51 protein-coding genes (2 of these 51 cut by a window edge) are annotated in these 57,671 nt (G+C 61.0%); 30 read left to right on the top strand and 21 right to left on the bottom strand.

All coding sequences use genetic code 11. The features are described from left to right. On the top strand, positions 1-139 hold the 3' portion of the coding sequence (locus PLU72_04435; GenBank protein HOT27416.1) for a flagellar motor protein MotB. 605 nt of this gene lie to the left of the window's left edge; 139 of the gene's 744 nt are visible here — the last part of the coding sequence; its start codon lies beyond the left edge, outside the window; the stop codon is at positions 137-139. Here PLU72_04435 and PLU72_04430 read toward each other — a convergent pair. From PLU72_04430 to PLU72_04370, 13 genes are read right to left on the bottom strand one after another with little or no spacing between them, the layout of a single operon-like run. Next, positions 127-945 (bottom strand): tetratricopeptide repeat protein, encoded by an 819-nt coding sequence (locus tag PLU72_04430; protein HOT27415.1) that lies wholly within the window; start codon positions 943-945, stop codon positions 127-129. The genes PLU72_04435 and PLU72_04430 overlap by 13 nt on opposite strands. 9 nt (positions 946-954) lie before the next feature. Further along, entirely contained in the window at positions 955-1,335 is a 381-nt protein-coding gene (locus tag PLU72_04425) for a hypothetical protein (protein HOT27414.1), read from the bottom strand. Positions 1,336-1,364: 29 nt separating this feature from the next. After that, positions 1,365-2,042 carry a hypothetical protein gene (locus PLU72_04420; protein ID HOT27413.1) on the bottom strand — a complete coding sequence of 226 codons (678 nt, stop codon included), beginning with the start codon at positions 2,040-2,042 and terminating at the stop codon, positions 1,365-1,367. Then, positions 2,039-3,730 carry a hypothetical protein gene (locus PLU72_04415; GenBank protein ID HOT27412.1) on the bottom strand — a complete coding sequence of 564 codons (1,692 nt, stop codon included), beginning with the start codon at positions 3,728-3,730 and terminating at the stop codon, positions 2,039-2,041. The genes PLU72_04420 and PLU72_04415 overlap by 4 nt, the downstream gene beginning before the upstream one ends. Then, on the bottom strand, positions 3,727-4,143 hold the full coding sequence (locus PLU72_04410; protein ID HOT27411.1) for a hypothetical protein: 417 nt from the start codon (positions 4,141-4,143) through the stop codon (positions 3,727-3,729). Before PLU72_04410 ends, PLU72_04415 begins: the two co-directional genes overlap by 4 nt. Then, positions 4,140-4,550 (bottom strand): prepilin-type N-terminal cleavage/methylation domain-containing protein, encoded by a 411-nt coding sequence (locus tag PLU72_04405; protein HOT27410.1) that lies wholly within the window; start codon positions 4,548-4,550, stop codon positions 4,140-4,142. The genes PLU72_04410 and PLU72_04405 overlap by 4 nt, the downstream gene beginning before the upstream one ends. After that, the gene (locus PLU72_04400; protein ID HOT27409.1) at positions 4,547-4,930 is read right to left on the bottom strand and encodes a prepilin-type N-terminal cleavage/methylation domain-containing protein; all 384 of its coding nucleotides are present in this window, start codon (positions 4,928-4,930) and stop codon (positions 4,547-4,549) included. Before PLU72_04400 ends, PLU72_04405 begins: the two co-directional genes overlap by 4 nt. After that, positions 4,927-5,388 carry a hypothetical protein gene (locus tag PLU72_04395; protein HOT27408.1) on the bottom strand — a complete coding sequence of 154 codons (462 nt, stop codon included), beginning with the start codon at positions 5,386-5,388 and terminating at the stop codon, positions 4,927-4,929. Before PLU72_04395 ends, PLU72_04400 begins: the two co-directional genes overlap by 4 nt. Positions 5,389-5,424: 36 nt before the next feature. After that, a complete protein-coding gene (locus PLU72_04390) occupies positions 5,425-5,940 on the bottom strand; it encodes a prepilin-type N-terminal cleavage/methylation domain-containing protein (GenBank protein HOT27407.1) in 516 nt (171 codons plus the stop codon). Positions 5,941-5,992: 52 nt separating this feature from the next. Beyond that, positions 5,993-7,213 (bottom strand): type II secretion system F family protein, encoded by a 1,221-nt coding sequence (locus tag PLU72_04385; protein ID HOT27406.1) that lies wholly within the window; start codon positions 7,211-7,213, stop codon positions 5,993-5,995. Further along, on the bottom strand, positions 7,210-8,964 hold the full coding sequence (locus PLU72_04380) for an ATPase, T2SS/T4P/T4SS family (protein HOT27405.1): 1,755 nt from the start codon (positions 8,962-8,964) through the stop codon (positions 7,210-7,212). The genes PLU72_04385 and PLU72_04380 overlap by 4 nt, the downstream gene beginning before the upstream one ends. Positions 8,965-9,017: 53 nt before the next feature. Next, on the bottom strand, positions 9,018-9,779 hold the full coding sequence (locus tag PLU72_04375) for a tetratricopeptide repeat protein (protein ID HOT27404.1): 762 nt from the start codon (positions 9,777-9,779) through the stop codon (positions 9,018-9,020). 5 nt (positions 9,780-9,784) lie between these two features. Then, on the bottom strand, positions 9,785-10,600 hold the full coding sequence (locus tag PLU72_04370; protein HOT27403.1) for a cupin domain-containing protein: 816 nt from the start codon (positions 10,598-10,600) through the stop codon (positions 9,785-9,787). 86 nt (positions 10,601-10,686) lie between these two features. Here PLU72_04370 and PLU72_04365 point away from each other — a divergent pair, with 86 nt between their 5' ends. Genes PLU72_04365 through PLU72_04350 form a run of 4 tightly spaced genes read left to right on the top strand, consistent with a single transcriptional unit; the run spans position 10,687 to position 14,905 of the window. Beyond that, positions 10,687-11,274, top strand: coding sequence for a hypothetical protein (locus PLU72_04365; protein ID HOT27402.1), 588 nt, complete (start codon positions 10,687-10,689; stop codon positions 11,272-11,274). Next, positions 11,261-13,798 carry a hypothetical protein gene (locus tag PLU72_04360; GenBank protein ID HOT27401.1) on the top strand — a complete coding sequence of 846 codons (2,538 nt, stop codon included), beginning with the start codon at positions 11,261-11,263 and terminating at the stop codon, positions 13,796-13,798. The genes PLU72_04365 and PLU72_04360 overlap by 14 nt, the downstream gene beginning before the upstream one ends. Next, complete coding sequence (locus PLU72_04355) at positions 13,791-14,234, top strand: prepilin-type N-terminal cleavage/methylation domain-containing protein (protein ID HOT27400.1); 444 nt, start codon at positions 13,791-13,793, stop codon at positions 14,232-14,234. Before PLU72_04360 ends, PLU72_04355 begins: the two co-directional genes overlap by 8 nt. Next, positions 14,234-14,905 carry a hypothetical protein gene (locus PLU72_04350; protein HOT27399.1) on the top strand — a complete coding sequence of 224 codons (672 nt, stop codon included), beginning with the start codon at positions 14,234-14,236 and terminating at the stop codon, positions 14,903-14,905. The genes PLU72_04355 and PLU72_04350 overlap by 1 nt, the downstream gene beginning before the upstream one ends. Before the next feature lie 54 nt (positions 14,906-14,959). Here PLU72_04350 and PLU72_04345 read toward each other — a convergent pair whose 3' ends face one another. Together PLU72_04345 and PLU72_04340 are read right to left on the bottom strand one after the other, a co-directional pair. Further along, entirely contained in the window at positions 14,960-16,837 is a 1,878-nt protein-coding gene (locus PLU72_04345) for a hypothetical protein (GenBank protein HOT27398.1), read from the bottom strand. A 36-nt stretch (positions 16,838-16,873) separates the two neighbouring features. Beyond that, positions 16,874-19,024, bottom strand: coding sequence for a DnaB-like helicase C-terminal domain-containing protein (locus PLU72_04340; protein HOT27397.1), 2,151 nt, complete (start codon positions 19,022-19,024; stop codon positions 16,874-16,876). A gap of 243 nt (positions 19,025-19,267) precedes the next feature. On the opposite strand from PLU72_04340, the gene PLU72_04335 reads away from it, so the two are divergent. From PLU72_04335 to PLU72_04215, 25 genes are all read left to right on the top strand, one after another. Next, complete coding sequence (locus PLU72_04335; GenBank protein HOT27396.1) at positions 19,268-20,992, top strand: BamA/TamA family outer membrane protein; 1,725 nt, start codon at positions 19,268-19,270, stop codon at positions 20,990-20,992. A gap of 40 nt (positions 20,993-21,032) precedes the next feature. Further along, positions 21,033-21,650, top strand: a complete 618-nt coding sequence (locus tag PLU72_04330; protein ID HOT27395.1) for an OmpH family outer membrane protein — start codon at positions 21,033-21,035, stop codon at positions 21,648-21,650. 75 nt (positions 21,651-21,725) lie between these two features. Beyond that, positions 21,726-22,820 carry a UDP-3-O-(3-hydroxymyristoyl)glucosamine N-acyltransferase gene (gene lpxD, locus PLU72_04325; protein HOT27394.1) on the top strand — a complete coding sequence of 365 codons (1,095 nt, stop codon included), beginning with the start codon at positions 21,726-21,728 and terminating at the stop codon, positions 22,818-22,820. Then, on the top strand, positions 22,817-23,461 hold the full coding sequence (locus PLU72_04320; protein HOT27393.1) for a hypothetical protein: 645 nt from the start codon (positions 22,817-22,819) through the stop codon (positions 23,459-23,461). Before lpxD ends, PLU72_04320 begins: the two co-directional genes overlap by 4 nt. Before the next feature lie 9 nt (positions 23,462-23,470). Continuing rightward, on the top strand, positions 23,471-24,766 hold the full coding sequence (gene lpxC / locus PLU72_04315) for a UDP-3-O-acyl-N-acetylglucosamine deacetylase (GenBank protein ID HOT27392.1): 1,296 nt from the start codon (positions 23,471-23,473) through the stop codon (positions 24,764-24,766). 32 nt (positions 24,767-24,798) lie between these two features. After that, positions 24,799-25,611, top strand: coding sequence for an acyl-ACP--UDP-N-acetylglucosamine O-acyltransferase (gene lpxA, locus PLU72_04310; protein ID HOT27391.1), 813 nt, complete (start codon positions 24,799-24,801; stop codon positions 25,609-25,611). 129 nt (positions 25,612-25,740) lie between these two features. Next, positions 25,741-26,430 carry a hypothetical protein gene (locus tag PLU72_04305; protein ID HOT27390.1) on the top strand — a complete coding sequence of 230 codons (690 nt, stop codon included), beginning with the start codon at positions 25,741-25,743 and terminating at the stop codon, positions 26,428-26,430. A gap of 153 nt (positions 26,431-26,583) precedes the next feature. Further along, positions 26,584-26,976 carry a flagellar biosynthesis anti-sigma factor FlgM gene (locus PLU72_04300; GenBank protein HOT27389.1) on the top strand — a complete coding sequence of 131 codons (393 nt, stop codon included), beginning with the start codon at positions 26,584-26,586 and terminating at the stop codon, positions 26,974-26,976. Positions 26,977-26,984: 8 nt separating this feature from the next. Next, positions 26,985-27,476: a flagellar protein FlgN gene (locus tag PLU72_04295; GenBank protein ID HOT27388.1), complete on the top strand. Its 492-nt coding sequence runs from the start codon at positions 26,985-26,987 to the stop codon at positions 27,474-27,476. 200 nt (positions 27,477-27,676) lie between these two features. After that, positions 27,677-29,680 (top strand): flagellar hook-associated protein FlgK, encoded by a 2,004-nt coding sequence (gene flgK / locus PLU72_04290; GenBank protein HOT27387.1) that lies wholly within the window; start codon positions 27,677-27,679, stop codon positions 29,678-29,680. Positions 29,681-29,736: 56 nt separating this feature from the next. After that, a complete protein-coding gene (gene flgL, locus PLU72_04285) occupies positions 29,737-32,766 on the top strand; it encodes a flagellar hook-associated protein FlgL (protein ID HOT27386.1) in 3,030 nt (1,009 codons plus the stop codon). 21 nt (positions 32,767-32,787) lie between these two features. Beyond that, entirely contained in the window at positions 32,788-33,288 is a 501-nt protein-coding gene (gene fliW, locus PLU72_04280) for a flagellar assembly protein FliW (GenBank protein ID HOT27385.1), read from the top strand. Continuing rightward, a complete protein-coding gene (csrA, locus tag PLU72_04275) occupies positions 33,288-33,539 on the top strand; it encodes a carbon storage regulator CsrA (protein HOT27384.1) in 252 nt (83 codons plus the stop codon). Before fliW ends, csrA begins: the two co-directional genes overlap by 1 nt. 179 nt (positions 33,540-33,718) lie before the next feature. Further along, complete coding sequence (locus tag PLU72_04270; protein HOT27383.1) at positions 33,719-36,334, top strand: flagellin; 2,616 nt, start codon at positions 33,719-33,721, stop codon at positions 36,332-36,334. 453 nt (positions 36,335-36,787) lie between these two features. Beyond that, positions 36,788-39,019 (top strand): flagellin, encoded by a 2,232-nt coding sequence (locus PLU72_04265; protein HOT27382.1) that lies wholly within the window; start codon positions 36,788-36,790, stop codon positions 39,017-39,019. A gap of 559 nt (positions 39,020-39,578) precedes the next feature. Beyond that, entirely contained in the window at positions 39,579-41,801 is a 2,223-nt protein-coding gene (locus PLU72_04260) for a flagellin (protein HOT27381.1), read from the top strand. A 147-nt stretch (positions 41,802-41,948) separates the two neighbouring features. Then, the gene (locus PLU72_04255) at positions 41,949-42,326 is read left to right on the top strand and encodes a flagellar protein FlaG (protein HOT27380.1); all 378 of its coding nucleotides are present in this window, start codon (positions 41,949-41,951) and stop codon (positions 42,324-42,326) included. Between the two features lie 62 nt (positions 42,327-42,388). Then, positions 42,389-45,364 (top strand): flagellar filament capping protein FliD, encoded by a 2,976-nt coding sequence (gene fliD / locus PLU72_04250; protein HOT27379.1) that lies wholly within the window; start codon positions 42,389-42,391, stop codon positions 45,362-45,364. Between the two features lie 79 nt (positions 45,365-45,443). Then, on the top strand, positions 45,444-46,082 hold the full coding sequence (locus PLU72_04245; protein HOT27378.1) for a hypothetical protein: 639 nt from the start codon (positions 45,444-45,446) through the stop codon (positions 46,080-46,082). A gap of 35 nt (positions 46,083-46,117) precedes the next feature. Beyond that, positions 46,118-48,061: a DUF115 domain-containing protein gene (locus PLU72_04240; GenBank protein ID HOT27377.1), complete on the top strand. Its 1,944-nt coding sequence runs from the start codon at positions 46,118-46,120 to the stop codon at positions 48,059-48,061. Then, positions 48,061-48,492 carry a flagellar export chaperone FliS gene (fliS, locus tag PLU72_04235; GenBank protein ID HOT27376.1) on the top strand — a complete coding sequence of 144 codons (432 nt, stop codon included), beginning with the start codon at positions 48,061-48,063 and terminating at the stop codon, positions 48,490-48,492. Before PLU72_04240 ends, fliS begins: the two co-directional genes overlap by 1 nt. A 25-nt stretch (positions 48,493-48,517) precedes the next feature. Further along, positions 48,518-48,697 carry a hypothetical protein gene (locus PLU72_04230; protein HOT27375.1) on the top strand — a complete coding sequence of 60 codons (180 nt, stop codon included), beginning with the start codon at positions 48,518-48,520 and terminating at the stop codon, positions 48,695-48,697. A gap of 134 nt (positions 48,698-48,831) precedes the next feature. Next, positions 48,832-50,493, top strand: coding sequence for a radical SAM protein (locus tag PLU72_04225; protein ID HOT27374.1), 1,662 nt, complete (start codon positions 48,832-48,834; stop codon positions 50,491-50,493). Between the two features lie 72 nt (positions 50,494-50,565). Next, a complete protein-coding gene (gene nadA, locus PLU72_04220) occupies positions 50,566-51,630 on the top strand; it encodes a quinolinate synthase NadA (protein HOT27373.1) in 1,065 nt (354 codons plus the stop codon). A gap of 28 nt (positions 51,631-51,658) precedes the next feature. After that, a complete protein-coding gene (locus tag PLU72_04215) occupies positions 51,659-51,997 on the top strand; it encodes a 4a-hydroxytetrahydrobiopterin dehydratase (protein ID HOT27372.1) in 339 nt (112 codons plus the stop codon). 66 nt (positions 51,998-52,063) lie between these two features. On the opposite strand, the gene PLU72_04210 is transcribed toward PLU72_04215, so the two are convergent. From PLU72_04210 to PLU72_04185, 6 genes are all read right to left on the bottom strand, one after another. Next, on the bottom strand, positions 52,064-52,696 hold the full coding sequence (locus PLU72_04210) for a hypothetical protein (protein HOT27371.1): 633 nt from the start codon (positions 52,694-52,696) through the stop codon (positions 52,064-52,066). 154 nt (positions 52,697-52,850) lie between these two features. Further along, positions 52,851-53,474, bottom strand: coding sequence for a DUF1287 domain-containing protein (locus PLU72_04205; protein ID HOT27370.1), 624 nt, complete (start codon positions 53,472-53,474; stop codon positions 52,851-52,853). Between the two features lie 6 nt (positions 53,475-53,480). Then, the gene (locus PLU72_04200) at positions 53,481-54,293 is read right to left on the bottom strand and encodes a hypothetical protein (GenBank protein ID HOT27369.1); all 813 of its coding nucleotides are present in this window, start codon (positions 54,291-54,293) and stop codon (positions 53,481-53,483) included. 54 nt (positions 54,294-54,347) lie between these two features. After that, positions 54,348-55,208: a DUF2993 domain-containing protein gene (locus tag PLU72_04195; protein HOT27368.1), complete on the bottom strand. Its 861-nt coding sequence runs from the start codon at positions 55,206-55,208 to the stop codon at positions 54,348-54,350. Positions 55,209-55,220: 12 nt separating this feature from the next. Then, positions 55,221-56,693 carry a hypothetical protein gene (locus PLU72_04190; GenBank protein ID HOT27367.1) on the bottom strand — a complete coding sequence of 491 codons (1,473 nt, stop codon included), beginning with the start codon at positions 56,691-56,693 and terminating at the stop codon, positions 55,221-55,223. Beyond that, positions 56,686-57,671, bottom strand: partial view of an LptF/LptG family permease gene (locus tag PLU72_04185; GenBank protein HOT27366.1) — the 3' portion only. Its footprint extends 94 nt past the window's final position; 986 of the gene's 1,080 nt are visible here — the last part of the coding sequence; its start codon lies beyond the right edge, outside the window; its stop codon occupies positions 56,686-56,688. The genes PLU72_04190 and PLU72_04185 overlap by 8 nt, the downstream gene beginning before the upstream one ends.

The following is a 57,671-nucleotide window of genomic DNA, read 5'->3' as shown; positions in this document are numbered from 1 at the left end:
CTTTTCCGCACAGGGATTCGCCGATTCGCGGCCCGAAACGGACGGCATCACCGAGGAGGGCCGCGAGAACAACAGGCGCGTCGAGATCGTGATCCTCGCGGGCAAGCCGAAGGCCCGCGGAGAGCCTCAGTGGGAATGACCGCCTGAATCGATGAGGCTTTGAGCCATTGCGGCCAGGGCGCGCGCTTCCGCCGCCGATTCCGATGGTGCGCCGATCGAAAGCAACGGTGACAGGACGTCGAGAGCTTCGCCGAATTTTCCCATCTGGATAGCCGCGCGGGCGAGTCCGAGACGAGAGGGGCCATGGTCCGGCTGACGCGCCACCGCCTGGGAATACATGATATATGACTTCAAATAGAACGCCTCTTTCAGCGCCGCTCCGCCGGCGGTTTCATATTCTTCGCCCGATGAGCCTCCTCCGGGAAGCTCCTGCGGGGCGGCCGTCTCGGAAACCCAGAGCGGATCCCTGCTGAGGACCGGTTCGAGCCCCGGCGGGCGGATTTCGCCGACGGATGCCGCCGGGACTGGGCCGAACCAGGCCTTCCTGAACCGTTTTGCGGTTTCCCCCTCGTCATGGCCTGGAAGCGGGAGGGGAAAGATATCGAACGGCCCGTTCCGGTACTCGAGCTCGTCAAGAAGTTTCCTGTACCGCCGCACGACGGGATGTCGCGGCGCTTTGAGCGAGGCCGATCGGAACCACTGCTTCGAATCGGAGTATCTGCCCGCCTCGAACTCGATGAGCCCCAGAAGGACGAGAGCTTCCACGTTGTCGGGAAAATACCGCTGGAACGAGAGCGCCTCCTCCCGTGCCGCATCGGTCCTGCCGGTTCTGTACAGTTCCGAAGCCGTTCTCAGGGAGCTCGTCAGTTCGCCGCCTTCCGCGGCAACCGCCGCGCATGCGAATAATGCCGGCAGAAGGGCGTTCGACGCGAAGAATCGGGGCATCCGAGGCTCCTATTGCTGCGACGGATCCTTGACGTCGCTCCAGTCGGGAGACGGGTGGCTTTCGCCGCCGATATTCTGGAACGAATCGGGCATGCTGGACGGTAGTTCGGTAGGCATGGTTTCCTCCGTCTCCGTGCCCGTTGCGGAAGGTTCGGGAATGGCGACGGCCTCCGTCGCAAAAGCGGCCGACTCCGGCAGGCTGACCGGCTGGCCGGCTCCTGGGCCGGGATTGCGCTCGATGTCATACGAATCGCCCTGTTTGTAATCATCGGGCGGCGGGTAATCCTCCTGGCTGGTGACGGCGACGTACGCCTGATGGCCGATCACCAGAAAGACCGCCAGAAGGATCAGCACCAGACCCCATTTCCATGATTCTTTCCCTAGTTCCATGGTGTCATCTCCGTGTGGGCACTCGGCCGTTACCGGCCTGAATTCGCACGGCGCGTCGCGCCGGCATCGTGTGATCCGAGCGTGGGAAACGTCAGCCGCAGGTCGCCGCGGACGATTCCGGACCCGTCGAGATCGAGGTTCATGGTCTGTACTCCCCAGAGCGGGAGCTTCTTCTTCAGCAGGTCGAAAAAACGGCCGAACGACGGATAGGTCGCCTTCAGCTTCAACGATACGGGAAGGACTTCGACGCCGGGCCACTCCTCGTCGCCCTCGTCGGTTTCGGCGCCGACCGGCATTCCGTTCTCGTCCAGTTGGGGCAGTTCGGGCGGTTGCATTGGAGCGGCTCGGGCGGCTGCGTTCTGCGAACCGGCTTCACCCTTCGCCCGGAACGGCGGATGGAGTTCGAAGCCCTGGACGACGACGTCGGTCGCCGATGCGACGGCCAGCACCCCGCCGAGCAAGAGGCTTTCTTCGCCCGGGTTCATGACTCGACCGGGAGGGCCGATCTTGAGCTGATCCTTCACCTTTTCGGAAAGCCGCTTCAGGTCTTCTTCGAGCTGCCCCTGTTCTTCCTGGAGACTCGCCAGAATGGCCTTTTCGCCCGAAATGTCGGCGGAGAGGGGGGCGACGAGAACCCGGTGGGCGACGAAGACTGCCAGGAGGAGGCAGGCGAGGGTTGCCGCCGTCGAATAAGCGAGCTGTTTCACGGCAGTTCTCCCTTCAGAACGAATTTCGACCGGTCATCGCCGCTTCTGGTGAATTTCGATTTGATGCTTCTGATCCGGGAGAGGGCGCCGTTGCGGATCAAAGAGGCGGAGAAGCCGGCGAGAGACTCCGGCGTCCCGCATGTACCGCGGATTTCGAGGAGACGGCCGCGGAGCTCTTCGTTCGGTTCCTGATCCGGGGCCTGGCCGGAACCGGCGAGCGCGGACTGCGGCTGAATTGGCGGAGAAACGGCGCCGGATTCGGCGGAAGAGTTGATTTCATCCCCTGGCGGCAACGGCGTTTCCTCTTCGGTTTCCTCCTGTGAGGAGTTTGTCATGCTCGTGAGACGAATGCGATTGAGCATGATGCCGTCCGTGCGGGAACGTGCGATGCGGAACAGAAGTTCTGCGGGCGTCGGGTGTGAGGTCAGCAGGGGGTTGAGGGCGTGACGCTCGGTCGGCGACATCCTGTCGGCCAGGGCGCCGGCGGCGGTGCGCGAGCCGGCCTGTTTGAGGCGCAGTTGATCGACCGTCGCCCGGACGATGCCCGTTTTGTGCCTCGCTTCGGCGAGTTCAGCCGAAGCGCCTGAGCGCAGGAACAGAGTGGCGGCGAGGATCAGAGCCAGGCCGATGCCGCCTCCGAACAGGGGGATCGCGGTCGTCAGGCGGGCGAACGAAGCTTCGCGTCTGCGTTCCAGCAGTCTGCCGAGCAGATCGCCGGAAGCGCCTTCCCGGTCGAGATGGGCGAGGAGGGTGCCGATGGCCGGAACATGGGGGAGCAGCTGCTTTCCCTGCTCGCCGCCGGACTTCATGACGGGCGTGATGTCGAGGCGTGACGACAGGTCGGGCAACGAGGTGCGGGTCGGGGCGAAATACTCCCGGGCGTGGTCCAGAAACTCGCCCTGAGCGGTGCCCCCGCCGAAAAACCTGATTTCATCGATCTGGCCGAGCTTGCTGACGGCCCGGAAGTAATCGAAGCTGAAGCGGATCTTCTGGTAGTAGACGTCGAGGTCCTGCGCCGCCGCCATCGTCTGGATCTCGCTCATGCCGGCCGGGATATGCCGGTAGAATTTGAGCTCGCCCGCCGCGAAGATCGTAAGGTGCGTGCTGATGTGACCGACGTTCGCGAAGGCTAGCGTCGGAATCGCACCCGCCTCTTCGAGGCCCCGCAGGGCGAAGGAGGCGAAAACCTCGCTGTAGGCGCCGCTCAGGGGGACGCCGGCAGCCTCGAACACCTCCGCGAATTTCACCAGAAGGGACTGGGGAACGCAGGTCAGGAGAACGGTTGGCGGAGCGTCCCGCAAAATCCTGTACCCGAAAATGAACGGTTCCTGCTTGAAGTTCGGGGAAAGCAGCTTGCGGCTCTCGAACTGGAGGATGCCTTCGACCTGATCGAGCTGAACCTGCGCCGGGAGCTCCGCGATCTTGGTCTGCAGTTCGCGGCTGTTGAACATCCCGGCGATCTCGATGCAGTCCTTGACGGGGAGGCGCGCGGCGAGCGAGCGGATTGCCTGGACCAGGTGGTCCCTGAAGGCGGCCTCGCCCGCGAACTCCGTCTGCGGGCGGAGCCGCTCCTCGTCAATGACGAGAAGGGTGTCGCGCCCCTGCCGGCGCTCGACGACGGCGGCCTTCACCGAGAAGGTGCCCAGGTCGAACGCCGCATACAGCCCGTCGGGGCGATGTCTCTTCATGAGGCCTCCTCAAAACGGCCGCGGCTCAGCCTGCCGCCCTGCCGTGACACGTCGCGCCGTGAAAGGCGTCTGTGCGCGACTTCGCGGCCGCCGTCCCGCACCGTTGCCGCGGAGTCCAGGTTGAAGCGGCCCTTCGCCGTGCGTGTCGCGGCGACTTCCACCTCGACCGTCCGATACTCGCCGAGCTTCGCCCGATACGCGAACCGGAACGGGGCCGGCCGCGCAGAGAGACGTGCCAGGCCTCGTTCGAGCCCTCCGTCCGCTGCGTGGAAACCAACCGTTTCGAGGGCGGCCGAACGTCCCATGTCGAGGCCGAGGCGGACGATATCCTGACTGCCCAGGACGAGAAAAAGCAGGACCGATGACACGACGAACGCGATATACAGGACAAAGCCGCGGCGAGTTGCGATCATGACGGATCCCCCCGTTCGCAGAAACACCAGGTTGTCAGCGGCTGGGCTTCCCCGTCGTCTTCGCGGCCGTTCCGGTTCGCATCGTCGAAGAGCCGCACCTGGACAAACCATGCGCGAGGCGCGCAGGGCCGAACGGTGAGACCCGCCAGGCGGAGCCGCGTATCGATGCTCCCGAGGACGCTCTCGCCGAATGAAGGGGAAAGAGCGGATGCGTTCCCCGCCGCAACGGCCTGTCTGCAGGCGCGCCTGAGGGCGGAAAGACCTTCCCGCTGTTTCCAGCCCCGCGCGATCTCGGTATACTGCCTGCCTCCGTAATCCAGCAACTGGAGCAGGCCCGTGGTCGTCAACCCCATGATGAGCATCGAAACGAGCACTTCGACCAGGGTGAACCCCCGCGTGACGCTCATCGGACGGCCCTCCCGCTTTCCGGAAGGAAGAGAAAGGATTCGACCGCCAGGCGGTTGTCCCCCGATTCGACCGTGCAGGCGAGCCTGATGCTCGGCTCGCCTGGCTGGGGCGTCCAGGCCAGGCTGGTTTTCCAGCCGCCCGGCAGGCGGAACCGGCCGCGGCTGTGCGCCGGGCCGCCCGGACGGAGTCCGGCCTGCAGATCGTTCTTCAGAAGCTCGATCTCGCGTTCGGCATACGCCGCGGCGCGTTCTTCGAACGCGGCCCGGCGCTCGAGCGCCTCCGCGCCGCGAAGGCCGCCCATCAGGCTCACGAGGGCGCCCGACATCACCAGGAGAGCCAGCAGGATCTCCGGCAGGGAAAATCCGTTCGTTTTCGTCATGGGGCCGCCTGGACTGACCGGTTCGACGCCGGCAGCTCCACCGTCACCGGCTGCAGGCCGCCGCCGGGAAGTTCGAACGCGAGAGAAAGCGATGCGATCGGGTGGCCTCCGGCATCGATGACGCGGTTCCCGTCGAACGTCAGGCCGCCCAGCAGGCGCTTCGAATCGTCTGTCCAGCCCGTACCGTCGAACGCGAGCCCCGGCGCATCGACGGCCGATATCCGGCGTCCGTCGCCGGAAAGCCGCACGGGAAGCCCGCGTTCGCACGCCCGCCGCCGGCAGGCTGCAACGAAAGCATTCAGATGATCAGTGGCGGTTCGCATGCGGGTGTCGCGCGTCAACGACGCATAAAATCGGATGCCGGCTCCGGTCAGGATGCCGAGTGTCAGCAGGACGATCAGAACCTCCAGGAGCGTGAAGGCCGCTCTCGCCCCGATACCTCGAACGCCGTTCGGCATCGCTTCGTGCCTTTCTCCGGCGGCCGGTCGGTCGGCTTACCAGTAGTGGTGAGCGCTGTCCTTCGAGCCGTCGGGGCCCATCTGCCCGTTCATGCCGATCCAGCGCGGCCCAAGGCGGAGGGCGCAGACGACGCCTCGCCCGCCCATGCTGCCGGTGGAGCCGATGATCCAGAGGCCCGTATTGTCGGTGTTATAGAACCGGTAGCTCGAACCCGGCCAGGCATATCCCCAGCGGTTCGCCGCTTCGGGGCAGATGAACAGCTTGGTGTCCTTCGCGATGTCGTTGAGCTGCAGCAGCGCGTTCGAATACTTCCAGCGGAGGTTGCCGGAACGGTCGACCCAGGCGTAGCGGTTCCGGCCCGAGTCGAGTTCGAAGTTCTTGGCTTCCCAGAGCGAGATCAGGCTTTCGATCGATTTCTGGTTCGAAAGACACGACTTCGCGCGGGCGACCGCGGCGATGCTCTGATAGCGGGGAATGGCGATTGCAACGAGAATGCCGATGACGAGCACGACGATCAGCAGTTCGACGAGCGTGAATCCGTTCCGAGTCATGAAGAGCCTCCCAGGATGCGTCGGCAGGCTGAACCTGCGTACAGCAGGAAGTCTAACGCACCATCTTGATGATGTCAAACATCGGCATATACATTGCCAGAACCAGCAGAACCACGAACAGCGCCAGAAAAACGACGAGAAAGGGCTGGATCAGCGCGACGAGCGCCTCGATCGTCGATTCGAGATTCCGTTCGAACATCAAGCCGGCTTTCTCGAGCATTGCGCCGATGTTGCCGCCGCGCTCGCCGACGTCTGCCATCAGGACGAGGCTGTCGGGAAACAGGTCGCGCCGCTTTCCCATGCCGGCCGAGACCGACTCGCCCCGCGCGACCCCCGCCTTGATCTCGGCGAGCGCGAGTTGGTAGAGGGGGTTCGTCAGGATCTTCTCCACGGCCCCCAACGATGTGAGAATCGGAACGCCGCACTTGAGAAGCGTGCCGAGCGTTCTGGCGAACAGGGCAAGCTGGAACTGCCGGGCGAGACTCCCGGCGAGCGGAATGGCGAGCGTCAGGGAACTCAGATACCGCCCGCCCGCCGCAGTCCGGCCGATCTGCCGGTATAAAAATATGAATAATATAAATCCAATAAGTATATAAAGAGAGTTGCCGCTCAGGAAGTTCGACAGGATGATGACGATCTGTGTCGGAAGAGGGAGAACCTGCCCCTGCCGGGTGACCTGCTCGATGAACATCGGGAACACCTTCACCAGCAGCGCCCAGCCGACGAGGAGCGTCATCGTGAGGAGGATGGCCGGGTAAATCATTGCGTTGCGCACTTTCGCCCGGATCCGGAACATCGAGTCGTACATCTGCGCGTATCGCTCGAGCACTTCGTCGAGAATGCCGCCGACCTCGCCCACCTCGACCATCGTGATGAACAGCGTCGAGAACACCCGCGGATGCAGTTTCAGGGCGTCGGAGAAGGATTTTCCCGACTCGATTTTCTCCTTGATGTCTTGCAGGAGAGCCTTGAGCGGCCCCGTCGGGAGCTGGCGGTGGAGGGCCTGCAGGCTTTGGAGCAGCGGGCAGCCCGCGTTGAGAAGGCTCGAGAGCTGCATGAGGAAGTAGTTCATGTCAGCCTGCGAGACCGAGAGCGTCGCGCGTTCCGCCTCGGCGACGAGCGTGGCTATCGGCGCCTCGGCGATGTCGAGCACGTAATACTGGCGGTCGGACAGCCAGGAGCCGACTTCCTCCTGGGTGGTCGCCTCCATGACGCCGTTGAACTGTTTCCCGCGAGCGTCGAGCGCCTGGTAGGTGAATCTGCGCTGACTCATCGCCCGGTGACCGGCGGAAGCTCGCCTTCCTCGCGTCGGGTCAGGCGCATCACCTCGTCGACGGTCGTGACGCCGCGCACCACCTTGCGAAGCCCGTCCTCGCGCATCGTGCGCATGCCGGAGGCGACGGCGGCCTTGCGGATCGTGCGGGCCGGCGACGAGTTCAGGATGAGCGCGTGAATCTCGTCGTTCAGTGTCATGATCTCGTGGATCGCCGTGCGGCCGACGTAGCCGGTGCGACGGCAGGTCAGGCAGCCCGTGCCGCGCGTGAGCGACTCGGGGGCGACGGAACTGCCGGCGAACAGCGCCTTCGCGGCGGCGTCGGGCAGATACGAAACGCGGCAGGATGGGCAGATGCGCCGCACGAGCCGTTGCGCCCCGACCCCAATGACGGCCGAGGCGACCAGATACGGCTCGACGCCCATCTCGATCAGGCGGGTCACGGCCGACGCGGCATCGTTCGTGTGCAGCGTCGAGAAGACGAGGTGGCCGGTCAGGGCCGACTCGATTGCGATCTGGGCGGTCTCGAAGTCGCGGATTTCGCCGATGAGAATCACGTTCGGGTCCTGGCGCAGGATCGACCGGAGCGTGCGGGCGAACGTGAGGCCGATGTCCGGTCGCACCTGCACCTGGTTGATGCTCGGGATCAGATACTCGACGGGGTCCTCGACGGTCGTGATGTTGACCTGGCCGTTCCGGATGAAGTTGATCGCGGCGTACAGCGTCGAGGTCTTGCCCGAGCCGGTCGGGCCGGTCATCAGGAAGATGCCGTTCGGCGAGAGCGAGATCGCCTTGAACTGCTCGAGCAGTTCTTCGTCGAAGCCGACCTGGTCGAGCGTGAGCTGCATCCGGCTCTTGTCTAATATACGAATAACTATTTTTTCGCCGAAAACCGTCGGAAGCGCCGAGACGCGCAGATCGATCGAGGAGTCCTTCACCTTGACCTTGATGCGGCCGTCCTGGGGAAGGCGTTTTTCGGAGATGTCCATTTGGGCCATCAGTTTGAGACGCGAGATCAGTTCGTTCTGGATCGACTTCGGCGCCTTCATCAGCTCGTTCAGGATGCCGTCGAGCCGATACCGGACCCGGATCACCTCTTCGTCGGGCTCGATATGGATGTCGCTCGCCCGGTCGGCGATTGCCTGCTGGATGACGGTATTGACGAGGTTGATGATCGGCGCCGCCGCCTGGTCGCCCTCGCCGATGTCGAACGTCGTGAAGAAACTTTCGTCGAGACGCTTCACCTCGTCGCGCCTCTCGGCCGCGAGGGTGTCGACGGCTGCCTGAAGCGTTTCGCTCGTGCCGTAATAGTGCCGGATCGCCGCCTCGAGCTGCGACTCGGGGCTGATGCCGACGACGATCTCATACCCGGTCTGGTAGTTGATCTCGTCGATGATGAAGACGTCCAGCGGGTCGGACATTGAGACCTGCAGGCGGTTTCCCTCGAGCGAGATCGGGAGCAGCGTGTGACTGCGCACGATGCCTTCGGGGATTGTCGTCAGGACTTCGGGGCGGATGGTCAGCGAGTTCAGGTCGAGGAACGGGATGTTCATCTGCCGGGCGAGGGTGACGGCGATGCTCTCCTCGGTCGCCATGCCGAGTAGAACGAGCACCTTTCCGAGCCGCAGACCGAGGGCTTTCTGCTTCTGCAGCGCTTCTTTCAGCTGGTCGGCCGATATCAGGCCCGCCTCGACGAGCGTATCGCCGAGCCGCTTCCGAGGCGCCGTTTGAGCCTTGGCCTGCATCGTCATGATACTCCAGTATATCGAATGCTATACGTGCGCGGCCCCGGCGTGCCGATCATTCAAGAGCGTTTCCAGAACCGTCGCCGGGCACTCTCATACCGGGGGTTGATCTCGAGGGCTCGCCGGAAGGCGAGCATCGCCTCGTTCGCCAGGCCCTTCGCCTCGAGCGCCTGGCCAAGCTTGTAATGCCCGTCCGCGTATCCCGGATACTTCTGGACGAACTGCCTGAGTTGGCGGATCGATTCTTCGACCAGTTCCGGACTGTCGAAAAGAACGGACAACTCATAATCGTAGGCGTCGGTGTCCTCGAACTGGTATTCGCCGAAGAACAGGGCGATCACTTTCTTGTATTCGACGAGGGCCTCCTCGCGATGGCCCTGCTCCTCGAGAATCTGGGCGAGCTCGTTGATGGCCTCGCGATATTTCGGATGCAGGGAAACAGCTTCCCGCAGCATTTCGGCCGACTTCGCGAGATCTCCGAGGCCGCGGTACGCCCGTCCAAGGTGAAAATACGCGTCGGGCCAGCGCAGATTCGCCTGGATCACCCGCTGGAATGTCGCGACGGCGTCTTCATACCGGCCGGCGTTCAGCAGGCACTTTCCGTAGTTCATTAGGTATTCGGGGGAAGGGTTCTGTTCGACGCACAGCTTGTACTCCGCCAGCGCTTCCTCGACGCGGCCTGCTTTCAGCAGCGAGTTGGCAAGACCATGCCTGATGAGGTGGTTGCCGTGATCGGCCGCAAGCTTCTTCCGGTTTTCCTCGATCGATTCATCGAGGAGACCCGGGCTGAAATACGAGCGGGGGCGGTCGGTAAGACTCACGATGCTTACTTCGAAGCCTTCGTCGCCGGCTTTACCGGTGTCTCGAGCTTCACGGAGCCGGTCGCCTGCTTGAGCCTGAACTCGAGCTTGCCGGGCTTGGCGGGGACGGCCTTGATGGTGTCCGGAGACGCCGTCGGAGCTGTGGGCGGAGCGGCTGTTTCGGCCTGGGATTCGTCATGGACCGCGCCGAGGAGCGGCCGGGGGCTTCCGGGGACGGGCGGGAGCGGAGGGCGGACGATCGCGGCCGGGGTTGTGGGTTCGGCGGCGGCCGCCTGGGCGACTTTCTTCGGGGCGTCTGGCCGTTCCCAGTTTCGGTACTCCTCTTCGGGACCCGCGGGGGAGTAATACTGGAGGAACTCGACCACGTCACCCGAGTCGTTCAGGTATTCATGAAACGTCTGCGGGGGAATATACGCGACCGAGTTGGGTCCCATGACCTTGACTTCCTTATCGATGCGGAGCGTGAGGTTGCCTTTGAGAACGTACACGGCCTCGGTCACGTACACGTGCCGGTGACTCTTGATGGCCGCGGTCGGCAGCATGGTCAGGTGCTGGAGCGCGGTGAGGGTCGGCCCGACCTTCGCCGAGTCGATGAGCAGCTTCACGCCGATGCGTTTGTCGGGGGACGTGTAGTAGGGTGCGTCGTCGAAGGCAAAGAACCGGTGCGACGACGGAGCCGCCGCTTCGGCGGTCTTTTTCTTCTTCTCCTTCGCGTGCGCGGACGGGGCAGGCCCCGTCACGAGGAGGACGGCGGCGACCAGCGGGAGAAGCGTGCGGCAAACGGGGAGGGCAGAAGCCCGGAGCATGGCTGTCATATTCATGCGGAGATGATATCCAGAGGTGAGACGGCTTGTCAAGGCGCGTATCGTTGACTTCCCCATGTGAATCGGGTACAGTAACAAGATACATGCATTGCATCGCACCATCCGCCGCCGCGCCTTCCCGGCGACTCGCGGCTGTCTGCCTGGTCTGGCTGTGCCTCCTCGCGGCGGGCACTGCCGGTTGCCGCTTCGCGGGACGACCCTCTGACCGGGCAACTACGAAGCAGGCCCGGGACCGAGCCGAACCTTCCAGAGGCTCCGCATCGGGGAATGGCTCTCGCCAGACCCCGACGCTTCGTTCTGTCTCCGCGGAGCCTCCCGCCGTCATCGAGGCCAGAAAGCGTGAGGAGAAGATCGTGGCCGATCTGGAACGGATCTCCGCCATGATGAAAGGCGGAAACCATGAGGGGGCGCTTCGCGAGGTCGACCGGATCGAGCGCGACAACCCCCGGGATCCGAACGTGACGATGCGGACGAGTTATCTCAAAGCCATGATTTTCCATCGCATGAACGATGTGAATCGCAGAAAAGAAGCCATGAACCAGATGCTGAAAAGCATGGAGGACGTGCAGAAAGATCCGCGGTTCCGCGCCGCCTTCGAAGACGGCACGGCGAACGCGGAGATCATCAAGATGAGCATCGATCGGGCAGGGGGCCGTTATGACGCGAACTGACCGCCGCGGCTCGGTATTCCTCATGGCCCTGACGGCATTGACCGTCCTGTTCATTCTCGGGTTTTCCATCACGTATTTCACCGGCTCGGAGGATTTCTCTTCGGCGGTGTCCTACGAATCCGAGGTCGCGTTCAACCTCGCCGAATCGGCGGTCGAGGAGTTCGTCGCGCGCCTGAAGCACTCGTTGAATAACGATGACAACAATAATCAGCTCTATAAAGTTCTTCGCGCCCGCAACACGAAAGTCGAAGACGAGATTCCGCTCGACGCCGCCCAAGTGGCGCGATTGACGACCTACACCCGCGAGACGGCGAAGCAGATTTACGGCATCTCCATCGATCGCGGCTTCCTGGTCGATGCCAAGATCATCCTGAAGCACATCAACGGCGTCGAGGCGAAATCCGGCAACAAGACCCTGTACAACCTCAAAAAAGAGGAGAAGGAAAAACAGGGCGAGCTGACGGTGAACGCCAAGGTGATTTATCGCGGGAAGTCGGCGCGCGTGACGCTTACCTTCCTTATCCGCGTCGTGAAGACGTTCGTGCCGCCGTTCAACTACTTCACGCTCTTCGTGAAGGACGGCACGGTGTTCGGCGACTCGTTCTTCAACAACTCGCCCTCGGACATCGGGGCCCAGCCAAAAAACCTGCGGCTCGACCACGGCTGGCGATCTCTGCCCGGCCAGGAAAAGTTCGACGCGGTCGACAACGTCTCCTACTGGGAAAACGCCCTGGCCATCAATGGATATGAAGCTCAGGTGCCGCCGGGGCGCGTCTACCTCGGCCAGGACCCCACCGCCAACATGCCGCCCTCGATCATTCTCCAGTCGACGAACGGCACGAAGCTGCTGACTGAGATGAAATCCGACGCCGGCGACTCACGGCGGCCGCTGAACGCCCAGGAAAACCTGTTCCTCAAGTTCGACGTCATCCCGAGCGCGGAGGGCGGGGAATGGGTCGGCATGAAGGACTACGTCAAGAAATACATGGAGCTTCAGGGCCAGGAAAAGACCAAGGATGGCGTTCTGGGCCTCTGGACGGGCTGGAGCAACGATACCAGGGTGCGCCTCATCAACGTGGGGGCAGACAAGATCCTGACCGATACGAAAGAAACGCTGGGCGAACCGACCTTCGGCAACGCGATGATCTCGTTCAACAACTACCGGAACCAGCGGCTGAAAGCCGCGACATCCCCCAACGAACGGCTGCTTCTCGAACGGCTGTATCCCGAGCCTGCCAACAGCGGCCTCGACCTTTTCGGGACGGCGGAACTCGAGGGAAAACCCGCTTCGCCGAAAGACGGACGCATCAATACCCGAAACATCTCGCCGACCCTCGTCTACGGCCAGGTGTGGCGCATGTACTATCGCATCGTGTCGATCATGACGAAGAAAAACAAGCGACTCGAACTTCCCTTCATCAACATCGACCCGGGATCCGACGGCTCGCCGCCCCCGATTCCCATACCCCCGGAGATAAAACCAGGCACGAACCTGACCGCCACGCAGGCCTTGACGCTGTTCACCATGTTCGGCGTTCCGAAAGACCATGCCCAGGCGCTCTACGACAACTGGGACGACATTCCCGACGGCCTCAAGGAAATGAAAAAATACCAGAAGTTCATGAGCGACGCCGGGGTCGAGCCGTACAATGCCGGCCTCGGAAACATGATCCAGCGCATCGCCGGAAAACAGGAAATCTATGCGGGGCCTCTCGCCAAACATCTGGTGCCGTTTCTTGCGAATGAGCCCTATCCGGGGATGAGCTCCGATCTGAGCAGCATCGTCAGCCAGTCTCCGGTTCGGCAGTATTTCGAGGGGGATCTGTGGCATGCCATTCCCGACCCCTCCGAAGCATACCTGTTGGATTTTTATTTCATTCCGAGAAGCACCGAGGATTTCTTCCGCGGCCGCACGACGATCTCGATCGGCGGAACGGTGTATGACCGGTTCCATTTCAAATACATCAACGACGTGCGCCAGTATCTGGCCGGAGCGAAGGGACAGGCCCTCGAGCTGAACGGCATTCTCGCGCTGAACGATTCCGAGGAACTGAAGCTGAACAACCTCAAGTTCCGTGGCCACGGGGTCATTTACTCCAGCCCGATGATGGGCGGCGGCCCCGTCGTCATTCTGGGCGACTTCTACCCGGCCGCCGCGGGCGGCGGAGCGACGAGCATCGACGCCAACCCCGAGCGGGACATGATGACCATCGTCGCACCCCGCATCGTCATCGACACCTCGACCGCGGCGAACGACCCGTGCTATATCGAGGCGAATCTTATTTCCGTGAGCGAGCCGATCGTGGTCTCGGGATCCAAGAGCGTCAGGATCAGGGGCCAGGTCGTCACGCCGTCTCTCAACCTCGACAACGCCTTCCGGACCCCCGGCACCAACGTGATAGAATACAACCCCCTGAATTCGATCTGGCGGAAGGACCGGCCGACCCTGATGGACGAGATGTTCGTCGCCAAGATCGTCACCGGGGGTGTCGGAAAATTCGACTGGAAATACGAACATGACTGACTTGCGACGAACCCGCGCCGCCTTTTCGCTGATCGAGATCCTCGTCGTCGTCATGCTGCTCTCGGCCGGCATCCTCCCGATCTACTCGCTGATGAAATCAGGCCAGCGCCGCATCGTGCGCGCCGACACGCGCGTTATCGCGACGCTGTTCGGGGCTTCCGCCCTCGAGCTCGCCAGGACGCTCGGATACGACCGCGCCCAGAAGCTCCCCCAGGAAAAGGACTTCGTCGAAATCCGGGAAAGCGCCGCGAAGAACGGCTTCAATCTCGAATTCGCCTGTAACCTCCAACCGCTGGTTCCCCTGCCGAAAGGCGCGAAGCCGGTCTACCTGCTGAGGATTATCATCACCGTCACTGCGACCGGCCGCACCTTTACGGACATCCCGCCGCTGCGGTTCGTCACGATCCTGACCGACCCGCGATACAACTACTACTGATGAAGAATATCCAGCCGACACGACGAACGCCGCACGACAGGGCCCGGCATGCACGACACGCCATGACGATGGTCGAACTGCTCTTCGTGGTCGGCATGATCATGCTGATGAGCGGCGCGATCTACCAGATCCTCCGCAATGTCCAGAAAAGCTTCATGCACGCCCGCAACAAACTCGATATCCTGCAGACGACGCGCATCATCATGTCCGGCATCCGCAACGAACTTCGCAACGCCATCGACAAGCCGGAAGCCTCGCTGCAGGACGACGCAAACGTCATGAACATCCCCGTCTCCGCCAAGGAAACGGTTGTCTATCATTTCGACAAGGCCTCGAGGCGCCTGTACCGCGGGAAAAAAGGGAACATCAAGGAAAGCGATCCGGATATTTCCGATATGCGGCCGTTCATGTTCGACGACGGCCAGATCCTGAAATTCGAGTTCGACAACAGTTACAGGAACTCGGACTCGTTTGTCGAATCGGAGTTGTCGCTGAACTCGAAGGTCTGGTTCAAGGTCTCGATGACCATTTTGTATACCGAGAAGTTCGCGACCCTCAGCGAAGCCGAAAAACAGAAGATTCTGAACGATCCGACCGACCCGCGGGTGAAGCAGTTTTTCATGATGATCACCCCGCGCCGCGTCAACTGGCTCCTCCAGGCAACCCAATAAAAGCAGGTGTAGGGGCGGGTTTCAAACCCGCCCCTACAGGAGCCACCGGATGGATCAGGGTTCGAAGAGGATGCCTTGGATGGACTTGGCGCTGTCGGAGTCGGCGTATTCGAAGATGGCGAGATACCTCCCGCCCCGACGCAGTTCGTCGATGTCCTCGCCCTTGAAAACCCAGCCCTTGCCCTCTTCCTCCCGGCCGACGATGCGGCCGCCGCCGAGAAGCGTCATCTGAGGAAGGGCGATCAGATTCAGGTTTGCGCTGGTGATCCAGTCTTCGGACCTGTTCGCGTAGACCTCGGCGACGAGCGCGGCGAAGTCGCGTCGGCGCGGCACCCGTTTCGATTCGCGAACGGGAAACGCGTTGAACAGACGCTCGCTTTCCGGCGCGGGGCGCTTCCCAGCGGCCGTCTTCTCGCGAGAGGATCCGCGTTCCGTTTTCGGGGCCGGTCGCTCCTTTTCCGAAGAGCCGGACTCGCCGCCGGGGAGTTCGTTCGGCTTCAGCCAGTCGCCGCGTCTGTATTTGAGCGACAGCGCCCACGGGCGGCCGAGGATTGCCTTGACGAACGTCTGGTTCTCGCCTTCGAGCCGCCCCTGTTTGAACGCTTCGGCTTCGCCCATGACATACCGGGCCAGCAGGTAACCCAGGCGCTCCTTGAGCAGGGGGGAAAGCTGCCTGTCCACGGCGATGCCGAGCAATTCCTCGAGAAGATCGTCTGCGACCCTGCGGCCGGCGTACAGTTCCGTTTCGAGGGCCAGCACGCGAGAGAACAGTCGGTTTGCCCTTGTCATCATGCCGCCGCGGGCGATGGGAACGAGGGCTTCGCGGGCCTTGTCGAAATCGCCGCTGTGAAACCGGACCAGGGCCTCAAAAAAGGTCGCATCGCCCGGCAGCCATCGGGGAAAGATGTTCGCGGCTGTCGTGTATTTTTCCTTCGCGTACGGCCCCTTCAACTGTTTCAGCATCGACGCCACGATCCGGGCCTCCATGCGCCACGTGTCGTCGTCGGTCGTTTCGGCGAGCCGGTCGTATACCCCTTCCAGCACCCAGAGCGCCTCTTCGACGGTCGGATAATCCTGCGGCGGAACGATCCTGAACCGCTTCAACAACTCGGCCGCCTCTTCATATCGCCCCATCATGGCCAGCACGAGGCCCTTCATGTGCATCCATGCGTAGTCGGCGCGCGCGGAAAGCGGCGTCAGTGCCGGCATGGGCGTGAACGTGTATTCCGAGACGAGACCGTACGCCTCAGCGACCTCACCGCCCAGGGCGAGGCACTCGATCAGCTTCAGCCGCACCTCGCGCGGGGTCAGCTCCTTCCCGAACAGGCGGAAGTCGCTCTTGTAGTCGGGGGCGATGCCGATGCAACGCCTGAACGCATTCACCGCCGTCCAGAGGCTCTCGCGGTGCTCGCTGCCCTTCTGCGTCAGCATCTTCTGCGTGTAGTAATATCCTTTGACGAACTGCAGGTCGGCATCGAGCGACTTCGTTTTCCAGCCCGCCTCGCAGCTTCTGAGCCACTTTTTCGCCTCGCGCAACGTCTCCTGGACGGGCTTCACGTCGAGCACGAAGAACGGCTCGGGGCGGTTCGCCAGGTATTCGCCTTTGAGGATGTTGCTTTGATACTGCTTGCGGGCCTTCAGCGTGCAGGCGAGAACGAGATACATCCGGGACTTGTCGATGATCTCGCCCGACTTCGCGTCTTTCTCGGCGCTCTGGAGCACCCGGATGATTTCGTCGAGGTCGCGAATGTCGTAGGCGCGCTCGTTGATCGTCTCGAGCTTCTCCTTGGCCGAGTAGAAATACTGCTGCGGCGTGATCTGCATCAGGCCTGACTTGCCCGCCGAACAGCCGGTGAGAAGAGCCGAAACGCCCGCCGCCGTCAGAAATGCACAAAATGCTTTGACTATATATCTTGTAAAATAATTATTCATGTGCCCTCCGGGGCGATACGTTTCCGGCAGTGCGGTTCAGACGTTCTTGAGCTTGATCTGGACGCGGCCTTTCTGCAGCGCGTTGTCTTTTTCCTTGTCGAAGAAGATGATGTAGTTGCGCTCGATCAGGTCGTTGACGAGCGACTCGATCTTGCTGAACCGGAACCGGTCGTCGTCGTATTTGGGGCCGAGTTCGATGAACTTGTTGTCCTCGATGAAGAACAGATACTGGAGGGTCGAGTAGATGCCTTCCGGTGCGTCGCGGTTCTTGTCGAGATACAGGTTGACGACGTCGACCTTCGGAACGCGGGTCGGGTCTTTGCCCATCTCTTCGGCCTTGTGCATGAGCTGGTTGTGCAGCTCCTTCGTGTCGCCCCAGTCTTTCGCCTGGATCATCGCGCAGTCGAGATCGTATTCGAGGTCGCCCGACCCCTTGCAGTGATACATCGTCGGGCGCTCGGGGCTTTCCGTCGCGTCGATCATACAGCCTTCCTTCGACAGCGAGCTGATCGTCATGATCGGGTTGTTCAGCTCGATGGATAGCGCCTTCAGCTCGGTCGAGATCTCCTCGACCTTGAATTTTTCGTCCATGTAGGCCCGCGAGAGCGGCATCTTCTGGATGTAGTCGACGAAGATCATCAGATCATGCGTGTTGAAGTCCTGCATGACGTTGTAAGCGTAGGTGCGGATGCGGTCGATGGTGTCGGCCTTCGTCGCCTCGACGATGTAGAAGTAGTCCATGTAGGACTGCATCCGCTTCCAGCCGCCCATGAACTTCGCGTCCATGATCATGTCGGAGCGGACCTTCTTGCGTTGGAGGGAGTCGGGGTTCAGTCGGCTCTCCTTCGCGAGGAGGCGGTAGGTCAGGTTTTTCTTCGTTTGCTCGTATGTGAAGAACAGCACGGGAATTTTGCAGTTCGTCGCGACCGAAGTTGCCAGCTCGAGCGTGAACGTCGTCTTGCCGCGCCGCGGCGCGCCGGCGATCGCATACATGAATCCCTTGCGGAAGCCCGAGACGGCGACGTTCAGGTAATGGAACGGCTCGAACGAGTAGCCGATGATCTCGACCTCGCCCTTCACTTCCCGCTCGTCGATATCCTTGATGATCTCGCGCATCTCCTCTTTCACCAGGTTGATGCGCTTGGTGGCCTTCGCCTTTTGGACGTTTCGGATGTCTTCGATGACCGTCGTGGTGAAATGCTCGATGGCAATCGGCTTGTTCGGGTCGGGATTGTCGATGAACTCGTGTATATTGGTCGCTATTTCCTTGAGCCGGCGCTTGAGCGCCTGCTCCTTCATCAGTTCGAGGTAATGCAGCACCTGGTCGAGGGTGGGGGAGGGCTGTGCGATGACCCGGTTGAGGTAGTTCTGCATCGGCAGATCGAACAAGCCCTGGTGCTTCAGTTTGTTTTTGATGATGATCTTGTCGATCAGCGAACCGTCACGATTCTCTTCGCGCAGGGCCATGATGGCCTTGCAGATCGCTCGGGAATACGACGTCGAGAAGAGGTCGGCGATCAGCCCCTTGGAGGCGGCCGCCTCGAGAATGTAACTGTCGTTGAGAAGACCGGCGAGAACCGAGCACTCCATCTCCTCGTCGCCGAGGCCGGTGATCTTCGAGCTGAACACGCTCGTATCCTGCCCCGGTTGCTCCCCGCCAAGAACCGCCTTGGCATCGGCAACCCCTTTTCTCTGGACCAGGAACGCCTGGGAATCGCGCTCCGGTGCTGAGGGCGCGACCGGAAGCGGCGATGGCCGTTCGGAAGGAACGTGCGGGCCTGCATCTCCGACGACGGGCGGCGATGCTGGCGGAAGGGGTGAGCCTGCTCCGGCTTTCGCCCGAAGTCCGGCGAGGACGGAGCCACCGGACGGTTGGCTCGGCAGAGGAGGGAATGAAGGGAGATCGGGGGAAAGCGGCGTCGGGGCAGGAGAGGGCGGGAGCGGTGAACCCGGATGGGAGCTCCCTGATACGCCGGTCGTCGGAGCCGGCGAAGGCGGCGCAGGAACCACGGGAGGCGGTTCGCTCGGGCCGGCCTGCGGCTGGGAGGGCGGCACGGGCGGAACTCCGTCCGTCCGCTTCTGGAGAAGATCTTTGAAGGAAAATCCGCCGGGGGCGGCGGGGCGCTGACAGAACGGGCATTTCCCGCTCAGGGGAAGTTCGCGATTGCATTCAGGGCATTTTGCCACGGGTATTCCTCCTCACGACAATCAGGTATCTAGCATAAATCATGCGGAAAATCCTGACAAGGAGCGTTGTTTTCCGGAGCGGTTGGAATGCGGCGCATGTTTAGCCGATATATATGTGGATGACCGTGCCGGTGCACCGACGATGTGGACGGAAAACGGCATCCTGAGCCGCTTCCTTGACATTCTCCGGAACGGTGCGTATCATGCCCATGCTCAGCCTAGTCTATCCATAGAAGGAGTGCTATGACCCCGAGTCGCACGACCGTTTCCAAACTCCTGATCGGCGCTTTCTGCTGCCTCGTCCTGCTGGCCGGCACCGCTTTCGGATTCGAAAGCAACCTCGTCGTCGGTTTCAAGGTGGAAGGCAACAAGATGATTCCTGAATCCACGATTCTCTTGAATATCAAGATGAAAATCGGGGACCGCCTCGAGCAGAACGATGTCCAGGCTGAGATCGCCCGGCTCGGCGAAATGGGATACTTCTCCTACGTCGGCGCCGAGATTCGCAACGACGAAAAGGGCAAGCTGCTCGTCTTCAAGGTTGAGGAAAACGCGATCATCGACAGCATCGAGATCAAGGGCTGCACCAAGGTTTCCCACGAGAAAATCGAGAAGGCCATGGAAAGCCGCATCGGCACGGTCTTCAACTCGAAGCTCCTGACCCAGGACATCCAGAACATCAACGAACTGCTGGCCCGCGAGGGCTTCCTGTTCTCCAAGGTCAGCGACGCCTACGTGAAGGACAAGGGCTCGAAGATCTTCGTCGAGATCACTGAGGGCATTCTCTCGGAGATCCGCGTCGAGGGCCTGAAGAAGACCAAGGAAAAGGTCGTCCGCCGCGAGCTGACCGTGAAAACCGGCCAGGTCTACGACAACAACAAGATCGTGCGCGACCTGCAGCGCATCTACAACCTCGGCTTCTTCGAGGAAGTGAAGCGCGACCATCTTCCCGGCAAGAGCCCCGAGGAGATCGTCCTCGTGATCCAGGTCGTCGAACAGAAGACCGGCAGGGCGGGCGTCGGCGGCGGCTACAGCTCGCTGAACGGCCTTGTCGGCTTCGCGAACCTTTCCCAGAACAACTTCAAGGGCGAGGGAAAGCGTATCTACGGGAAGACCGAGTTCGGCGGCGTCCAGACGTTCGAGATCGGATACTTCGATCCGTGGCTGAACGACAAGCCCCGGAGCTTCGGCATCGATTTATATAATACAAAATATACAAGAAACCTCTACAATCTCGGCAACACTCTCACGGAATACGACGAAGAGCGCAAGGGCGGCAACATCACCCTCGGGCGGCGCATCCGCCGCGACGTTGACCTGTCGTTCCGGTTCCGCGACGAGGACATCAACCTGACGCCCACCGACGAGACCCTCGCCGCGGCCCCGGTCGGGGTCATGAACGGTCGCCTCCAGAGCCTGGGCGCGATTCTCGACAAGGACACCCGTGACAATCGCTTCCGCCCGTCTGGCGGCCTGCACGACACGCTCTGGGTCGAGACGACCGGCGGCCTCCTTCGCGGGGCCAACCAGTACACCAAATACGTTCTGTCCCTCCGGAGATATATTCCGATTTCGAACAACAAGAAGACCGTGTTCGCCGTGCAGGGCGTGGGCGGCCGAACCTCGATCGGCGAAGGATTCGTGCCGGTCTACGACATGTTCTCCGTCGGCGGCAGCGACACGGTCCGCGGCTACCGCGAGCGCGAGTTCCTCGGGACGAAGCTGCTCTACGGCAACTTCGAGTTGCGGCAGAACATCGCGAAAAACTTCGACGTGGTCGGGTTCTACGATGTCGGCAGCGCCTGGGGGCTCGACTACTTCCGCCTGTCCAAGGACTTCGACGCGAAAGCCGGCTACGGCATCGGCATCCGCCTCCAGACCCCGCTCGGGCCCGTTGCCGTCGACTACGGCAAGGCGACGGACCGCGACGAGGGCCGCACCTACTTCAACTTCGGCAGTTCCTTCTGACGTTCAGAGCTTAATCAATACATAAGGAGATCCCTCCCCCATGAAGAAGACATTCCTGCACCTCGGACTGGCGGCCGCTTTGCTGGCTCTGCCTTCGGCTTGTGCTGCCTTCAGCTTCGGCTACGTCGATGCCGGCAAATTGTTCGCGAAATACTCCGAGACCCAGAAGACCAAGACCTTCCTTGAAAGCGAGAAGGCCAAGCTTCAGAAAGATCTGGACACGCGCAAGAAGCAGGTTTCCGACCTCGACGCGAAATACGTCGAGATCGCCAAGAAAATGCAGGACCTGCGCGACGCCAAAAAGGAGGCCGAGGCCAAGGCGCTCGAGCCGCAGCTCCGCGCTCAACGCGAGGCGCTCGCCAACGCCAACTCCGAACTTCAGAAGTTTTTCGAAGAGTCGCAGAAGCGCCTCTACGAACTCGAAGAAGAGAAGATGGGCGGACTTTCGAAGACCCTCGATGACAAGGTGGATGCCGTGATTTCACGGATCGCCAAGTCCAAGAATCTCGAAGCCGTGTTCGAAAAGCGCTTCTGCTACTTCGGCGGCGTCGATATCACCGACGACGTCCTGGCCGCCCTCAACGGCGGCGCGGCTCCCGCTGCCGCCCCCGCTGCCGCTCCCGCAGCCGCTGCTCCGGCCGCGAAGAAGGGCAAGTGACCTGAATCCCCTGGCGCCCGCGCCGACCGATGGCGCGGGCGTTTTCTCACACAAGAGGCAAGAGGACTGGAGCGCATGACGCACCCGCATTCCGACACCGGAAACAGGCAGGCCCCCGGAAAGAGCGTTTCCCTGGCCGAGCTTGCGATGCTTCTCGGCGGCCGCCTCGACGGCGCTGCGCCGGGACCAGCCATCGCCGGAATTGCCGCTCTCGCCGATGCGACATCTACGGATATCACCTTCCTCTCCGATGCGAAAAACTATGCAAAGCATCTCGAACAGTTGAAGGCGACCCGCGCCGCGGCCGTCATCGCCCCCGAAAAGGCCGGCGAGCTGCCCCTGCCGTCGATCAGGTTCGCGAACGCCTACGACGGCTTCCTCAAGGCCCTCCGATACTTCCATCCCGAAGCCAGGCCGAAGCCGGGCATTCATCCGACGGCGTTCGTCGACGAATCCGCCGACGTCCACCCCACGGCGATCATCGGCCCCATGGCGTTCGTCGACGCCGATTCCGTCGTCGAGGCGGGAGCATGGATCGGCGCCCAGGCGCATGTCGGGCGTAACGCGTACGTCGGTGCCGATGCGAGACTGCATCCGGGCGCAAAGCTCCTCCACGGCTGTCGCGTCGGCCCCAGGAGCGCCATTCACGCTGGTGCCGTCATCGGAAGCGACGGGTTCGGCTACCTGACAACGGCCGAAGGCCACGCGAAGATCCCGCAGGTCGGCAATGTCGAGATCGGCGCCGACGTCGAGATCGGGGCGAACGTCACCATCGATCGCGCCACGATGGGCAGCACCCGCGTGGGCGACGGCACGAAAATCGACAACCTGGTCCATCTCGCTCACAACGTGGTGGTTGGAAAACACTGCATCATCGTCGCCCAGGTCGGCGTTTCCGGCAGCACCGTCCTCGAAGACCGCGTGACCCTCGCCGGCCAGTCGGGAACGGTCGGTCATGTCACCGTCGGCCGCGGCAGCACGATCGCCGCCCGCGGGGTCGTCACGCAGGACGTGCCGCCGAACAGCATGATGTCGGGCTTTCCCCTCAAGCCGCATATGGAGGAAAAACGCGTCATGGCGGCCGTCCGCAAACTTCCCGAACTCGTCAAAACGGTCAGGGAGATCCAGGCCAGGCTCGGCGTCGAAGCAACAGAGGAAGAAAAGGAATGAGGCGAACCGGTATTTTTCAACTCCTGACGGCTCTTGTTCTGGTGATCACCCTCTCTGGAGGGACCTCGGAGGCGGCCGGAAATCCCCGTCTGCGGTATCTCGGCTCGTCGAATATCTCGCTGCCGACGGCATACATGATGGGCGAAACCTCCTACATCAACGATGCCGGACATAACATGGTCATGTACACCCAGAAGGCCCAGGGAAAGCTCGTGGAATTTTCTCTGTTACGCCATCTGAACGATGCCGAATCCGGAAAGAACGTCGTCAATTTCAAACTGAATCTTCTCGAGGAAGATACGATGATTCCGAATATCGTCTGGGGCGTGGGCGACGCCGGGATGACCCTCGGGTCGCGCGTCTTCTACTTCGCCGGTTCAAAGACGTTCGAAGCCTTCGCCGCGACGGTGCATGGCGGTTTCATCAAGGACCCTGTCACGACCGAAAAGAAGACCTTCGTCAGCGTTGAAAAGACGATCCTGCCCCTCGTCATCGTAGCTGGAGAACGCGTGGAGGGGCAGACGTCCTACGGGATCAAGATGCGTCCGTATCCCGGCGTCAGCCTCGAATATGCCCGCCGTGACGACGAGGATGGCGGCGAAGATGCAATATATAAGCTTCAATATATTAAATCCTTCTGACGGGAACCGATGACACATCCGCCCGAACAACGCACGATCCGCAAGCCGGTCACGCTCTCCGGCGTCGGCCTGCACACCGGACAGCCGGTCACCTTGACGTTCAAGCCGGCCGACCCGGATTCCGGAATCGCCTTCCGGCGGATGGACCTTCCGGGCACGCCTCTCGTTCCGGCCAACGCGGCGCACGTGAAGGAAGTGCTGCGCGGTACGACGATCCGGGGCGACGGCGACGCCGTCATCCATACCGTCGAGCACGTCATGTCCGCCTTGTACGGCATGGGCGTCGACAACGCCCTCGTCGAGGTCGACAGCGCCGAACCGCCTGTTCTCGACGGGAGCGCGCTACGGTTCGCCGAGGCGCTTCGCGATGCCGGGATCGTCGGCCAGGGCGTTCCCGCCCAGATCTGCGATGTCCGCGATATCTGCGCGTTTTCGGAAGGCGACAAGAGCATCGTGTTTCTTCCTTCCGATCGGTTTGAGATCTCGTTCCGCCTGTCGTACAAGGACAACATCATCCCGCCGCAATCCGTCCATCTCGTCGTCGACGAGTCGACCTTCATGGACCGGATCGGCCGGGCCCGCACCTTCGGCTTCGAATACGAGTTCGACATGCTGAAGGAAAAGCGGCTCGCCCTGGGCGGCAGTCTCGAAAACGCCGTCGTGGTGAAGCGCGACGGATCGATCATGAATCCCGAAGGCCTCAGGGATGCCCAGGAGTTCGCGCTCCATAAAATGCTCGACCTGATCGGCGACCTGGCCTTGACCGGACGCCGCATGAAGGGGCATATCATCGCCTGCCGCACCGGCCATGCCTGGAACGTGAAACTGGCGCAACGGTTGTGCGCGGTGTATCATCAGCAGAAGGAAAGGACCCACGCCCGTATGATGACGATCGAAGAAATCAAGCAGATTCTGCCGCATCGGTATCCGTTCCTGCTCGTCGACAGGATGCTGTCGATCGAACCCGGCGTCTCCGCCGTAGGATACAAGAACGTCACGGCCAACGAGGAGTTCTTCAACGGTCATTTTCCCCAGCGGCCCGTCATGCCCGGCGTCCTCATCGTCGAGGCGATGGCGCAGGTCGCCGGCGTCCTCTTCCTGTCGCAACCGGAACACAAGGGCAAGATTCCCTTCTTCTGTGGCATCGACGGGGTCCGCTTCCGGAAACCGGTCGTGCCTGGCGACAGGCTCGAAATGCATGTGAAGGTCCTGAAAGTTCGCGGCGCGACCGGCAAGGTGCAGGTCGAAGCGAAGGTCGACGGCGAGACGGTCGCCGACGGCGAACTCATGTTCACGATCGTCTGATCGTCAAACCAGCGAGAAAAGGGTAACGCATCATGAGCATACATCCCACCGCCATCATCGCGCCGGGAGCGAAAATTCATCCGACGGTCGAGGTGGGGCCGTATACGGTCATCGGGCCGAATGTCGAAATCGGCGAGAAGACCGTCGTCGGACCGAATTGCCATATCGAAGGATATACGACGATCGGCAGCGAAAACCAGATTTCCCCGTTCGTCTCCATCGGTTGCCCGCCCCAGGATCGAAAATTCGGCGGCGAAACATCCTATGTGAAAATTGGGAACGGGAACCATTTCCGCGAGTTCGTCACCGTCCACATGGCCGAAGGCGCCGGCAACGAGACCGTCATCGGCGACAAGAACCTGTTCATGGCATACGTGCACGTCGCCCATAATTGCCGGGTCGGCAGCAATGTCACTCTGGCGAACTGCGTCACCCTCGCCGGCCACGTCCATGTCGGCGACAAGGCCACCCTCGGCGGTTTCACCGGCATTCACCAGTTCTGCAAGATCGGCGGATTCGTCATGATCGGCGGCATGAGCAAGATCGTCAAAGATGTCCCGCCGTTCATCAAGATCGACGGGAATCCCGCCCGCGTCATTGGTCTGAACTCCGTCGGCCTTCGCCGCAACGGCGTGCCGCGCGAATCGCTCGATGCCATCCGAGCCGTGTTCAAGATGTTCTTTCGCTCCCAGCTCAACGTCACCCAAGCGAAGGAAAAACTGGCAGCGATGCCGGAAGCGAACGATCCCTACATCCGTCAGTTCATCGAGTTCCTCGGCACGAGCAACCGGGGAATCTACAAGCGGACCCGCGAAACCCCCTCGGAACGCGAAGCTTCCGAATAATTCTTCCGCATACCCCAGCGAAGACGCCGTCATCGGACGGCGTCTTCGTGCTTTCAGCTCCGAAAAGCCCTGTCATTCGGGTCACTGGTGAAGTAGACTGGAAGAAGAGTCTTGCGTGGGAGTTGCCGAATGCTGCAGCGTCTGTCGCTCTGGCTGAAAGCGGCCGTCGAAGCCTTTCTTCCGTTTTCTTGTCATGTCTGTCGCGTTCGGACGCCGCCGGGAAACATCCTTTGCGACGACTGCCGTCGGCGCATCGCAGCATCCATGCGCGAACCCGCGATCGTCGGAGATGTCGCCTGCAGATGCCCGGTCATGACGTTCGGCCCATATGTCCCTCCGTTGTCGGATGCCGTGAAAGCCGTGAAATACAGGCCGTCGGCGCGTCTCCTGTCCGCTCTCTCCGGAGAGATCCGCCGGGTCGCGACCAGAATCCCGACGACGGAACGGCCGGACATCCTCATTCCAGTCCCTCTTCACCCGAGTCGGGAGGCGAAGCGCGGCTTCAACCAGGCGCGCCTGCTCGCTGAAATCCTTGCAGAGTCCTGGCAAGCCCCCGTCTCGCCGGCGATCGTCCGAATCCGCAACACGAAGCCGCAGGCCGAGTGCGACGAAACGCTCCGGGCGACGAACCCGGCCGGCGCCTTCGATCTCGCTGAAGGCCTCATTCCTGCAGCCTTCGCCGGAAAGCGGCTGGCCCTGATCGATGATGTCGCGACGACGGGGGCGACCCTCGACGCTTGCGCGGCGGCCGTGGAGCGACTTCGGCCGGCATTCCTCCGGGCCGTCGTCTGGGCGCATTCCTACAGGCAGAGCGGTTGACTTTACCGCTCGATCAGCCTAGAATGGAAAAAATGTTCATCGTACGTACTAACAGTACCGGCATTTCGAGCCGATATCCGGTAATGGAGGCTTCCCCCGCGCAACCAGACCAAACACCAGGGGGAGACGTCTCGGGGAGTTCAGGAGGGAACCATGAAGGTCTCCAGGAATGACATTCAGAAGATCTATCAGGAGCAGGTCAAAAAGGCCAAGACCGAACAGTCGGGCGACGCCTTCGGGAAGATCCTGAAAGATACGACCGGCGGGGCCGAGGCTCCGAAGAAGACCTTCCATCCGCCCAGCGGAGTGAATGTCAATCAACCGATCATTGCCGGCAAGCCGGTGGCGGAAGCCGACCCGGTCAAAACGCTCGAATTCGCGGCCGAGGTCGTCGCAGGCCAGTCCGAAATCAGGGAAGAGAAGATCTCCCGCATCAAGGCCCTCTTCGACAAGGGCCAGTACAACGTTTCACCCGAAAAAGTCGCCGAGATGTTCACTACGACTGAAGAAGGGTATCGGACCCTCTTCAAGCCCTGGGAAGGCTGACGCGCGGCTTGAGCGAACAGGGGAAAAATCTCAAACAGATTCTGAGCGAGGAGCTGGAGATCTATCGCCGGCTCCTCGAGTTGTCTGAGCGCAAGAAAAAGCTGCTTCTCGAAAAATTTTCGACCGATCTCATCGACATCGTGAGCGAGGAAGAAAAACTCTCGGCGCGCCTTTCCGAACTCGGAGCATCGAGAGCCGACTGCCTGACGGCGATTGCCGGCCGCGCCAACGTCAAACTTGAAGAGGTTCTCGATCTTATCGATGACGCGAACCTCAAGTCCGACCTCTGGATGTTGGGCACTCAGCTGAGGGAGACCCTCGAGCAGATTCGCTCCATCAACGAAGAGAACCAGCGCCTGCTCGAACAGGCCCTCGAACTCACGCAGTACACCCTGAAACTCATCACTGCTCCGCCGAAGGAAGTCACCTACCGCCCGCCCGGCCAGCAGGGAACATCGCTGCCGCAGCGGCCGTCGGTCCTGATCGACCGGAAAGCATAACACCCCCTACAATATCATCTGAGACGGGCACTCTGGAATTCAGACTCCGGAGCGCCCGTTTTGTTTTCCGCGTTCGATGATTTTTCGCTCAACTCATGAACGTTATGAGCCGATAGTGATAATAGGGGAAAGTAGGCGATTCCCCTCCGTGGCCGTTTTGAACAGAAGATCGACGGCATGGACAGCCATAAGGAGGCGCCATGAGGGCCACATTTTTCGGCATCGAGATCGGCAAACGTGGAATCCTGACCCAGCGGTCGGCGATGGAAGTGACCTCGCACAACATCGCCAACGCCAACACCGAAGGCTACGCGCGGCAACGGGCGGTGCTCGCCGCCTCCGACCCGTGGTCGATTCCGAGTTTCATTTCGCAGACGTGCGCCCAGCAGGTCGGAACCGGCGTCGATGTCGTGAAGATCGAAAGCCTTCGCGACGCCTTCGTCGACGAGAAGATCATCCGGCAGAGTTCGATCCTCCAGGAAAAGACGACGGCCAACGACCTGATGAAGGAAGTCGAGGCGATCCTCAACGAGCCGAACGACATGACCCTCCGCAGCCAGATGGACAAGTTCTGGGCGGCCTGGGAAGAGCTTTCGTTGAACCCTTCAAGCATCGAGCTCCGTCAGAACCTGGTCGAACAGAGCCAGACCCTCATCGAGCAGTTCAAGGAAATCGATACCAACCTGAATGTCCTCCAGGGCGTCACCGATCACGCGACGAGCGGGAGCATCAGCGACCAGCTCGAAGACGCCGTGAAGCAGGTGAACAGCCTCTCCTCGCGGATCGCCGAGCTGAACGTCACGATCGAGCAGATGGAGGTCACCAACGCGAACGCGAACGACCTGCGCGACAAGCGCCAGCTGCTCGTCGAGGAGATGTCGAAGCTCATCGCCGTCGACACCACCTGGGATTCCGCCGGGCATCTCACCCTGAGGTCGGGAAACCAACTGCTGGTCGAGCATTCGTTCTCCCACGACCTGTACATCGTCACCAAGGACAAGTCGCTGCCGACGACGGTGAGCGGAAGTGCCGATTATCCCCGATTGTCCGACAGGCCCGACGTCGCCGAGGCGGTGTTCAACCACTCAGGATCGACCGGCCACATCACGCTGGACGTGGTGCAGACGGCAAAGGCGCACCAGGTCTACTCGTTCCTGTCGTATAACCCGCTGACCGGGCCGCTTTCCACTTTCGGCGTCACGAGCGGAACATTCTCGATCAACGGCCGCACCTTCTATCTCGATGCCGAAAAAACGTCGATGAAGGACCTCGCCGCGATGATCGACGCGGGGAACGTCGAGATCGACGCGACGCTGAACGAATCCGGCCAGCTCTGGATGACTTCCACCCTCACGGGGACCGAGCACAAGATGACGTTCGCCGACGGAACGAGCAACCTGATGACGGTGCTCAACCTCCAGCAGAACCAGGAAGCGCGCGATGCGATCTTCAATTACAACGGCAACCAGTTCGTGCGACAGGGAAACGTGGTCGCCGACGCCGTTCCCGGGGTGACCCTCATCATCAAGAGCCACGGCGTCGCCAATCTCGACCTCCACCCGACGGTCACCGGCGGCAAAATCAGCGCCCTTCTCGAGTTGCGCGACAACAACATCCAGGCCTACCGCGACAAGTTCAACGAGATGGCCTATCGGCTCATCTCCGAGGTCAACGAGGTCCACCGGAAGGGGTTCGGCCTCGACGGCGAAACCGGGAGAAACTTTTTCAGGGCCGTTTCCACGGATGACCCGAGCCTTCCCTACAAGAACGTCATCGCCAATCTGGCCCTGGAAGAATATATCGTAAGCAATACAAATGCGATAGCGGCAGCGCAGGGAACGCTCGAAAAGGCGACCGACAGACTGCCGACGTTCAACGGCGTCGGCGACGGCGGAAACGCGACCCTCATCGCCCAGATCAAGCAGAAATACTTTTTCAACGACGGGAAGGCGAATTTCGACGACTTCTACGGTTCGATCATCACCCAGGTCGCGACGCACAGCCAGCGGTACGAAACGCAGATGACGACTTCCCGGGACCTGATGACGCAACTGGAGTCGAAGCGGGACGAGATTTCCGGCGTGTCGCTGGACGAGGAACTCACGAACCTGATCAAGTTCCAGCACGCCTACAACGCGGCTTCCCGCGTCATCACCACGGTCGACGAAATGCTGGACAAGATCATCAACGGCATGCTCCGGTGACGGCGATAGATAATACCGACAAATATAGATAAGTTGGTCATGCAGGAGGCACATTCATGCGGGTTTCAAACCAGTGGGTCACGAAATCGTTCCTGACGGTTCTCAACAAGAACCATACGGCTCTGAGCAAGCTCCAGGTGCAGATCAGTTCGGGCAAGCAATACAGCCTCGCCTCGGAAAATCCCGTAAGTAACGCCCTTTCCATGGCTTACAAGACGCAGATCTCCGAAACCAGCCAGTACAAGAAGAACATCTCCACCACCACGACCTGGCTGAACAGCGCGGACTCCGCGCTGACGACCCTCGAGACGATTCTCCAGCGCGCCCGCGAACTGGCCGTCCAGGGGGCGAACGACACCCTCGTTCAGGCCGATCGCGATGCCATCGCGGCCGAAATAAACGAATTGATCAAAAACGTGGCCGATATTGCGAACACGAACGTGAACGGCGAATACATCTTCTCCGGCCACGACGTCCAGACGAAGACGATCGACCTCCTCGGCGGCAATCGGGCAGGCGCGATGAACGACATCATCACGTTCTCGACCGGCCAGCTGCGCCAGGATATCAATATCGGGAACAATGTCGACGTCACCTACGGCGGCGATTCGAAGAAGCTGACCGGGGAAATAGACCGCCACGTGCTCGCCACGCGCAATGTGACGGGCACCGAGCTGTTCTTCCGGAGCGGGACGATCAGCCCCCAGCCGATGTTCGGAAACGAACTCCCGACGCTCAACGGCATGATGCCGCTTTCCGTGCTGAACGACGGAAACGGCGTCCAAGCCGGCGTCATTCTCATCAAGGATTCCAACGGCATCGAGCGGAAGATCGATCTCTCGAACGTGAGCCGTCTCGAGGACGTTCTGTATCTCATCGGGCAGACCGGTTCCTTCAAGGCAGGAATCGAAGAAGTGCCTTCGGATACGGCCGCGGCTCTCGGAATCCACAAGAGCGGAGGGGCGGGAAACCTGATTCTTGGTTTGTCCGATCCGGCGATGCTCGATCGCGCCACCCCGCTGTCCAACCTGAACTCGGGGGCGGGCGTTCCGCAGGGCTTTCTCAGCATCAACACGCGCGACGGCAGGAACCTGCGCGTCGATCTTTCCGGCGCCGCGACCGTCGGCGACGTCATCGATGCGATCAACGCGGCCGACGGCGGCAACTCGGTCAGCGCCGCCTACGATTTCATCGGCAAGCGCCTGCAGATCGTCGATAACACGCAGGGAGCGAACGAGTTCTCGATCGAGTCGAAGCGGACCCAGTTGTATATCACGGACCTTCCCTCGCATACCGCGGCGGACCTGAACATCTTGCGGAACGTCGGGGGGGGGAGCCAGATCGTCCAGAACTACGATCCGGCTGTCGAGAACGAGAACACGCTTCTCAGCACGCTCAACGGGGGAAAAGGCTTCGAGACGGGGTATCTCGACATCACCGGTCATGACGGAACGACCACCCGGGTCGATCTGACCGCCGCCTCCACGATCCGCGACGTCATCGATGCGATCAACACCCAGACCGGCGGCGCGCAGACGGCGCTTCTCGATCCTACTTCGAAACGCCTCGTCATCAACGACACGACGGTGGGAACGGGTGACTTCAAAATCGAGGAAGTGAATGGAGCCCAGCCGGTTTCGGTACGCGACATGACGACGGTCGCGGCCAGCCTCGGCCTGCTTCAGCACTCCACCAACGGAACGATCATCGGCTCGGTGCTCGCGCCCGGCGGTCTGACCCCTGCCTCGCAGCTTTCGACCCTGACCCCGCCGCCTGAAATCGGGAAGATCGTCATCCGCGGCGGCGACGGTGAACCGGTCCCGATCGATCTCACGCAGGCCGCGACCATTCAGGACGTGCTCGATCGGATCAACGAGACGGGCAAGTTCAAGGCCGTCTGGGATTCGACCTACAACCGGTTCGAAGTCGCCGACGTGTCCGGCGCCGTCGGCGACAAGGGTTTCACGATCGAAGAACGCACGAACACGGCGCGCGACCTTGGCTTCCTTGCGGGCGCCATGAACCACACCACGAGCACGCTGACGGGAACGCCGATCACGTCGAAGGCGCTTCCGACGCTGCTCGGTTCCGTCGATCTCAATCCGGCGGTCGATGAATCAACCGAGCTTTCAGCGCTCAACTCGGGGCGGACCCTGAACAAAGGGGTGAATCTCGGCGTCATCCGTATCACCGACAAGGCCGGCAATTTCAAGGCTATCGACCTGCGCGGGGCGAAAACGATCAAGGACGTTCTCGACAGAATCAACGACCGCACGAACGGCATCGGCGTGGAAGCGCGGATCAATGCGAACCGCGATGGGATCGACATCGTCGACAAAACGGGCGGCTCCGGTTGGCTTCAGATCATCGACATCGGCGCTTCCGCGGCTGCCGACCTGGGGATTCTGGGAAAGACCATCGAAACGCAGATTCGCGGTTCCGACATCGATCCGGCGGTGACCGCATCGACGAAAATCGGCCTGTTGCGTGTCAACGAAGGCGGCGTTCCTCTCGGCAAGGTCTACGTGCAGAGCGGAGATTACTCGGGAACGATCGACCTGACCGGCGTGAAGACCGTCGGCGAGCTGATGGAAAAACTCTCGACGACGGATTCGAATTTCAACATGGCCGCATGGGTCGATTCCGACGGGAAGCATCTGAACATCACCAACACGAAGGGCCAGGCCTATATCAAGGTGCGCGATCTCGGCGAGACGGCCTCGGCCTCGGCGCTGGGCCTGGGGGGCTCCCGGAGCATCTTCGAGACCCTCGTGGATCTTCGCGACAACCTGTACCGGAACGATTCGAAGGCGATTTCCGAGGAAAGCATCAAGGTCATCCAGGAGGACATCGAGCGCGTCCTGAGAGTTCATGCCGAGGTCGGCAGCAGAATCAATAGACTCGAATATGCAAAGGAAAAAGCCGAGACGATCAACTTGAACCTAAGCAAAATGCTCTCGGAGGTCGAAGATATAGATATGACGGAAGCCATCACCCGGATGACCCAGTACGAAACTGCCTTCCAGGCCGCCCTGCAGACCGGGGCGAAGCTTCTCCAGACCACGCTCATGGATTTTCTGAGTTAAGGGGGGCACGGATCAGTCGCGATGAAGATTGCCACCGCACGATTTGGTGAGATCGAGGTCGTTCCGGAAGAAATCATCGAGTTTGCCGAGGGACTGCTCGGCTTTGAGGAATCACACCGGTTTGTCATTCTCAATCCTCAGGACGGAAGCCCCTTCAGGTGGCTCCAGTGCATCGAGAATGGCGATCTGGCCTTCGTCATCATCGAACCCCTGAACTTCATGTTCGAATACGATCTCAGCATTTCGGACAGCGATGCCGACTTTTTAGGCCTCAAGACCGCCGAGGATGCCGTTCTCTACGCGATCGTCACGATCCCGGAGAATCCCTCGGACATGACCGCGAATCTTCAGGGGCCGATCGTCATCAACGCGAAGACCCGCAAGGGGCGTCAGGTCATTTCCTCCAACAGCCGCCATTCGGTCAGGACGCGCATTCTCGACGAGATGAAGCGCCGCGCCGAGGAGATCCGCAAGGTCACCAACTCCCTCAACTCCTCCGAAAAAAAGGGGGGAGAGGGCTGATGCTCGTATTGACGCGGAAGATCAACGAGAAAATAATTATAGGTGATGATATAGAAATAGTCCTGGTCGACATCGGAAAGGACCAGGTCAAGATCGGCATCAATGCCCCGAAGACCGTGAAGGTCCACCGCTGGGAAGTCTACGAGGAGATTCAGCGCGAGAACCGCGAGGCGGCCAAGATCAAGTCGCTCGACGCGCTCAAGAACCTTCCTCTCGACATCTTGAAAAATTTCGGCAAGAAATCGAAATGATGTATTTCTTCATGAAAAACGGAGAAAAATAGAGATCGAGAGCGAATAAAGGGAAATTTTGTCGGATTCCGGCCTCATAAAAGAGAACGACGGAATCCGATGAAGATAATAGAGCAGGGGCAAAGGCTATTTCAGCCAAAATATAAAGGAGTCGCCCCTGTCAGTATGGAGGCAACCATATGGCCCTGAGAATCAATACCAATGTTACCGCTCTGTCCGCCCACCGGAATCTTGCAGTCAACGACAGCGGGCTCTCGAAGTCGATAGAGCGGCTCTCGTCGGGACTGCGCATCAACCGTGCCGCAGACGATGCCGCGGGATTGACCATCTCGGAAAAGCTGCGCACGCAGGTGCGCGGTATTTCGCGGGCCATCATGAACGTTCAGGACGGCGTCAGCCTCATCCAGACGGCCGAAGGCGCGCTGAACGAGATCCAAGCCATGCTCCAGCGCATGCGCGAACTGGCCCTCCAGTCCAGCAACGACACCCTCACCACCACCGACCGCCTGGAGATCCAGAAGGAAGTCCAGGAGCTGAAAAAAGATATCAATCGCATCTCGTATAATACCGAGTTCAATACGAGAAAGCTGCTTGACGGAACGGGTACCGCCGTCATTTCCACGAGCGACCCCGATAACCTCGACGCCGTCGTGACGGACCAGGTTCTCACCTTCTCGGACTTCTCCGTGGTCGTGTATCCCCAGACGACGAACGTGCCCGGCAAGGGGCAGGTCACCAAGTCCGGAACCTCACAACAGCAGCGGTCGAACATCTTCATGCGGACCGACGGTCAGATCGCTTCCGGCTCGACGACCCTCCAGTCGATCACCAATTTCACCGATAGAGATGGCTATTTTATTCTCGACACCCCCCAGACGCTCTACGTCCAGGGCGACAACCACCTGAACTCCTTCGTCATCAGCAAAGACCTCACGCTGGACCAGTTGGCTGAGCGCATGCAGGCCGCCATCACCAAGGATCAGCTCGGCAACGGCCTGAACTTCACCGGTTCCACGGTCGTCTTCAGCGACGAGGGCGAGACGAACGGCCAGCTGCTTGCCACCTCCGGCAAGAAGGGCCTCGTTGGCCGCATCAACTTCACCGGGGAGCAGAACCTCATCTCCGCTCTCGGCTTTGGCGAGGTCGTCGCCCCGGAAGACCCCGTCTACTCGATCGCCGTCACCAACCTCGGTCTGCCGGTCGGCGAACGCACGAGCACGACCACGAAGATCGCCGGCAGTCGCGCCGTGGGCCTCATCCAGGGAATCGACCTGGTGTTCACGCCGCCCACCCAGGCCTACGTGACCAGCCAGGCTGCGGTCCCCGCCATCAGGATCACTTCCGGGTTCACCTTTCAGGTGCAGGATTCGACCGGCATGGGCGCTTCGAACATCGTTTCCGTCACGATCACGACGGGAACCTTCAGCATGGAGCAGATCGCCTCGATCGTCGATACGACGCTTTCAACCTCGACCGCGGCGACCACCGTCCGTGTCCGACTGAATGATGCATCCGCCCTCGAATTCTATACCACCGACACAGGTTCGGGCGCGTATATCAATATCGCGAACGCCCCTGTCGGAAATGCCTTGGGAGTCGCCGATGGCCGCTACTCCGGGACCGGCGGAACCGGAGCTTCGACGACGGGAACCAATCCTCCGCTTCTCGACTTCACCTCTACCGCCTCGGGCGGCATCGGAAGTGTCGCGTTCACCGTCACGGATTTCCATTCCACCGCAGTCTATACCGTCAAGCTGACGGCAAACTTCACCGGCGGCGGTCTGGCTTCCCTCGTGCAGACCATCAACAACCAGCTCGCCGGAACCATGATCCGGGCCGAGGCCGTCGATGGCGTTCTTCGGATGAAATCTCTGGAGACGGGTTTCAATTCAGGATTCACGATTGCAACGGCAACCGGGACCATCGCGACGAGCCTCTTCATCAATTACGGAACCTATACCGGAGTCAACGGCAGCGCGGCCGTCCAGAGTTTCGCATTCAACGACAGCACCGTTGTCTACGGCTTCAACATCCCCGAATCAACCGCGACGGCCACGGCCGATCCTTTGCGGTTCTATGTTGCCGATCTCGACGGAAACGGCATGACGATCTCCGTTGCCGCAGGCACGGCCGGAGCTTCGTTCCTGGCGATCGGTGACCTGGCTCGAATGATCAATGCTCAGGCCAATGTAGCCGGGGTTCAGGTTGCTGCCGAAGTCGAAACGGCCACGCAGACGCTCAGGCTTTTCTCTTCCGTTCCCGGGAAAAAGGGGGAAGTGACGCTTTCGGATCTCGGCGGAGTGGCCGGCTCCATGAATACCCTTCAGAGCGTTCTGGGCATCACGCCTCAGACGTATGCGAACGGCATCGGTGATTACTCCTACAAGGTGCATGTCAAGGATACGTCGATCAGCTTCCAGATCGGCGCGAATCAGGGCGAAACCGAGAAGGCCCATATCTGTCGGACGGATGTGGTGGCCCTCGGGATCATGGATCTCGACCTGACGACGATCGCCTCGTCCGAAAACGCGATCACCCTCGTCGACCAGGCGCTTCAGAAGATCTCCTCCGAGCGCTCGAGACTGGGGGCGATCGAGAACCGCATGTTCTATACGACGAACAGCCTTCGCGTCGCCCTCGAGAACATGTCCGCCGCGGACTCCCAGATTCGCGATCTCGACATGGCGGGCGAAGTCATCAACCTCACGAAGTATCAGATCCTGCAGCAGGCCAGCAACTCGATGCTCGCCCAGGCGAACGTCTCGTCGCAGCGCGTTCTCGACCTGCTCAGATAAGGAGGCACCCCATGAAAAAGCGCACCTCGAAAACCACGCATTCAGGCGATCGCGCTCTTCGAACCGGGGATCTCATCTTCCGGTAACCAGAACGCTTGCCCAGACGAAAACCCGGTCTCTCCGCTGGAGAGCCGGGTTTTTCGCCTCGTGGGGCTCGATGAGATATTCAGAACTACTATTTTGTGGTAATGAAAATAATCGAAAAATGGGCTAAACGATGTGAAAAAAGAAAAAAATAAATGTTTTTCTGTGTGCCTTCGTTGAATATCGGCTAAAAATGCGCAAAAGAAACTGACCTGTTCGGACGATAAACATAATAGAGAATCGGGAAATTCTATCAATTCGACATGGAAGGGGGTTGGTAAAAGGGGCCAGTAAGGGGGCAAGTGGGAACAACTGATTTTTTAATCTGAGGCAAGGAAGCCTCTGATAACGATTCAAGGAGGAATCGATATGTCTCTCAGCATCAATCAGAACATCCTGTCGCTCAAAACGCACACGCAGCTTTCAACCACATCCAGCCGGCTCGAAAAATCCATCGAGAAATTGAGTTCCGGCCTTCGCATCAACAGGGCTGCAGACGACGCCGCAGGGCTCGCCATCAGTGAAAAGCTTCGCCGCCAGGTCAGGGGCCTGAGCCGTGCGGTGCTGAACGCCCAGGACGGCGTTTCGATGATTCAGGCCGCTGAAGGCGCGTTGAGCGAAACCCAGAGCATTCTGCAGCGCATGCGCGAACTGGCCATCCAGTCGAGCAACGACACGCTCACCAGCAATGACCGTCTGGAAATCCAGAAGGAAGTCAACCAGCTCCGCGATGACATCAATCGCATCGCGAACAACACCGAGTTCAACACCAAGAAGCTGCTCGACGGCAGCCAGACGGCGCTGATCAGCTCGAGTTCCCAGTATGTCGACGGCATGGTTACCGGCGTCGGCAAGGGCGGCGGCGATTTCGACGTCAGCATCACCCTGATGCAGGCTGGCATCAGCCAGATGCAGCGCTCCCAGATTTTCACCCTCAACGACGGCACCGGAGCCCTTGCCAAAGGCTCGACCCAGCTGCAGAGCATCGCCCAGTTCTATGACTCGAACGGCGTGTTCGTCCTGGCTTCCCCTCTGGAACTCTCTCTCAGCGGCAACTCAAAGACGACCTCCGTCTCGGTTGACGGCCAGATGTCGCTCGACCGCCTTGCGGCCGCCATTCAGAACGCGCTCATCGGCACCTCGGGGCTCGGCATTGCGAACTCGAAGGTCGGTCTTGTGAACACCGCCCAGACGGGCGTTGCGGGCATCGGCGGCTACCTCCAGATGACCTCGGGCGCCATTGGCGACGCCGGCGACGTGGCGTTGTCCGCCGACCAGGCGCTGATGTCGGCTCTCGGCCTGACCACGATTCGCCAGTCGAAGAACAACCTCGTGGAACTCACCTCGCGTGACGCTTTCGGAAACATCCGGCAGGTCCGCACGTCGGAAGACAAGGCGTCCGGCCTTCTCGAGGGAATCGATCTCCAGTTTGACTCGCAGGCGGCGCAGGTTGCAGGTATCGGAGGCCTCGAAACCGGGCTTCGGATCACGGGTGAGACGTTCACGATCTCTGCCGGCGGCGTCTGGAAGAGAATCAATATCGCGGCCGGCACCTGGACGATGGAAGGCCTGGCGCGCAGCATCAATGCCCAGCTCACCACCACCGCCGGCACCACCGGTGTGCGGTTCAGCGGCGTCTCGGCGATGGTCATCGACGGCCAGATTCGTATCATGTATGAACCCGTCGTTGCCGGTCGCGACTCGTCGTTCAACATCGTCAATGCCTCGGCGAACACGATTGGCCTTCTGAACGGTTCCTATAGCGGTTTTGCCCAGGGCTCCAAGGATGCCACCAAGGGCGTGTTCGGCTTCAGCCACTACGTTCTGAGTTCGCAGCTCGTATCGACCCTGTATACGGTGTACATCGAAGTCAACGACGGCGTTGTGTCCAGCACGTATATCGGCATTTCCGTCACCGACCAGATCCTCAGCCCCGACATGCTGGTGTTCGACACCTGGAAGTCGGAACAGGAAGAACTGCTTCGGTCGGCGGGCGTCCAGGTCCGGATCGACGCGGTCAACGGCGGTCTCGCCTTCACCTCGCTTCGCGTGGGAAAAGAGAACCTCGTCTCCGGCGGCACGAGCCTCAGCCAGGTGCGCGTCACGTTCGACGCGACCGCCATGGGCTTCGACAAGAAGTTCGGCCTTTCCAAAGATGCCACGGCGGTCGGCTACGGCGACAAGAACTTCCGGATGCACGTGGTCGACAACACGCCGCAGTTCCAGATCGGCGCCGATGAAGGCCAGAACATGAAGATCGCGATTTCGGAGATGTCGGCGAAGGCCCTCGGGGTGGACAATCTCGACCTGACCAGCATCGCCGGCGCTCAGAAGAGTCTTTCCAAGCTGAACAAGGCGATCGACAAGGTGTCTTCCGAGCGGTCCAAACTCGGCGCCTTCCAGAACAGGCTGGAATACTCGATCAACAATCTGAATACCACCAAGACCAACCTCAGCGCCGCCGAGTCGCGCATCAGGGATGCCGACATGGCGCTCGAAATGGTCGAGTTCACACGCAACCAGATCGTCTCCCAGTCCGGGACGGCGATGATGGCCCAGGCCAACCTGATCCCGCAGAACATCCTCCAGCTTCTGAAGTAACGCATCCTGCCGGTTCGTAACTCCTGCAAGGTGATCGTCACAGAGCCGGGCGAAGGGCCCTTCCTTCCCCGGCCGTGACACCGGGCGGTTCCCCGGTCCGGTCATCCGCAGGTCCACGGACAAGGCGGGATACCGCCCTTTCCGGATCTTCCGCGTATCCGCCCGTGCCCTCGGCGAAAGGTCCGGTTCCTCCCGGCGAAGTCTTGGAAATGCGGTTCTGAGATCCTGGACGTTGTCCCGCCGGGCCTGGAAGGAACTCCTTCCGGGCGTTCTTTGAGATGGTTCAAACGAATCGGCTGATACTGCCCTCGCGTGCGTATCAGCGGTTCCGAACAGGCAGGCACGCGATGTGCCGGTGTCGCTGACATGGAGGATGCGGCATCGGGCGCATGCGTACCTGGCGCCTGCCGGGGAAGCCCGCAGGCGCAAAGGCACCACGAATCCGCGTTGAAAGGAGGAGCCGCTCCCGGAAAAGGTCTGCATGGAAATTATATACTAAAAATTATAGAAGGATTCGAGGTAAGGAGGCCTCTAATAAACGATTCATGGAGGAATCAGTATGTCACTTACCATCAACCAGAACATCCTATCCCTGAAAGCGCACTCGACCCTGGCCACGACCTCGAGCCGACTCGAAAAATCGATCGAGAAGCTGAGTTCCGGCCTGCGGATCAACAAGGCCGCTGACGATGCCGCGGGGCTGGCCATCAGCGAAAAGCTCCGCCGCCAGGTCAGAGGCCTGACGCGGGCGGTGCTGAACGCCCAGGACGGCGTCTCGATGATCCAGTCGGCGGAAGGCGCGATGAGCGAACTGCAGAGCATCCTGCAGCGCATGCGCGAACTGGCCATCCAGTCGAGCAACGACACGCTCACCAGCAATGACCGCCTGGAAATCCAGAAGGAAGTGAACCAGCTCCGCGACGACATCAACCGCATCGCGAACAACACCGAGTTCAATACGAAAAAACTTCTCGACGGCAGTCAGACGGCGTTGATCAGCGCCAGCTCGCACTCCGTCAACGGCATGGTGACCGGCGTCGGGAAGGGAGGGGGCGACTACGACGTCAGCATCACCCTCGTCCAGGCCGGCATCAGCCAGATGCAGCGTTCGCAGATCATGACGCTGAACGACGGGACAGGCGCTCTTGCGAAGGGCTCGACGCAGCTCCAGAGCATTGCCCAGTTCTACGACACCAACGGCGTCTTCGTTCTTGCTTCTGCCCAGACGCTGTCATTGAGCGGCAATTCCAAGACGACGTCCATCTCCGTCGACGGGCAGATGTCGCTCGATAGGCTTTCAGCCGCAATCCAGAACGCTCTTGTCGGTACCTCGGGCCTTGGAATCGCCAACTCGAAAGTAGGTGTGGTAAACAGCAGTCAGACGGGCATTGCCGGCATCGGCGGATATCTCCAGCTTGTCTCGGGCTCGATCGGCGATATTGGAAACGTCGCCTTCTCCGGCGATCAGGCCCTGATGACCGCTCTCGGCCTCACCACCATTCGCGACGCGAAGAACAATCTCGTCGAACTCTCCTCGAAAGATGCGTTCGGCAATGTCATGCAGGTTCGGACCTCTGAAGACAGGGCGGCCGGCCTGCTGGAGGGAATCGACGTCCAGTTCACGTCGCAGGCGGCTCAGGTCGCAGGCCTTGGCGGCCTTGCAAACGGACTTCTCATCGGCTCCGGTGGCGAATCGTTCACGATATCTGCCGGTGGCGTGTCGAAGACGATTACCATCAGGTCTGGCAGATGGACCATGGAAGGAATTGCCCGAAGCATCAATGCCCAGTGGACAGCTGGTGCTACTGCAATGAGCGGCACCTCGGCGATGGTGATCGACGGGCAGATTCGTATCATGTATGAGCCTGTCGCGGCGGGTGCGGACTCCTCGTTCAACATCGCAAATGCCACGACGAACACGATCGGTATCCTGAACGGTTCCTACAGCGGATTCGCGCAGGGGTCCAAGGACACGACCAAGGTTGCGTTCGGCTTCAGCAAGTATGCGGATTTCTCAGGCGCGTTCACCTACTTCATCAGCGTCTCTGACGGAGTGAATACGGCAGTCCTCAGCATTGCTGCGGAATTCCGCATGACGAACGCCGACATGGTCAGCTTCGAGCTGTGGCAGCAGTCGGTGAACCAGACGCTGAAGACGCAAAGTGTCGCCATCAGGGTCGATGCTATTAACGGAGGTCTGGCGTTCACGTCTCTCCGGGTCGGAAAAGAAAACCACACATCCGGCGGTTCCACCATCAGCCAGGTTCGGATAAACTTCGGGCTGTCAGCTGGAGTCACCGCTATCGGCCTCGACAAGACGTTCGGATTCTCTCGCCAATCGACGGCCGTCGGGTCGGGCGACAAGAACTTCCGGATGCACGTGGTCGACAACACCCCAAGTTTCCAGCTTGGCGGTGACGAAGGTCAGAACATGAAGATCGCGATCTCGGAGATGTCGGCCAGTGCGCTCGGCGTCGACAATCTCGACCTGACGAGCATCGAAGGCGCCCAGAAGAGCCTTTCGAAGCTGAACAAGGCGATCGACAAGGTGTCGTCGGAGCGTTCGAAACTCGGTGCCTTCCAGAACAGGCTGGAATACTCCATCAACAGCATCAACACGATGAAGACCAACCTGAGCGCCGCCGAGTCGCGGATCAGAGATGCCGACATGGCGCTTGAGATGGTCGAGTTCACGCGCGACCAGATCGTCGCCCAGTCGGGGACCGCGATGCTCGCGCAGGCGAACCTGGTGCCCCAGGGAGTGCTCCAGCTCCTGAAATAGGAGTTCCGGGAAAACTATGGTACAGTCATAGGTGGTGAGTGACAGGCCGGGCGGGAAGGCGTGCCTTCCTTCCCGGCCGCACCGCCGGCTGGTCGGTTTGAATTCACGGGATGCCAGCATTCATTCCGTGAAAGGAGGTAGATCGATATGGAAATCGGAAATGTGAAACCTGTAACCATTCAAGTGCCAGAAGTGACCAAAGAACCCGAGGTGCCCCTTCCCATCCCCGGCGCCGGCGCCGACTCTCCCATGAAGCAGGAAGCGGTGAAGGCGCAGGCCGAAGCCGAGGATCCTGCCAAACAGATGGAGAAAATCAAGGATGCCGTCGATAAGTTGAACAAGACATCCATGATTTTCGATCGTTCTCTGAAGTTCAGGATCCATGACGCGACGAAGGAAATGATGGTTTCGGTCATAGACGTGGCCAATGACAAGGTGATCCGGGAGATTCCCTCCCAGGAAGCTCTCGACCTTGTCGCGAAAATGCAGGAATACCTGGGAATCATCTTCGACAAGAAAGCCTGAAAACCCCGGAGATTCCCGGTTCACTCGCGGAGCTCGTTCCGGCTCCGCGAAGGAGGTAATGTATGGTTAGCAATATTTCGAGAAACTGGGTCGGTGGCCTGTCCAGCGGACTCGACACGCAGAGCCTGATCACCAAGATCATCGAAGCCGAGCGGGCGCCGCTGAATCAGCTCGAACAGAAGCGCAACACGCTTGGCTTCCAGAAGTCGATGCTGCAGGACATCAATCTCAAGTTGTACGGCCTTCAGAACAAGGCCACCGACCTGATCTTCTCGAAGACCTTCAACTCCAAGACCGTTACCTCCTCGAGCGACAAGCTGCTGAGCGCCGTTGCGAACACGTCGGCGAAAGTCGGCAATTACACGATCAACGTGAAACAACTGGCTTCCGCCACGACCGTCTCTTCCGCCGGCAGGCTTGGGGGAGCGATCGAGATGGGGGAGAATCTCCGAAGTTCGAAATCGCTTGGCGGACCGAGCACGGCGCTGAGCAATCTCGGCATTACCCCCGGGGAATTGAAACTGACGATCGGTTCTGCGACGGAGAACATCACGGTCGATCCGAATGCCTCCGTCCAGAACCTGATCAACAGTATCAATACGGCGATATCCGGCAATGGCAACATGAACGGGAAAGCCGTCGCCGGGTATGACCTGAAGACGAACCGGGTCCGCGTTACCCTCCTCGACAGCAACAAGACGCTGGCCCTGGCGGATACCACGGGCAATGTCGTCGGAAAGATGTTTTCCGCCACGGGAAATTTCACCCTCACGAAGGACCAACCGGCGAAGGATTCGAGCCTGATGGCCATCAGGTCCGGGCTTCAGACGACGCTGCGCGACCTCGGCGTCGACCCCTTCTCCGGCATGACCATCCAGCGGCAGGGCGGGCCGGCGGTGACGCTCGACCTGGCTTCGGCGGGTCTCGATGAGAATTCGACGGTATCCGAGTTCGTGAGCGCGATGAATCGCCGGATCGATGCTTCCCCCGATCTGGTTCGGGGCGGCGCGGTCACCGGTAACCCGGCGGACCGCCGGCTCGAGTTCAAATACGATCAGGGGACGGGGAAGCTGATATTGGCGAACACAGACACCACGGATGTGACGAAGTTCACCGTCGGCACTTCGGGCGGGAATCTCACGGCCATGCTGTTCGGAAACACGACGGTCGCCTCGACGACGGACGCCGGGTTGAAACTCTACCAGGAGACGTTCTCCTCGATCATTTCCTCCGGGACGTTCACGCTCGACGGGGTGCAGATCTCGATCAACAACCAGAGTGACACGCTCCAGAACGTGCTTTCGCGGATTACCTCCCTGACCGGCATTGCCGCGACATACGATCCAGACAAAGACACGATCAGACTGACGCGCAAAGACGGGAGTTCTCAGCCGATCGGTCTCGGCGCCGCGAACGACACGAGCAACTTCCTTTCCGTTGCCGGCCTGATCAGCGGTTCCCAGGCGACGGCGGCAACGCTCGCGAGCGGTTCGAGCCTCGGTTTCTCGGCTGCCGACGCCCTTTCCCAGAACCTCGAAACACTCGGCCTTGCCTCACCCGGCACGGCTGGTCAGGTGCGGCTGACGGTGAACGGCGTGGCGAGCCTGGTCGACTGGAACTCGACGGATTCGCTTTCCTCCTTCATGGAGCGGCTGGACGCGATTTCGGGCGTCGAAAGCGTCTGGTTCGATGAAACCACCCGGACTTTCCGGATCACGTCGGAGCAGAAAGGAAGTTCCGCCGGGCTCAAGCTCGAAGACATGAGCGGCGGACTCGCCGATGCCCTTGGAATACCGTCAGGAATGACGGCAACCGGATCCGATACCGGCCCGGCCCTCGAAAGCAGTCGTCCGCTTTCTTCGCTTCAGACGTCCGTGACGCTCGACAAGGCGGGGTTTGCACAGGCCATTACGGCCGGAACATTCACCATCAACGGCACGACGTTCAACATCTCGAGCCCCGGCTCCGTGACCCTGGAATCGCTGATGTCGACGATCAACAACAACAAGAAAGCCGGCGTGAAGGCGGAGTTCGACGCGCACACCGGCAAGTTCATGCTGACCTCGACGCAGACGGGAAATACCTCTATCGCCATCGGGGCTTCGACCGACACCAGCAACTTCCTGTCGGCTCTCGGCATGATCACAGCCCCCCAGAACGTCGGGAAAAATGCGATCTTCACCGTCGAGGGGCTGTACGGCGGGTCGGATATCGTGAGGCAGTCGAATGACGTGTCTGACGTCATCAGCGGTCTGACCTTCACCCTCAAAGGCACGACGGTCGGAAGCGGCGAGACGATCACCGTCGCGGCCGACACGAAGAATTCCCGCAAGGCCATCGACGATTTCCTTGCCAGTTACAACGAAGTGATGGAGTTGATATACACCAAACTCAAGGAAGAGAAGGATTCATCGCTCCAGGCCCTGACGGAAGTCGAGAAGAAGGCCCTCTCTACGGAAGAACTCGCCACCTACGAGGAAAAATTCAAGATCGGACTTCTTGCCGGCGATTCGACGCTCTCGTCGATACGGAGCAGGATGCGCGTCGTCATGGCGGGCATCGTCGGCGGCGCAGACAAGCTGTTCGACAGCCTTTCCGATATCGGCATCACGACCGGCGAGGTCGGTTCGGATTACCAGACGACCCAGGTCGGAAAGCTGTCCATCACGGATGAGGACAAGCTGAACGACGTGCTGACCAACAATCCCGAAAAGCTTGCGGCGCTGTTCGCGAACGATTCGTCCAGCGAATCGAACATGGGGATCGCCCGCCGGCTCAAAAACATGCTGAACGAGTTCACCAAGAGCGACGGTATCCTCACGCTTCGCGTCGGCCGCTCGGGCGTCACGAACGCCGACAGTTCGATGGATCGCCAGATCACCCTCCTCAACAAGCAGATCAATCGCCAGGAGGAAAAACTCGCGGATCGCGAGGAAACGTTGCTGAAACAGTTTGCGGCTCTCGAAACCGCGATGTCGAAATATCAGAGCCAGGCGGATGCGTTCGCCAGCCAGCTTTCACAGCTGAGCGGCCGCTGACGGAGGAAGACCGAATGATGCCGGGTATCGAATGGAATGAACGTCATGCTGCCGGGCGAGGCAGCCAGGAGCAGCCCGAGTGAATATTCTGCTGAACGGTGAACCGATCACGATCGACGGCATCACGCCGGAGGTGACGTTAGCGGACCTGGTCGAACTGATATCGGCCGAGCTGAAAGACAGCGGGGCGGCGGTCATGGAAGTGGTTGCCGACGATACGCGGTTGTCCGCCGATCAGGCGGATGTTCTCTCGGCGCACAAGATCGTCGAGTACCAGACGGTGGAAATCCTGACCGCGACGGCGCGCGATCTGCTGGAAATGGCGCTCGAAGAAGGTCCCGACGTCTTCGATTTCATCGACGAGCGCGCCCTGAGCGTCGCATCGGATCTCCGGATCGGAAAGATCAAGGAAGCCATGGAGCGACAGCTCGAAACGCTGGACGGTCTCGAGTGGCTTTCCTCGATTTTGAAAAACCTGGCCGTCGGATTTGCCCCCGAGATGAGCGAACGATCGATCGAGTCGAGCCGCTCGCAGTTGATGGAGCAGCTCGCGGCCCAGATGACCGCATTGCAGAAAGCGCATGAAAACAACGACTGGGTGGGGTTGGCGGACATTCTCGAATACGAGATTCCCCCGATCACCGCCCAGGCGCGCGAACTGTTCGACGAGCTGAAGAGTCTGATGCCCGGGAAGAGCGAGCCCGGTGAGACCGAGTAGACCCTGCCGGCCCTGACCGCGGGCGGAGAAGGAGCATGATGGAATCGCCGTTCCTGAAGGCAAATCTGCAGGCGCTGGTACGCCACCCGCATCTCGTTGCGATGGCGCAACAGCATGCCGATGCTGCCTCCGATGCCTCTTACCGGGTGGAACCGGCCCGCACGGGGCTTCCAACGCTGACCATCGCGACCGGCGGAAAGACCTTTTCCTATCACAGCCGCTACGACCCCCTCGCGGAAGCCGCCCGCCAGGCGGATTCCGTGCTTCAGCCGCAGCATACGAACGTCATGATCCTGGGCGCCGGCCTGGGATACCTGGTCGACGTCGTCCTGGAGAAGCTCGCCCGGCCGGGGTTCGAGCGCCAGGTGTACGTCGTCGAACCCGATCCGCAGGTCTTTCTGCGAGCCCTGGCAAGCCGCGACATGCGGCCCGCATTGAACGATCCGCGAATCGAGTGGTGCGTCGGGATGACGCCGGACGAGTTCGGCGATCGGTGGGCGATGGGGCTCGACTGGGTCAACCTCGATGCGCTGGCCGTCGTCGAACATCCGCCGTCGCTGTCGCGTTTTCACGGGTATTTCGAACGTCTCAAGGAAAAGGTGCTGTATCTCGCGAACCGGTCCAAGGGCAACCTGGTCACGCTGATGCACACGGGGAACGAGTTTCATTCGAACTCGTTCGCCAATCTCCGTGCAGCCCTGACGCTGCCGGGCGTAGGGCGGATGTTCGGGCGGTTCGCCGGGGTGCCCGCCGTGATCGTCGCCGCCGGCCCGTCGCTCGAGAAGAACGCCGCTCTGCTCGCCGACATCCGCGACCGGTTCCTCGTGATCGCCGTTGACACGTCGTTCCGGCAACTCGTTGCACGAAATATACGTCCTCATATTGTATTGGCCGCAGACCCGAGTTACCTGAATTCGCTCGACTTCGTCGGGGTCGAGAACGAAACCGGCGTCGTTCTCGCCGTCGAGCCGATGACGCATCCCGACATCATCGAGCAGTTCCGGGGACCGAAGATGGCCATGACGTTCGGCGGCGGCCTGCAGACGCTGATCGAGCCGTTTCGCGAGCCGACCGGCAAGGTCGTCTGCTGGGGCTCGATCGCGACGACCGCGTTCGATCTCGCGCGAAGCTGCGGCTGCGACCCCATCGTCTTCGTCGGGCTCGACCTGTCATTCCAGGACGGCAAACTCTACGCCCGAGGTTCGTATTCCGACGACGTCTTTTACGACCGGGTGCATCCTCTGACGTCGCTCGAACACGAGACGGTCGAGTATATCCAGACCCGCGGTACACACCGGATCGCGATGTCCGACGGTTCGGTCCTGTACACGGACCAGAATATGCACATGTATCGCGCCTGGTTCGAGGACCAGTTCCGGCAGACCGCCGCGAAAGTCGTCAACGCCACCGAGGGCGGCGTGGTGACCCGGCACGTGACCTGCATGACGATGGCGGACGTCGTGAAAACGTATGCGGACAAGGGCGCCCCGATTGCCGGGATCATGCGGGAGGTCGTCGAAAAGCCGGTGCGGGCCGATGTTCCCGGCATGATCGCCCGCCTCGAAGAGCTGATGAAGGTTCTGCGGCAGCAGCAGGACGACGTCCGCCGAGCTGCCGCCCTCTGCAGGAAACTTGCCGGAGCGGCTTCCCGCGATGCGCAGCCGTCCGCCCTGACCGGCCCCGCGCTCGTCCAATACCGCGAGCTGCTCGAACTGCACGACCATCTTCTCGATGACATGACGGTGTATGGCTGGTATGCCGTTCACCAGACCAGGTTCGTCAACCGGCATGCGCTCGAACTCAAGCGGTTGAGAGCCGATGAAACGGCGAAAACGCTCGCCTGGATCGAGGAGATCGGGCTTTTCCTCGAGTCGGTGACGAAGTTTCACGAGTACCAGTATCCCCTGATGGAAGCGGCGATCCATTCGCTTGCGGCGCCCGCTCGGGATGCAGTCCAGGAAAGGCCGGTAACGCCCTGATGATGCAGAACGTCCAACAGGACTCCTATCGCAAGACACAGATCGACACCGCTTCGCCCGAAGCGCTGATCCTGATGCTGTACGACGGGGCCCTTCGCTTCATTGCCCAGGCGGAAGACGCATTCCTGGCGAAAAACAACGAGCAGATCAGCAACTCCCTGCTGCGGGTGCAGGCCATCATCACCGAGTTGATGACCTCGCTCGACAAGGAAAAGGGCGGAGAGATCGCGACCAACCTGGAACGGTTGTACCTGTTTTTTCTCGAAAAACTGACGGACAGCAATCTCAAGAAGAATCCGGAGCCCATGAGGCAGGTGAAGCCTCTGATCGAAGACCTTCGGAACACGTGGGCGGAGGCGATGAAACTCAACGCCAAGAATCCGACCACGCCGCAACAGCCGCCCAGACCGCGGCTGAACGTAGCCGTCTGAAGCCCGGCGAAAGGGGGTGGGGCGTATGTCCAGTGTGGGTGGAGTAGGTGGCGGGTCCCAGCTTGCCGAGGTCATGAAAATGCTGGAGGAACAGCAGGAACAGTCGATCGACATGGTCAAGAAACTGATCGGTGCGGCCGCGTCGAACAAGGTTTCCGCTGCCGAAGCGGAAGGCAAGGGGGGCGTCCTCGACCTGTATGCCTGAGGAAGCCTTGGGCGATCTACGCGAGCACGCAATGGAACGATGCATGACGGGAAAGTCGGTGTTGGAAAAAACCGGCTTTCCCGGGCTTGTCCCGGCGCTCATGAATAATATTCAATATAGAAAGTGAAGCGAATGTGCGGACCGGCCTGATCCTGTTCGTCGATGATCTGAAACCGCGATACCGGCCGGTCTGGCGGCTGGATCGGCGGATCGGTTCGCGCGGGACCCCGCTTGAAATCTTGACGGGGCGCCTCGGGAACATCCCGGGAATCGACGAGATCGTGCTGCTGGCCCCGTCCGGGGTCGAGATGGAGCCGCTCGCTGAGCAGGCTGTCGCTCTTCGCGCCGGCGTCGAGCGATATGACTCGTCCGGTCTGAAGGGGAAGCCGTGGTCGGCCTCGCAGGAGCGCTGGCAGCTCGAAAGCGACATCGGAACGGATACATGGGCGGGGACGCCCATTGCGACAACGGCGGCGAAACGCCGCTGGGACAGGCTTGTTCTCATCCCTCTCGAGAATCTGCTGGCGGACCGCCGCGGCATCGTCGAGAGTCTGCGCCTGCATGCGAGGGAAGGCTTCGACGTCACGTTTGCCGAAGACCGAATCTCGGGGGGCGGCTGGGCGATTCTCGAGGGGACCCTCGTGGCGGGCCTCCAGGCGAGCCATCCCGACATCATGGCGACGCGGGGCGGCCTGGCGTGGGCATTGAGGGAGCCGCTGTATCCCTTCAGGATCGGCGAGTATCACGCCCCTCGGAACAGACCGCGACTCCCGGCCGATCTCCGCCTCACCTGCGAACGGGTTTCACGGACCCTCGACGCGCGCGGCGGCGACGCTTTTGCGACCCCCGGCTTCGAGTATCTCGACTGGATTTCGACATCCGGTTGGGAAGAGGTCTATCTCGATCAGGGACCGCTCACCGCCTGGGTGGAGCCGTCGAGCGTCTGCGCCGGTTCCTGTCTGCATTGTCCCCAGCCGCATCTTCGTCGGCCGCATGGACTCATGTCGCCGGAAACATTCGAAACGATAACGAGTAAAATACACCATGTCGAGGGGCTGAGGTGGGTGTTTTCCGGTATGGGCGAGCCGCTCGCAAATCCCGGCCTGGGTGCCATGGTCGAACGCGTGAAGGACCGACATGTCACCATCCACACGTCGCTGAACGCCGGTCTGCACGACGCGTTTCCCTGGGAACACGTCGATCTGGTCAGAATCAGCGTCGATGCGCTCGACGCTGAACAGTTCCACGCCATGCGACCTGGCTGCTCGTGGGAAGCGGTCGAACGATTCCTCGCGGCCGAGGCGGCCAGAAAGGCCGAAGCGCCGGGCCGCAGACCGGAAATCGGCGTTTCCTTTCTGAAACACCGGGAGAACGAGGCGGCGGCCGGGCCGTTCATCAGTTACTGGAAACGGGTCTGTACCCCGGTTTTCCGAAAAAACTTCTTCGTGTGGCCGACGGATGCGCCGCCGCAGAAAGTGCAGTGGTACCAGATTCTCGGCGCCGCCGAGTTCCTGGGGTGCGTAGAGTATGCCGGAATGGTACGCTACGAGCCCCTGAACCGGAGACCATGCCTCCATGCCCTTCTCGGGATATATATTCTCCAGGATGGATCGATCGCACGTTGTCCGTTCGATATCGAGGGGGCCCATGGATGGGGAAATCTCGGATCCATGAAATCCTTTGAAGAGGCTTGGAGCGGGGACGCATGGCGCCGCTTCCGGCGCGAGCATCTCGAACTGAGCCTGTCCGAGGGATCGCCTTGCCGCCGGTGTCAGGACTGGTATCATCGGGAATAGAGCTCATTGACCGCCCGGGATCCTTGGGGTATGGTGAGAGGCTCTTATGGAATCATCATGCGGCGGTGCGAGATGCAGGAACTTCCAGAAGATTTCCGAGTGATGTCGGATGCCGAGGCTGCCGAACGCATTCGGTCGTGCAGGCGGGAGCTCGGTTCCGATCTGCTCATTCTCGGACATCATTATCAGAGCGACGGCGTGGTCGAACTTTCCGACCATCGTGGAGACTCGCTCGAACTGGCTCGCGCCGCGGCCGCAACGACGGCCCGGCTGATCCTCTTTGCCGGCGTCCATTTCATGGCCGAGACCGCCGACATTCTTACGGCTCCCTCGCAGACGGTCATTCTGCCCGATGCCGATGCCGGTTGTCCCATGGCCGATATGGCCTCCATCGGCGAAGTGGAGGATGCCTGGCAACAGCTGTCGGGCGTGATGGACGTGGAAAACGAGGTGATTCCGGTTACCTACGTGAACTCCAGCGCCGAGATCAAGGCGTTTTGCGGGCGTCATGGAGGCACGGTCTGTACTTCCTCGAACGCCGCGCGCATCGTCGAATGGGCGTTGAAACGCCGTCCGAGGCTCTTCTTCCTGCCCGACCGGAATCTCGGCGGCAACGTCGCGCGATCGGCGGGGATGAAAGACGAAGAAATCCTTCTCTGGAAGCCCTATCAGCCGCTGGGCGACAACACGGCAGACGGCCTGAAAAAGGCGAGAGTCCTTCTTTGGAATGGCCACTGCCACGTTCACACCCGCTTCACGGCGGAACAGGTTGCCGCGGCCCGGCGCGATCTGCCCGGCTCGAAGGTGCTGGTGCACCTCGAGTGCGAACGCGACGTCGTTGAAACGTCGGACGGCGCCGGATCGACCTCATGGATCATCAAACGGGTTGCGGCCGCCGCGCCCGGCGATTCATTCGTGATCGGAACCGAAATCAGTCTCGTGGAGCGCCTGGCGAAACAGTACCCGCACCTCACGGTGAAGCCGCTGGCCCTCTCGCGGTGTCCGAACATGTTTCGGAACAGCCTTCAGGACATGGCATGGGTGCTGAGCCGGCCGGGGGAACTGAATGTCGTGCGGGTTGCCGATACGATCCGCGAGCCTGCCCGCGAGGCTCTGGATCGCATGATGAGCGTCTAACACCAGGGATCGGGAGAAGGAGTCGGAAATGGGACTGACGGAAAAAAACTGCGTTCCCTGCCAGGGCGGGGTTGAGCCTCTGTCGCGCGACGCCGCGCAGGCATTTCTTGCACAGACGCCGGGGTGGCAGCTGTCGGAAGACGGCCTCTCCATTCACCGGCGATTTCCCTTCAAAAACTTCATCAAAGCCATGTCGTTCGCCGTGAAAACGGGCGAGCTAGCCGAGAGAGAAGGCCACCATCCCGTCATCACCATCGGCTGGGGATTCTGCATCGTCGTCTTCAGGACGGCGAAGATCAAGGGACTGCACGAGAACGATTTCATCATGGCTGCGAAGGTGAACGCGCATTTCGACCAGGTCGAATAGCGGGTGAATGTAACAAACCGCGGGGCCGACGGCCCCGCGGTTTGCGTTCAGGCTTGAAAACGCTGATTACTTGCCCGCGTCGGGGGTGCAGGCGGAACCGGCGCATTCGCTCTTCCTGGTTTCGCCCTTCTTGCAGCCGTGCTTCTTCCCATGCTTCTTCCCGTGCTTCCGGCCGTGCTTTTTGCAGGAATTCCTGCATTTCTCGCACTTCTTCATTTCGGCCTTGGGGCATTCCTTGCAGGAACCGCGCATTTCCATCCTGGCGCAGGGCGAGCCGGCCTTGCAGCAGCAGGTTTCGCAGCAGGGCTTGTCGGCAGAGCAAACGCCGTCCTTGCAGCAGGGGCAGCCGCACGAGCAGACGCATTTCGTCTCATCACCGGCCGGCCGGCAGGGCATGCCGGCGGAGGGGCAGGTCGCGCAGGCGGGAGCCTTGTCGCCTTCGACGGCGGGCGAGGGCTCTTTCTGAGCGGCGACGGGAGCGGCGGCGGACCAGCGTTTCGCCTCGTATTCCTGCTTGAGGGATTCGAGCTGGGCGCGATCTTCGGCCGTGGGCATCGGCTTGGAAACGAGCGACCAGATCTGGGCGCGAATCGCGCGCAGTTCTTCCATGCGGCCCTTCAGATCATCGGCGGCCGTGGCGGCGACGCAGAAGCCAAGAACCATGATGGCCACCAGGGCCAGCGACAACGATTTCTTCATATTCCCTCCCGAAATGCATGCGATGAGATGTTGGAACCGGACGGCGACGCCGTCCGTCTCTATCCGTTTATCAGAAACGGTTTTCGTTGGCAAGTACGGAAAACCGCATTCCGGAAAGAACATTCATGATATGTGGTGCAATATATGGACGCATTTATTTGAAGTCGCAGCGATAATGAGCCGTGATGGGCCATTCGACGAGAACATCCTCGAGCCGCGTGCCGGCACCGACGTTGTGAATGCAGAGGGGCCGCGGCGAACCGGTCGCGGGGTCGGTGGCGACGATGCCGATGTGCGGAAGCCCGCCGGGGAGGTTCCAGACGACCAGATCACCCTTGCGGAAGGAGGCCGGCGAAAGATCGGCGATCTTCATGCCGTGACGCGAAAAAAAGGTTTCCAGGTTCGGAACCCGCCGGTGATCGATGTTGGGATCGGGCCTGGTCAGGCCCCAGCGCTTCGGATAGAGGCGAAAGTGCCGCTTCATGTCCTCGTGGACGAGTTTCTGGAGATCGACGCCGACGGCCCGGAACGCCCTGACGATCACATCGGTGCAGACTCCCCGCTCGATCGGAACGTCGCCGCTGGGGTAGGGAAGCTTGACGTAGGACGGATCGTAGAACAGGGTGAGCCGCGTCTGCAGCATCGCCGATTCGAGAAACCGCTCCAGAGACAGCGGCCCGGGAAGGCGTGAAGCCGCCCAAAGGCCGACGCCAGACGCATTCAGCAATAGCAGGGAAAGCGCCGGGAGCAGAAAGAGCCATCGCGAGCGGGTCCTCATCGGAGGTCACCGGCGGGGCGGCGGCGGCGAAAAATGCCGCGAGTTGTCGTACTCGGGAGGGTCGGTATAGCGGCGAAGCCTCTCAGGCCACTCGTAGCGGATGGAAATTCGCTCCCGGGCGAATGTCTCCGGGTCGAAGGTGGTGGTCTCCACGGGGGAATACTCGCGCTCGCCGTAGCCCGTTCCGGCTTCGGACGATTCACGCATCCGGTCCGGAGCTATCTTTGACGAGGCACGGGGGGACGGTGCCACGCCGCCATCCTTCATCGAGAGCCGTTCTTCATAGAAGATCGGACGCCGCTCGTCGAAAACGGCGACGTTGATGCAGCCCAACTGGGAGGTGTCGCCCCACCTGCCGGCGTAGGAATCCTGTTCGTCGGTGAAATAAAACCGGGCAACGCTCCGGGTCGAGGTTCGCCAGCCGGAAAACTCGCCTTCCGACCAGGGGTTGAGGATGTACATTCCTTCCGACGGCCGCAGATACGACCGGTCGCCGGTGATGATGTTCCGGCCGTCGACGGCGATGACCAGGCCGACCCGTCGTCCGGAATCGTTGCGGACGCGCAGGCGATAGCGCTCGCCGCGCATGGCTTCGACGACATACGACGGCGGGCGGCTGCGTTCCCACCAGCCGCCGCCGGTGGAGACCAGGGACAGCGTTCCGCGCTCGTCGCCGATGACCTCGACGGTGATTCCGCGCTGCGGGGGCGCGATCCGCTCGACGTCGGCATGGCCGGCGAGAGACAGCGCGGCGATACAGACGAGGGCGAGAAGAAAAACGGTCAATCCATGGGTGACGCGATGCTGGTATGCCGGCATGACGGGCCTCCTCTCAGGCACAGCTTCATGCCGCACGCGGTCCCTGCGGCTTCCTCACTCGCCCTTGCGGGTGCTGATGAAATGAAGTGCGCCCTTCTCGATGCGTATTTCCTTCAGATTCAAACGGAAGGGGAACTTTTCCAGATTTAGCACTGGGTTGATCCGCTTGATGATGGTCCCGATGAACGCGCGCGGCATGCTCATGCTGTTGAGTTTCATCTTTTTCGCGTGGAACCAGATCTGCTGGGAATCGCGCACTTCGAAGTTGCCGGTGGCCCAGAAGTTCACTTTGACAAGCGAGTATTTTGTCGATCCCGAGAGGATGAGCTGGCCGGTCGCAAGCTCGACTCGCGGGTTGTCGACCTTGATTTTGCGCGCTTTTTCGCCCAGGTAGGCGTTCATGTCGGATTCGAGGATGAGCACGTCCATGTCGATGTTGCAGACCGCGATCGTGTCGATCTTCGCTTCGCGAAGCAGCTTGGTCGTGTCGAGCTGGACGTCGTCGAAATTGAACGACGCCCGGTGGAGGATCAACCCGTCGACCTCTCCGCCCTCGGTGTTGACGATTACCTGTTTGAGCCGACCCCGGCTCGTATACTCGGGCGAATATTCCACGATCCGGATGTCGAGCAGTTTCGGGTCTTTCACCACGGCCCGCATCGCTTCTTCCAGTTTCTGTTTCAGCAGCTGTGGGGAAGAGGCGAGTTCGGCCGTCACGGCGGGATCCGGCGTCCAGCTCGCGAGCCGTTCGGAGCAGGTGGCCGTCGGAACGGACGCGGACGCCGCGAGGACGGAAGGGGCGGAGGAATTCGGCACGGCGACGTCAGCCCCTGCGACAGGCGTGGAAAACATGATCAGCAGGATATATGCAAGAACCGCCGGCGGAGCGGGTTTCAACAGGGTCGTGTGAGTCATCGTGCGTCCTTGTCATCGTACGAGTTCGAAGGGGCGGGGAAGTTGCGGAAGTTCGCCGATCCAGGCGTCCCAGAGCGTCATACCTCGGTTTTCGGAAATATCGTTTCCTCCCAGAATGGATACAACGGATGGATCGTCGAACAGATCTTCGGAAACGGCAACCTTGTACACCGTTCGTTCATCGAGGGGGTGGCCGTTGATGACGAGGTTCTTCGGCATGCCCGAGGAAAGGGAGAGAGCGATCCCGTCGGAGCCGATTCCTCTTGGAAAGCTACCATGCAGAAGCCTGAAAAACAACTGACGAACGGCGGAACCGGGGAGGTTGTACAGGCGGAGCCTCTTGTTGTTGAAGGCGGAAACGACCGACAACGGAGTGACGACGCGGTCGCGGAACCAGGATGCTCCGTCTGCATCGGCGACGAGTGCGATGTCGGCCCTCATGACCCGCCGAACGATCCCGGCGTGGGCTTCCGCGCGCGGTGCGTAGGGGGGCGGATCGGAGCACTCGCGGGTGGTGATGACGCGGAGAGGGCGATGCAGCGTCGAAGCCGCTGATGACAGGACGGCGGAGATGCCCGCCGTTCGCATCTTCCCGAGAGGAAGACGCCGCACCTCGACGTCGGTTCGACCGCTTTCGGCCGAATACCTGCGGATGACGAGCAACGAGCGACTGCCGTTCCCGACGATATGCGTTTCGGGGCCCGCCGGCGGCTTTTCGAAGCCGGCCGGCCGTTCGAGCGTGCCTGCTTCGGGAGAAACCCGGAGCAGCAGTTCGTCGGCACGGGCGGCCCCGGCAAGGTCAGCGAAATCGCCGTCATCGAGATGGCAGACGAGTATCTTCAGGTCGGAATCGGGGGCCTGGGCCCGCATGCGGTGCAGCGCATGGAGGGGCGGCTCGACAACCAGTTGCCTCCAGCGGGACAGGGGGACGTCGGCAAGGCGGGAGCGGCTAATGAGCGATGCAATCGTGATGCTCCGATTCGAAATCCGCGTTCGCTTCCAGCCGGGAAACACCTGGTCGCCGTGGGCCGTCGAGACGTTCGTCCAGATGCGCCTGAGCAGGTCGCCGGGAATGGACCGCGCGGTTCCGCAGGCGGCGAGATCGGACGGTCCGAGGGCGAGAACGTCGATTCCGGCGCCGTTCGCCCAGTCGCGCTCGACCGACCCTCCGCCGGCGATCGACAGGGGCGAGCGGAAATCCGCATCGTTGCCGACGCCGATGACGAGAGACGATGCGTGGCGCTCGAGGCGGAGTTTCCGGATCAGTTCCGGCACGCTCCAGCACCCGGCCGGCGTGATCTTCCCATCTTCCGACAGGGCCGCGATGTTGCCGGCGAGATTCCCCGTGACGATCAGTTGGATATCCGTCGGCCAAGCCGCCCGGCAGACGGACGCGATCGTCAGGAACAGCAGAAGCAAGACAGGAAGGCGTGAAAACGGCATCTGCGGGAGATGGCTGCCGGAGGGCGCGCGCGGATCAGGCATTGATCTTGGAAACGAGATACGACCCGACGACGGCGAAGATGATGTTCTGCATCCAGGCCGAAAGCATGACCGGAAGCACCCCGGATTTGCCGAGGGCGGTCGAGATGCTCATCAGCACGTAGTAAATGAAGATGATCATGATCGCCACGCCGAAACCGATGAACGCGCCGCTGCGGTAACTCGTCAGGCCGAAGCTGGCGCCGATGATCGCGAAGAAGAAGCTCGCGAACGGCAGCGAGGTCTTCATCGCGAGATCGACTTTCAGCTCCGTCGTTTCCATGAACTGGGTCCGTTCATACGTCTCGATGCGCTTGCTGAGCTCGCTGTAGCTCATCTCGTTGGGGCGCTTGCTCTGCCGCGCGAAATCGGCGGGCGTTTCCCTGATGCCGGTCACGGGCATCTCGAGAATCGTCGTCGTCGAGGCGGGGCGGCCGTCGCGGTACCGCTGGTCGACGACCCCGTTCAGCAGCCAATGGGTGCCGAGCCAGCGAGCGCTCGTCGCGGAGAGCCGCCTGACGAGCACGCCGGCGTCGTAATACTCGACGAGAACCTTTTCCATCGTTCCCGCGGCTTCGAACACTTTTCGGGCGTAGACGAAGCCGCCGTCGGACGCGCGCATGATCGAGTTCTCGGTCGCTTCGGGATCGACCAGTCGCATGATCTCGCCGCGGCGGATCTCGTTGGCGCGCCGGTTCGAATACGGCACGACGAGCTCGTTGAAGGCGATGCTGATGCCCGTGATGGTCAAAGCGAACACGATGACCGGCACCATGATGCGGTAGAAGTTGATGCCGCCGGCCCGCATCGCGGTGGTTTCCGAGTCTTTCGACATGCGGCCGAACACGAGCAGGCTCGAGAGCAGCACGGACATGGGGAAGGTGAACATCATGTCCTGGGGCATGCGGTAGAGGAACCACCGGATGACGGTCGTCGCCGGAACGTTCTCGTTCACGATGTTCTGGAGCGCCGACATCAGCG

The sequence above is a fragment of the Candidatus Ozemobacteraceae bacterium genome (genome assembly GCA_035373905.1).
Taxonomy (GTDB): Bacteria; Muiribacteriota; Ozemobacteria; order Ozemobacterales; family Ozemobacteraceae; genus MWAR01.
The sequence above is the reverse complement of the archived record's forward strand: the minus strand, read 5'-3'. Positions and strand labels throughout refer to the sequence as shown.

Excerpts from the sequence above, each read along its gene's own strand:
- PLU72_04430 (HOT27415.1), bottom strand. The coding sequence starts at position 945 with ATGCCCCGATTCTTCGCGTCGAACGCCCTTCTGCCGGCATTATTCGCA.
- PLU72_04425 (HOT27414.1), bottom strand. The coding sequence starts at position 1,335 with ATGGAACTAGGGAAAGAATCATGGAAATGGGGTCTGGTGCTGATCCTT.
- PLU72_04415 (HOT27412.1), bottom strand. The coding sequence starts at position 3,730 with ATGAAGAGACATCGCCCCGACGGGCTGTATGCGGCGTTCGACCTGGGC.
- PLU72_04410 (HOT27411.1), bottom strand. The coding sequence starts at position 4,143 with ATGATCGCAACTCGCCGCGGCTTTGTCCTGTATATCGCGTTCGTCGTG.
- PLU72_04405 (HOT27410.1), bottom strand. The coding sequence starts at position 4,550 with ATGAGCGTCACGCGGGGGTTCACCCTGGTCGAAGTGCTCGTTTCGATG.
- PLU72_04400 (HOT27409.1), bottom strand. The coding sequence starts at position 4,930 with ATGACGAAAACGAACGGATTTTCCCTGCCGGAGATCCTGCTGGCTCTC.
- PLU72_04395 (HOT27408.1), bottom strand. The coding sequence starts at position 5,388 with ATGCCGAACGGCGTTCGAGGTATCGGGGCGAGAGCGGCCTTCACGCTC.
- PLU72_04390 (HOT27407.1), bottom strand. The coding sequence starts at position 5,940 with ATGACTCGGAACGGATTCACGCTCGTCGAACTGCTGATCGTCGTGCTC.
- PLU72_04385 (HOT27406.1), bottom strand. The coding sequence starts at position 7,213 with ATGAGTCAGCGCAGATTCACCTACCAGGCGCTCGACGCTCGCGGGAAA.
- PLU72_04380 (HOT27405.1), bottom strand. The coding sequence starts at position 8,964 with ATGACGATGCAGGCCAAGGCTCAAACGGCGCCTCGGAAGCGGCTCGGC.
- PLU72_04370 (HOT27403.1), bottom strand. The coding sequence starts at position 10,600 with ATGAATATGACAGCCATGCTCCGGGCTTCTGCCCTCCCCGTTTGCCGC.
- PLU72_04365 (HOT27402.1), top strand. The coding sequence starts at position 10,687 with ATGCATTGCATCGCACCATCCGCCGCCGCGCCTTCCCGGCGACTCGCG.
- PLU72_04360 (HOT27401.1), top strand. The coding sequence starts at position 11,261 with ATGACGCGAACTGACCGCCGCGGCTCGGTATTCCTCATGGCCCTGACG.
- PLU72_04355 (HOT27400.1), top strand. The coding sequence starts at position 13,791 with ATGACTGACTTGCGACGAACCCGCGCCGCCTTTTCGCTGATCGAGATC.
- PLU72_04350 (HOT27399.1), top strand. The coding sequence starts at position 14,234 with ATGAAGAATATCCAGCCGACACGACGAACGCCGCACGACAGGGCCCGG.
- PLU72_04345 (HOT27398.1), bottom strand. The coding sequence starts at position 16,837 with ATGAATAATTATTTTACAAGATATATAGTCAAAGCATTTTGTGCATTT.
- PLU72_04335 (HOT27396.1), top strand. The coding sequence starts at position 19,268 with ATGACCCCGAGTCGCACGACCGTTTCCAAACTCCTGATCGGCGCTTTC.
- PLU72_04330 (HOT27395.1), top strand. The coding sequence starts at position 21,033 with ATGAAGAAGACATTCCTGCACCTCGGACTGGCGGCCGCTTTGCTGGCT.
- lpxD (HOT27394.1), top strand. The coding sequence starts at position 21,726 with ATGACGCACCCGCATTCCGACACCGGAAACAGGCAGGCCCCCGGAAAG.
- PLU72_04320 (HOT27393.1), top strand. The coding sequence starts at position 22,817 with ATGAGGCGAACCGGTATTTTTCAACTCCTGACGGCTCTTGTTCTGGTG.
- lpxC (HOT27392.1), top strand. The coding sequence starts at position 23,471 with ATGACACATCCGCCCGAACAACGCACGATCCGCAAGCCGGTCACGCTC.
- lpxA (HOT27391.1), top strand. The coding sequence starts at position 24,799 with ATGAGCATACATCCCACCGCCATCATCGCGCCGGGAGCGAAAATTCAT.
- PLU72_04305 (HOT27390.1), top strand. The coding sequence starts at position 25,741 with ATGCTGCAGCGTCTGTCGCTCTGGCTGAAAGCGGCCGTCGAAGCCTTT.
- PLU72_04300 (HOT27389.1), top strand. The coding sequence starts at position 26,584 with ATGAAGGTCTCCAGGAATGACATTCAGAAGATCTATCAGGAGCAGGTC.
- flgK (HOT27387.1), top strand. The coding sequence starts at position 27,677 with ATGAGGGCCACATTTTTCGGCATCGAGATCGGCAAACGTGGAATCCTG.
- flgL (HOT27386.1), top strand. The coding sequence starts at position 29,737 with ATGCGGGTTTCAAACCAGTGGGTCACGAAATCGTTCCTGACGGTTCTC.
- fliW (HOT27385.1), top strand. The coding sequence starts at position 32,788 with ATGAAGATTGCCACCGCACGATTTGGTGAGATCGAGGTCGTTCCGGAA.
- csrA (HOT27384.1), top strand. The coding sequence starts at position 33,288 with ATGCTCGTATTGACGCGGAAGATCAACGAGAAAATAATTATAGGTGAT.
- PLU72_04270 (HOT27383.1), top strand. The coding sequence starts at position 33,719 with ATGGCCCTGAGAATCAATACCAATGTTACCGCTCTGTCCGCCCACCGG.
- PLU72_04265 (HOT27382.1), top strand. The coding sequence starts at position 36,788 with ATGTCTCTCAGCATCAATCAGAACATCCTGTCGCTCAAAACGCACACG.
- PLU72_04260 (HOT27381.1), top strand. The coding sequence starts at position 39,579 with ATGTCACTTACCATCAACCAGAACATCCTATCCCTGAAAGCGCACTCG.
- PLU72_04255 (HOT27380.1), top strand. The coding sequence starts at position 41,949 with ATGGAAATCGGAAATGTGAAACCTGTAACCATTCAAGTGCCAGAAGTG.
- fliD (HOT27379.1), top strand. The coding sequence starts at position 42,389 with ATGGTTAGCAATATTTCGAGAAACTGGGTCGGTGGCCTGTCCAGCGGA.
- PLU72_04240 (HOT27377.1), top strand. The coding sequence starts at position 46,118 with ATGATGGAATCGCCGTTCCTGAAGGCAAATCTGCAGGCGCTGGTACGC.
- fliS (HOT27376.1), top strand. The coding sequence starts at position 48,061 with ATGATGCAGAACGTCCAACAGGACTCCTATCGCAAGACACAGATCGAC.
- PLU72_04230 (HOT27375.1), top strand. The coding sequence starts at position 48,518 with ATGTCCAGTGTGGGTGGAGTAGGTGGCGGGTCCCAGCTTGCCGAGGTC.
- nadA (HOT27373.1), top strand. The coding sequence starts at position 50,566 with ATGCAGGAACTTCCAGAAGATTTCCGAGTGATGTCGGATGCCGAGGCT.
- PLU72_04215 (HOT27372.1), top strand. The coding sequence starts at position 51,659 with ATGGGACTGACGGAAAAAAACTGCGTTCCCTGCCAGGGCGGGGTTGAG.
- PLU72_04210 (HOT27371.1), bottom strand. The coding sequence starts at position 52,696 with ATGAAGAAATCGTTGTCGCTGGCCCTGGTGGCCATCATGGTTCTTGGC.
- PLU72_04205 (HOT27370.1), bottom strand. The coding sequence starts at position 53,474 with ATGAGGACCCGCTCGCGATGGCTCTTTCTGCTCCCGGCGCTTTCCCTG.
- PLU72_04200 (HOT27369.1), bottom strand. The coding sequence starts at position 54,293 with ATGCCGGCATACCAGCATCGCGTCACCCATGGATTGACCGTTTTTCTT.
- PLU72_04195 (HOT27368.1), bottom strand. The coding sequence starts at position 55,208 with ATGACTCACACGACCCTGTTGAAACCCGCTCCGCCGGCGGTTCTTGCA.
- PLU72_04190 (HOT27367.1), bottom strand. The coding sequence starts at position 56,693 with ATGCCTGATCCGCGCGCGCCCTCCGGCAGCCATCTCCCGCAGATGCCG.